Annotated in this window: 76 protein-coding genes and 1 tRNA gene (2 of these 77 only partly in view); 66 read left to right on the top strand and 11 right to left on the bottom strand. The window is 61.6% G+C overall.

Annotation, left to right across the window (positions count from 1 at the left end):
• The 3 genes from pepN to E3T46_RS07990 form a co-directional block, all read right to left on the bottom strand.
• Window positions 1–782: the start of an aminopeptidase N gene (pepN, locus tag E3T46_RS08000; RefSeq protein ID WP_134578142.1), read on the bottom strand. It extends 1,765 nt beyond the left edge of the window; only the first 782 of its 2,547 coding nucleotides appear in the window; it begins with the start codon at window positions 780–782; the stop codon falls past the left edge of the window.
• A gap of 190 nt (window positions 783–972) precedes the next feature.
• Window positions 973–2,541 carry an AAA family ATPase gene (locus E3T46_RS07995; RefSeq protein ID WP_134578141.1) on the bottom strand — a complete coding sequence of 523 codons (1,569 nt, stop codon included), beginning with the start codon at window positions 2,539–2,541 and terminating at the stop codon, window positions 973–975.
• A gap of 24 nt (window positions 2,542–2,565) precedes the next feature.
• Window positions 2,566–2,946, bottom strand: a complete 381-nt coding sequence (locus tag E3T46_RS07990; protein WP_134578140.1) for a hypothetical protein — start codon at window positions 2,944–2,946, stop codon at window positions 2,566–2,568.
• A 110-nt stretch (window positions 2,947–3,056) separates the two neighbouring features.
• Between E3T46_RS07990 and E3T46_RS07985 the strand changes: the two genes are divergently transcribed.
• On the top strand, window positions 3,057–3,293 hold the full coding sequence (locus E3T46_RS07985; protein ID WP_134578139.1) for a YlcI/YnfO family protein: 237 nt from the start codon (window positions 3,057–3,059) through the stop codon (window positions 3,291–3,293).
• A gap of 2 nt (window positions 3,294–3,295) precedes the next feature.
• Entirely contained in the window at window positions 3,296–3,595 is a 300-nt protein-coding gene (locus E3T46_RS07980) for a type II toxin-antitoxin system PemK/MazF family toxin (RefSeq protein WP_134578138.1), read from the top strand.
• Here E3T46_RS07980 and E3T46_RS07975 read toward each other — a convergent pair whose 3' ends face one another.
• Both E3T46_RS07975 and E3T46_RS07970 read right to left on the bottom strand, forming a co-directional pair.
• Window positions 3,596–5,122, bottom strand: coding sequence for an SDR family NAD(P)-dependent oxidoreductase (locus tag E3T46_RS07975; RefSeq protein ID WP_134578137.1), 1,527 nt, complete (start codon window positions 5,120–5,122; stop codon window positions 3,596–3,598).
• Between the two features lie 98 nt (window positions 5,123–5,220).
• Complete coding sequence (locus E3T46_RS07970) at window positions 5,221–6,795, bottom strand: MFS transporter (RefSeq protein ID WP_134578136.1); 1,575 nt, start codon at window positions 6,793–6,795, stop codon at window positions 5,221–5,223.
• Window positions 6,796–6,960: 165 nt separating this feature from the next.
• Between E3T46_RS07970 and E3T46_RS07965 the strand changes: the two genes are divergently transcribed.
• The 12 genes from E3T46_RS07965 to E3T46_RS07910 all read left to right on the top strand — a co-directional run bounded on the left by E3T46_RS07965 (window position 6,961) and on the right by E3T46_RS07910 (window position 17,543).
• Complete coding sequence (locus E3T46_RS07965; RefSeq protein WP_134578135.1) at window positions 6,961–7,593, top strand: DsbA family protein; 633 nt, start codon at window positions 6,961–6,963, stop codon at window positions 7,591–7,593.
• A gap of 9 nt (window positions 7,594–7,602) precedes the next feature.
• Complete coding sequence (locus tag E3T46_RS07960) at window positions 7,603–8,100, top strand: ribose-5-phosphate isomerase (RefSeq protein ID WP_134578134.1); 498 nt, start codon at window positions 7,603–7,605, stop codon at window positions 8,098–8,100.
• A gap of 1 nt (window position 8,101) precedes the next feature.
• A complete protein-coding gene (locus tag E3T46_RS07955) occupies window positions 8,102–9,085 on the top strand; it encodes a DNA-formamidopyrimidine glycosylase family protein (RefSeq protein ID WP_134578133.1) in 984 nt (327 codons plus the stop codon).
• A gap of 45 nt (window positions 9,086–9,130) precedes the next feature.
• The gene (locus tag E3T46_RS07950) at window positions 9,131–10,717 is read left to right on the top strand and encodes a multicopper oxidase domain-containing protein (protein WP_134578132.1); all 1,587 of its coding nucleotides are present in this window, start codon (window positions 9,131–9,133) and stop codon (window positions 10,715–10,717) included.
• 153 nt (window positions 10,718–10,870) lie between these two features.
• Complete coding sequence (locus E3T46_RS07945; RefSeq protein ID WP_134578131.1) at window positions 10,871–11,062, top strand: Flp family type IVb pilin; 192 nt, start codon at window positions 10,871–10,873, stop codon at window positions 11,060–11,062.
• A 137-nt stretch (window positions 11,063–11,199) separates the two neighbouring features.
• Entirely contained in the window at window positions 11,200–11,577 is a 378-nt protein-coding gene (locus E3T46_RS07940) for a TadE family protein (RefSeq protein ID WP_134578130.1), read from the top strand.
• 8 nt (window positions 11,578–11,585) lie between these two features.
• Window positions 11,586–12,578 carry a pilus assembly protein TadG-related protein gene (locus tag E3T46_RS07935; protein ID WP_134578129.1) on the top strand — a complete coding sequence of 331 codons (993 nt, stop codon included), beginning with the start codon at window positions 11,586–11,588 and terminating at the stop codon, window positions 12,576–12,578.
• 8 nt (window positions 12,579–12,586) lie between these two features.
• Entirely contained in the window at window positions 12,587–13,318 is a 732-nt protein-coding gene (locus E3T46_RS07930) for an RcpC/CpaB family pilus assembly protein (RefSeq protein ID WP_166790208.1), read from the top strand.
• 5 nt (window positions 13,319–13,323) lie between these two features.
• Entirely contained in the window at window positions 13,324–14,253 is a 930-nt protein-coding gene (locus E3T46_RS07925; RefSeq protein WP_134578127.1) for an AAA family ATPase, read from the top strand.
• Window positions 14,250–15,704 carry a CpaF family protein gene (locus E3T46_RS07920; protein ID WP_134578126.1) on the top strand — a complete coding sequence of 485 codons (1,455 nt, stop codon included), beginning with the start codon at window positions 14,250–14,252 and terminating at the stop codon, window positions 15,702–15,704. The genes E3T46_RS07925 and E3T46_RS07920 overlap by 4 nt, the downstream gene beginning before the upstream one ends.
• The gene (locus E3T46_RS07915) at window positions 15,701–16,657 is read left to right on the top strand and encodes a type II secretion system F family protein (RefSeq protein WP_134578125.1); all 957 of its coding nucleotides are present in this window, start codon (window positions 15,701–15,703) and stop codon (window positions 16,655–16,657) included. Before E3T46_RS07920 ends, E3T46_RS07915 begins: the two co-directional genes overlap by 4 nt.
• A gap of 10 nt (window positions 16,658–16,667) precedes the next feature.
• On the top strand, window positions 16,668–17,543 hold the full coding sequence (locus tag E3T46_RS07910) for a type II secretion system F family protein (RefSeq protein ID WP_134578124.1): 876 nt from the start codon (window positions 16,668–16,670) through the stop codon (window positions 17,541–17,543).
• A gap of 66 nt (window positions 17,544–17,609) precedes the next feature.
• On the opposite strand, the gene E3T46_RS07905 is transcribed toward E3T46_RS07910, so the two are convergent.
• From E3T46_RS07905 to E3T46_RS07890, 4 genes are all read right to left on the bottom strand, one after another.
• Window positions 17,610–18,725: a signal peptidase I gene (locus tag E3T46_RS07905; RefSeq protein ID WP_134578123.1), complete on the bottom strand. Its 1,116-nt coding sequence runs from the start codon at window positions 18,723–18,725 to the stop codon at window positions 17,610–17,612.
• Window positions 18,726–18,729: 4 nt separating this feature from the next.
• Entirely contained in the window at window positions 18,730–19,371 is a 642-nt protein-coding gene (locus E3T46_RS07900; protein WP_134578122.1) for a hypothetical protein, read from the bottom strand.
• A 34-nt stretch (window positions 19,372–19,405) separates the two neighbouring features.
• Complete coding sequence (locus tag E3T46_RS07895) at window positions 19,406–19,999, bottom strand: hypothetical protein (RefSeq protein ID WP_134578121.1); 594 nt, start codon at window positions 19,997–19,999, stop codon at window positions 19,406–19,408.
• 279 nt (window positions 20,000–20,278) lie between these two features.
• Window positions 20,279–21,499: a site-specific integrase gene (locus tag E3T46_RS07890; RefSeq protein ID WP_166790207.1), complete on the bottom strand. Its 1,221-nt coding sequence runs from the start codon at window positions 21,497–21,499 to the stop codon at window positions 20,279–20,281.
• A gap of 137 nt (window positions 21,500–21,636) precedes the next feature.
• Here E3T46_RS07890 and E3T46_RS07885 point away from each other — a divergent pair, with 137 nt between their 5' ends.
• Complete coding sequence (locus E3T46_RS07885; protein ID WP_134578119.1) at window positions 21,637–21,846, top strand: hypothetical protein; 210 nt, start codon at window positions 21,637–21,639, stop codon at window positions 21,844–21,846.
• On the opposite strand, the gene E3T46_RS07880 is transcribed toward E3T46_RS07885, so the two are convergent.
• On the bottom strand, window positions 21,843–22,142 hold the full coding sequence (locus E3T46_RS07880; RefSeq protein ID WP_134578118.1) for a helix-turn-helix transcriptional regulator: 300 nt from the start codon (window positions 22,140–22,142) through the stop codon (window positions 21,843–21,845). The genes E3T46_RS07885 and E3T46_RS07880 overlap by 4 nt on opposite strands.
• 173 nt (window positions 22,143–22,315) lie before the next feature.
• Between E3T46_RS07880 and E3T46_RS07875 the strand changes: the two genes are divergently transcribed.
• The 49 genes from E3T46_RS07875 to E3T46_RS07660 all read left to right on the top strand — a co-directional run bounded on the left by E3T46_RS07875 (window position 22,316) and on the right by E3T46_RS07660 (window position 49,816).
• Window positions 22,316–22,528: a helix-turn-helix transcriptional regulator gene (locus E3T46_RS07875; RefSeq protein ID WP_166790206.1), complete on the top strand. Its 213-nt coding sequence runs from the start codon at window positions 22,316–22,318 to the stop codon at window positions 22,526–22,528.
• Complete coding sequence (locus E3T46_RS07870; protein WP_134578116.1) at window positions 22,528–22,734, top strand: helix-turn-helix domain-containing protein; 207 nt, start codon at window positions 22,528–22,530, stop codon at window positions 22,732–22,734. Before E3T46_RS07875 ends, E3T46_RS07870 begins: the two co-directional genes overlap by 1 nt.
• A complete protein-coding gene (locus E3T46_RS07865) occupies window positions 22,731–23,483 on the top strand; it encodes a phage antirepressor KilAC domain-containing protein (RefSeq protein ID WP_134578115.1) in 753 nt (250 codons plus the stop codon). The genes E3T46_RS07870 and E3T46_RS07865 overlap by 4 nt, the downstream gene beginning before the upstream one ends.
• Before the next feature lie 303 nt (window positions 23,484–23,786).
• Entirely contained in the window at window positions 23,787–24,077 is a 291-nt protein-coding gene (locus E3T46_RS07860; protein ID WP_134578114.1) for a hypothetical protein, read from the top strand.
• Window positions 24,078–24,084: 7 nt separating this feature from the next.
• Window positions 24,085–24,405, top strand: a complete 321-nt coding sequence (locus E3T46_RS07855) for a hypothetical protein (RefSeq protein ID WP_134578113.1) — start codon at window positions 24,085–24,087, stop codon at window positions 24,403–24,405.
• Window positions 24,406–24,452: 47 nt separating this feature from the next.
• Entirely contained in the window at window positions 24,453–24,581 is a 129-nt protein-coding gene (locus E3T46_RS18690) for a hypothetical protein (RefSeq protein ID WP_277870938.1), read from the top strand.
• Window positions 24,578–24,874, top strand: coding sequence for a hypothetical protein (locus E3T46_RS07850; protein WP_134578112.1), 297 nt, complete (start codon window positions 24,578–24,580; stop codon window positions 24,872–24,874). The genes E3T46_RS18690 and E3T46_RS07850 overlap by 4 nt, the downstream gene beginning before the upstream one ends.
• On the top strand, window positions 24,871–25,341 hold the full coding sequence (locus tag E3T46_RS07845) for a hypothetical protein (protein WP_134578111.1): 471 nt from the start codon (window positions 24,871–24,873) through the stop codon (window positions 25,339–25,341). Before E3T46_RS07850 ends, E3T46_RS07845 begins: the two co-directional genes overlap by 4 nt.
• 190 nt (window positions 25,342–25,531) lie before the next feature.
• The gene (locus E3T46_RS07840; protein ID WP_134578110.1) at window positions 25,532–25,759 is read left to right on the top strand and encodes a hypothetical protein; all 228 of its coding nucleotides are present in this window, start codon (window positions 25,532–25,534) and stop codon (window positions 25,757–25,759) included.
• A 253-nt stretch (window positions 25,760–26,012) separates the two neighbouring features.
• On the top strand, window positions 26,013–26,381 hold the full coding sequence (locus E3T46_RS07835; RefSeq protein WP_134578109.1) for a hypothetical protein: 369 nt from the start codon (window positions 26,013–26,015) through the stop codon (window positions 26,379–26,381).
• On the top strand, window positions 26,381–26,572 hold the full coding sequence (locus tag E3T46_RS07830) for a hypothetical protein (protein ID WP_134578108.1): 192 nt from the start codon (window positions 26,381–26,383) through the stop codon (window positions 26,570–26,572). Before E3T46_RS07835 ends, E3T46_RS07830 begins: the two co-directional genes overlap by 1 nt.
• Window positions 26,569–26,727, top strand: coding sequence for a hypothetical protein (locus E3T46_RS17840; protein WP_166790205.1), 159 nt, complete (start codon window positions 26,569–26,571; stop codon window positions 26,725–26,727). The genes E3T46_RS07830 and E3T46_RS17840 overlap by 4 nt, the downstream gene beginning before the upstream one ends.
• On the top strand, window positions 26,724–27,005 hold the full coding sequence (locus E3T46_RS07825) for a hypothetical protein (RefSeq protein ID WP_134578107.1): 282 nt from the start codon (window positions 26,724–26,726) through the stop codon (window positions 27,003–27,005). Before E3T46_RS17840 ends, E3T46_RS07825 begins: the two co-directional genes overlap by 4 nt.
• A complete protein-coding gene (locus E3T46_RS07820; protein ID WP_134578106.1) occupies window positions 27,002–27,397 on the top strand; it encodes a hypothetical protein in 396 nt (131 codons plus the stop codon). Before E3T46_RS07825 ends, E3T46_RS07820 begins: the two co-directional genes overlap by 4 nt.
• A complete protein-coding gene (locus E3T46_RS17835) occupies window positions 27,394–27,531 on the top strand; it encodes a hypothetical protein (RefSeq protein WP_166790204.1) in 138 nt (45 codons plus the stop codon). Before E3T46_RS07820 ends, E3T46_RS17835 begins: the two co-directional genes overlap by 4 nt.
• 250 nt (window positions 27,532–27,781) lie before the next feature.
• Complete coding sequence (locus E3T46_RS07815) at window positions 27,782–28,030, top strand: hypothetical protein (protein WP_134578105.1); 249 nt, start codon at window positions 27,782–27,784, stop codon at window positions 28,028–28,030.
• Window positions 28,031–28,034: 4 nt separating this feature from the next.
• Window positions 28,035–28,715, top strand: a complete 681-nt coding sequence (locus tag E3T46_RS07810; protein ID WP_134578104.1) for a lambda exonuclease family protein — start codon at window positions 28,035–28,037, stop codon at window positions 28,713–28,715.
• 223 nt (window positions 28,716–28,938) lie between these two features.
• Window positions 28,939–29,511 (top strand): hypothetical protein, encoded by a 573-nt coding sequence (locus E3T46_RS07805; protein ID WP_134578103.1) that lies wholly within the window; start codon window positions 28,939–28,941, stop codon window positions 29,509–29,511.
• Window positions 29,512–29,623: 112 nt separating this feature from the next.
• Window positions 29,624–29,839 carry a hypothetical protein gene (locus tag E3T46_RS07800; protein ID WP_134578102.1) on the top strand — a complete coding sequence of 72 codons (216 nt, stop codon included), beginning with the start codon at window positions 29,624–29,626 and terminating at the stop codon, window positions 29,837–29,839.
• Complete coding sequence (locus tag E3T46_RS17830) at window positions 29,836–30,423, top strand: hypothetical protein (RefSeq protein WP_166790203.1); 588 nt, start codon at window positions 29,836–29,838, stop codon at window positions 30,421–30,423. The genes E3T46_RS07800 and E3T46_RS17830 overlap by 4 nt, the downstream gene beginning before the upstream one ends.
• Window positions 30,420–30,875 carry a RusA family crossover junction endodeoxyribonuclease gene (locus tag E3T46_RS07795; protein ID WP_166790202.1) on the top strand — a complete coding sequence of 152 codons (456 nt, stop codon included), beginning with the start codon at window positions 30,420–30,422 and terminating at the stop codon, window positions 30,873–30,875. Before E3T46_RS17830 ends, E3T46_RS07795 begins: the two co-directional genes overlap by 4 nt.
• Window positions 30,872–31,048: a hypothetical protein gene (locus E3T46_RS17825; protein ID WP_166790201.1), complete on the top strand. Its 177-nt coding sequence runs from the start codon at window positions 30,872–30,874 to the stop codon at window positions 31,046–31,048. Before E3T46_RS07795 ends, E3T46_RS17825 begins: the two co-directional genes overlap by 4 nt.
• A 19-nt stretch (window positions 31,049–31,067) precedes the next feature.
• Window positions 31,068–31,877 carry a hypothetical protein gene (locus tag E3T46_RS07790; protein WP_134578100.1) on the top strand — a complete coding sequence of 270 codons (810 nt, stop codon included), beginning with the start codon at window positions 31,068–31,070 and terminating at the stop codon, window positions 31,875–31,877.
• The gene (locus tag E3T46_RS07785) at window positions 31,874–32,272 is read left to right on the top strand and encodes a hypothetical protein (protein ID WP_134578099.1); all 399 of its coding nucleotides are present in this window, start codon (window positions 31,874–31,876) and stop codon (window positions 32,270–32,272) included. The genes E3T46_RS07790 and E3T46_RS07785 overlap by 4 nt, the downstream gene beginning before the upstream one ends.
• Window positions 32,269–32,703: a hypothetical protein gene (locus tag E3T46_RS07780; protein ID WP_134578098.1), complete on the top strand. Its 435-nt coding sequence runs from the start codon at window positions 32,269–32,271 to the stop codon at window positions 32,701–32,703. Before E3T46_RS07785 ends, E3T46_RS07780 begins: the two co-directional genes overlap by 4 nt.
• An 11-nt stretch (window positions 32,704–32,714) precedes the next feature.
• Entirely contained in the window at window positions 32,715–32,999 is a 285-nt protein-coding gene (locus tag E3T46_RS07775; protein WP_134578097.1) for a hypothetical protein, read from the top strand.
• The gene (locus tag E3T46_RS07770) at window positions 32,999–33,460 is read left to right on the top strand and encodes a DNA N-6-adenine-methyltransferase (RefSeq protein WP_134578096.1); all 462 of its coding nucleotides are present in this window, start codon (window positions 32,999–33,001) and stop codon (window positions 33,458–33,460) included. Before E3T46_RS07775 ends, E3T46_RS07770 begins: the two co-directional genes overlap by 1 nt.
• Window positions 33,461–33,568: 108 nt before the next feature.
• On the top strand, window positions 33,569–34,078 hold the full coding sequence (locus E3T46_RS07765; RefSeq protein WP_134578095.1) for an NUMOD4 domain-containing protein: 510 nt from the start codon (window positions 33,569–33,571) through the stop codon (window positions 34,076–34,078).
• Window positions 34,078–34,449, top strand: coding sequence for a hypothetical protein (locus tag E3T46_RS07760; protein WP_134578094.1), 372 nt, complete (start codon window positions 34,078–34,080; stop codon window positions 34,447–34,449). The genes E3T46_RS07765 and E3T46_RS07760 overlap by 1 nt, the downstream gene beginning before the upstream one ends.
• A gap of 73 nt (window positions 34,450–34,522) precedes the next feature.
• On the top strand, window positions 34,523–34,711 hold the full coding sequence (locus E3T46_RS07755) for a hypothetical protein (protein WP_134578093.1): 189 nt from the start codon (window positions 34,523–34,525) through the stop codon (window positions 34,709–34,711).
• A 503-nt stretch (window positions 34,712–35,214) separates the two neighbouring features.
• Entirely contained in the window at window positions 35,215–35,397 is a 183-nt protein-coding gene (locus tag E3T46_RS07750; protein WP_134578092.1) for a hypothetical protein, read from the top strand.
• Window positions 35,394–35,876 (top strand): hypothetical protein, encoded by a 483-nt coding sequence (locus E3T46_RS07745; protein WP_134578091.1) that lies wholly within the window; start codon window positions 35,394–35,396, stop codon window positions 35,874–35,876. Before E3T46_RS07750 ends, E3T46_RS07745 begins: the two co-directional genes overlap by 4 nt.
• Window positions 35,873–36,514, top strand: coding sequence for a hypothetical protein (locus E3T46_RS07740; RefSeq protein WP_134578090.1), 642 nt, complete (start codon window positions 35,873–35,875; stop codon window positions 36,512–36,514). The genes E3T46_RS07745 and E3T46_RS07740 overlap by 4 nt, the downstream gene beginning before the upstream one ends.
• A 453-nt stretch (window positions 36,515–36,967) precedes the next feature.
• Window positions 36,968–37,077 (top strand) — tRNA-OTHER (locus E3T46_RS17820).
• Window positions 37,078–37,492: 415 nt separating this feature from the next.
• Window positions 37,493–38,737, top strand: a complete 1,245-nt coding sequence (locus E3T46_RS07730) for a hypothetical protein (RefSeq protein ID WP_134578088.1) — start codon at window positions 37,493–37,495, stop codon at window positions 38,735–38,737.
• Between the two features lie 1,283 nt (window positions 38,738–40,020).
• Window positions 40,021–40,473: a hypothetical protein gene (locus tag E3T46_RS07720; RefSeq protein ID WP_134578087.1), complete on the top strand. Its 453-nt coding sequence runs from the start codon at window positions 40,021–40,023 to the stop codon at window positions 40,471–40,473.
• A gap of 103 nt (window positions 40,474–40,576) precedes the next feature.
• A complete protein-coding gene (locus E3T46_RS07715; RefSeq protein ID WP_134578086.1) occupies window positions 40,577–42,115 on the top strand; it encodes a hypothetical protein in 1,539 nt (512 codons plus the stop codon).
• A 16-nt stretch (window positions 42,116–42,131) separates the two neighbouring features.
• On the top strand, window positions 42,132–43,586 hold the full coding sequence (locus E3T46_RS07710) for a phage portal protein (RefSeq protein ID WP_166790200.1): 1,455 nt from the start codon (window positions 42,132–42,134) through the stop codon (window positions 43,584–43,586).
• 154 nt (window positions 43,587–43,740) lie between these two features.
• Window positions 43,741–44,607: a hypothetical protein gene (locus E3T46_RS07705; RefSeq protein ID WP_134578084.1), complete on the top strand. Its 867-nt coding sequence runs from the start codon at window positions 43,741–43,743 to the stop codon at window positions 44,605–44,607.
• 48 nt (window positions 44,608–44,655) lie between these two features.
• On the top strand, window positions 44,656–45,273 hold the full coding sequence (locus tag E3T46_RS07700; RefSeq protein ID WP_134578083.1) for a hypothetical protein: 618 nt from the start codon (window positions 44,656–44,658) through the stop codon (window positions 45,271–45,273).
• 32 nt (window positions 45,274–45,305) lie between these two features.
• A complete protein-coding gene (locus E3T46_RS07695) occupies window positions 45,306–46,148 on the top strand; it encodes a P22 phage major capsid protein family protein (protein ID WP_134578082.1) in 843 nt (280 codons plus the stop codon).
• Window positions 46,148–46,285, top strand: coding sequence for a hypothetical protein (locus tag E3T46_RS17815; RefSeq protein ID WP_166790199.1), 138 nt, complete (start codon window positions 46,148–46,150; stop codon window positions 46,283–46,285). Before E3T46_RS07695 ends, E3T46_RS17815 begins: the two co-directional genes overlap by 1 nt.
• A gap of 9 nt (window positions 46,286–46,294) precedes the next feature.
• Entirely contained in the window at window positions 46,295–46,855 is a 561-nt protein-coding gene (locus tag E3T46_RS07690; protein ID WP_134578081.1) for a hypothetical protein, read from the top strand.
• Between the two features lie 23 nt (window positions 46,856–46,878).
• Window positions 46,879–47,253, top strand: a complete 375-nt coding sequence (locus E3T46_RS07685) for a DUF6093 family protein (protein WP_277870939.1) — start codon at window positions 46,879–46,881, stop codon at window positions 47,251–47,253.
• The gene (locus E3T46_RS07680) at window positions 47,250–47,660 is read left to right on the top strand and encodes a hypothetical protein (RefSeq protein ID WP_134578079.1); all 411 of its coding nucleotides are present in this window, start codon (window positions 47,250–47,252) and stop codon (window positions 47,658–47,660) included. Before E3T46_RS07685 ends, E3T46_RS07680 begins: the two co-directional genes overlap by 4 nt.
• Window positions 47,661–47,893: 233 nt before the next feature.
• Window positions 47,894–48,067, top strand: coding sequence for a hypothetical protein (locus tag E3T46_RS17810; protein WP_166790198.1), 174 nt, complete (start codon window positions 47,894–47,896; stop codon window positions 48,065–48,067).
• A gap of 89 nt (window positions 48,068–48,156) precedes the next feature.
• On the top strand, window positions 48,157–48,672 hold the full coding sequence (locus tag E3T46_RS07670) for a hypothetical protein (RefSeq protein ID WP_134578077.1): 516 nt from the start codon (window positions 48,157–48,159) through the stop codon (window positions 48,670–48,672).
• A gap of 83 nt (window positions 48,673–48,755) precedes the next feature.
• A complete protein-coding gene (locus tag E3T46_RS07665; RefSeq protein WP_134578076.1) occupies window positions 48,756–49,358 on the top strand; it encodes a hypothetical protein in 603 nt (200 codons plus the stop codon).
• Between the two features lie 32 nt (window positions 49,359–49,390).
• Complete coding sequence (locus E3T46_RS07660) at window positions 49,391–49,816, top strand: hypothetical protein (RefSeq protein ID WP_134578075.1); 426 nt, start codon at window positions 49,391–49,393, stop codon at window positions 49,814–49,816.
• Here E3T46_RS07660 and E3T46_RS07655 read toward each other — a convergent pair.
• Complete coding sequence (locus E3T46_RS07655; protein ID WP_134578074.1) at window positions 49,763–49,954, bottom strand: hypothetical protein; 192 nt, start codon at window positions 49,952–49,954, stop codon at window positions 49,763–49,765. The two genes, E3T46_RS07660 and E3T46_RS07655, sit on opposite strands and share 54 nt — an antisense overlap.
• Before the next feature lie 68 nt (window positions 49,955–50,022).
• Here E3T46_RS07655 and E3T46_RS07650 point away from each other — a divergent pair, with 68 nt between their 5' ends.
• A complete protein-coding gene (locus E3T46_RS07650) occupies window positions 50,023–52,881 on the top strand; it encodes a phage tail tape measure protein (RefSeq protein ID WP_134578073.1) in 2,859 nt (952 codons plus the stop codon).
• Window positions 52,878–52,924, top strand: partial view of a phage tail family protein gene (locus E3T46_RS07645; protein ID WP_134578072.1) — the start only. The gene runs 808 nt beyond the window's last position; 47 of the gene's 855 nt are visible here — the first part of the coding sequence; the start codon lies at window positions 52,878–52,880; its stop codon lies beyond the right edge, outside the window. The genes E3T46_RS07650 and E3T46_RS07645 overlap by 4 nt, the downstream gene beginning before the upstream one ends.

The raw sequence follows: 52,924 nt of genomic DNA, 5'->3' as shown, positions 1-52,924 counted from the left end.
GGCACGAACAGCTGGTCGTACTTGTCGAAGGGGTAGGCGTAGCCGAACTTCTCCTCGTAGTAGGCGAAGCCCTGGCGGGTTTTCTCGAGGATGTAGTCGGCGTCGAGATATTCGCTGAGGCTCTTGCGGCTGAACACGCCGAGCGGGATGGTACGTCCGTCGCTCGAAACGAGTTCGCCGCGCACGACGGCGTATGGGCCGGCGATGAGGGCGGTGATGTAGCTCGAGATCACGTGGGTCGGTGCGAACGCCCACGTGCTGGCACCGTTGCCGGCGTCGGTCGGTTCGGGGGTGGTGGAGTTGGAAACAACCTGCCACTTGCTCGGCGCGGTGACGGTGAAAGCGAATTTCGCTTTGAGGTCGGGCTGCTCGAACACGGCGAAGACGCGGCGAGAGTCGGGTACCTCGAACTGGCTGTAGAGATAGACCTCGTTATCGACCGGGTCGACGAAGCGGTGCAGTCCCTCTCCGGTGTTGGTGTACAGCGCGTCGGCGACGACGATGAGCTCGTTTTCGGCCTGCAGATCATCCAACTGAATGCGGATGCCGTCACTCACGACGGCCGGGTCGAGCGCCGCGCCGTTGAGGGTCACCGAGTGCACCGTGGAAGTAATGGCATCGATGAAGGTCGAGGCGCCGGGGGTCGCAATAAAGCGCACCGTGGTGGTGCTGCCAAAGGTGGTTGGACCGGTAGTGAGATCGAGCACGACGTCGTAGCTCGCGACGGTCACGAGCGCGGCGCGCTCCTGGGCTTCGATGCGGGTGAGATTTTCTCCAGGCAACTTGGTTCTCCAATTCGGTTCACGATTGTGAGGCTTTGGCGCTCGTGGCGCCATCGCACCCCTTAAGCCTAACCATGACTGGTTGCCGCGCTGGCTAAGGCGTGGCTCTGCTCATCCTGGTGAGAGTGAGCAAAAGATCTGCAGGTTCGGCGGCAACTTGCCAGGGTCTGTCGGTGCCGGTCAGTTCCGGTCAGTGGGTTTCGTCGGTATGGTCAGGTGCGCCCGGGGCGTCGGCGGGTGGCTTGACCGTGACTGGCGGGGTGCTACCGCTCGCCCTGAAGGAGGCGAATTGGCGCGTCATTACGGCCGCCGCACCGTGCAGTGGAACGTAGCTGCCGCCGTTCGGCCCGTCGCCTGGCTCCTGATCGGGCTGCCAGCGCTCATTTTCGCCGCTGCTTGTGCCCAGGAGTCGCCGGGTCAGGGCCGCACCCGCCGACAACAAATCGTCGAGGGCGACCTGCAAATCGTCGTCGTCAACGGGTTCGGACCGGAGCGCGGCGCGCAACACGGCACGGCGGATGAGTTCCTTCGCGAAGGACCCGGTCACGCCCTCGGAACGTACGGCCGCCGCGTCGAGGGCGGCCGCGGTGAAGGGCAAGGTGCCTGCGTAGCGGCGGAACAGCCGCTCGCGTTCCGCCAGCGCGGGCAATGGCACCTCGACGGCGAGGTCGACCCGGCCGGGCCGTTCGGCGAGGGCACGTTCGAGCACCTCGACCCGGTTGGTGGTCATGACGAAGGCCACATCGGCGTCACCGTCGAGTCCGTCGAGAGCGTCGAGCACCTCGAACAGCAGCGGCTGCGGCGTGGCGTGGCGCTGCATCGCGACCAGGTCGATGTCCTCAAGGACGACGATTGACGGCGCAAACGTGCGTGCGATCTCAGCTGCGGCTGCGATGTGCACGATGCTGGACCCGGTGAGCAGTACGGCCGTGATGCCCGGTGTTTCGCTCAGCAGGTGGCGCACGGTGAGCGTCTTACCGGTGCCGGGAGGACCGTAGAGCAGTACTCCGCGCTTCAGGTGCTGGCCGGCGGCGAGCAGCGCCTGGCGTTGCTCACCGATTCCGATGACGTGGTCGGAAATGGTGCCGAGGATTCCCTCCGGCAGCACGATCGCCGCAGCGGGCACGACGGGGCGTTCCAGAAAGGTGATTCCGGCGCCGGACCCGTATTCGGTTTGCACGAATGAGAGCACCTGCCCGCGCAGCACGCTGTGCTCGATCATGAGCTCGCGCAGGTGAGCCAGAAACGCGGTCACGATCTCCGGCGCGACCGCCATGATTTCGAGTTCGGCGGTGTTTCGCCCGAATTGCGGGTTCGCGGAGCGCTGCAGCACAGCGATCGGCTGGCCCGCAAAGCGGATGAGCCGCACGCCGAAGGAGACCACCTGACGGGTCGACGTCGGACCGGTCGCCCTGGCCGAGTAGTCCACCGGACCGGGGGCAAACCCCTGGAACGGGCTGGCCACGAGCTCGGAAAGGGTGGAGTGAAACCGCTGCTGGCCGCCGGATACGCCGAGCAATTCATCAGGGTCGGGGCCGCTGAGGCTGGTCAGGGCGATATCGGCATCCACCAGTCGATGATCGGCGAGGGTCTCAGACACGACCGGCAAGGTCGACGCGTTCGCACCGAGGTGCTCGGTGACCTTTTCGCCGAGCGGTGACAGCGCGGACCGGCCGCGGTCATCCGCGTTGGCGACGACGCGGTCCATGAACTGTTTGAAGGAACGTACGACGTCTCGGTCGAAAGTGTCCTCGGTCATGAATAAGTCCTTTCGATCGGGTAGCTAGCGGGACTGGGCGATGACTGCCTCGGCGACGGCCACCGCGTCGGTGCGGGACTCGACCTCGTACGCCGACTGGCCGAGCGAGAAGATCACGGTGCAAAACGACGACGTATCGGCGCTGATCTGCGCGGCGTGCTCACCCTCGACCGCGCCCTCCGGGGCGACGGGCGGCAGGGCGGCCTGGCCGTCTGCGGTGACGAACACCGCGGCCACGTTATCGAGGGTGGCAATGTCGTCACAGGTGTAGGTGCTCGCCGTAGCTGTCGTCGGTGCGATCGTCGCTGGCGATTCTGACAGTTCTGCCGGGGACTGAGCGGTGCATCCGCTGAGCGCCACGATGGCGAGAAGAACGGTCGGCGCGATGCGACCACGGCGTAACATTCGGTCAGCCTAGCAGCGGGCATTTTGCCGCATGAACTGTGCTTTCCTTGATATTCCGTAACCAAACGGAGAGCATACCTGAATGGATCCCATAATGGTATGCTCAGGAAATGAGCCGACAAATAGCGGTGCGCCTGCCCGACGAATTAGTGGAATACCTTGACCAGGCGGTGGGTGAAGGGCGGGAAAGTAGCCGTGCTTCCGTGATCACTCGAGCTCTCGAACGAGAACGGCGACGCGAACTCGCCCTGCGCGACGTGCGCATTCTGACCGACCGTTTCGCTCAAGCCGACGATCTGGACGAACTCGCCAGCTTTGGCGCGAGTATTCCGTCTGACCTCGCCTAACGATGCGGGCAATTCACATAGCGCACCTCGACAAGGCCCGGCCGGTCCTCGTCCTAACGCGCGAACTCGTGCGCCCCCACCTCACCCGAGTTACCGTCGCACCGATCACCAGTACCGTGCGGGGCCTGTCGACCGAAGTCCCGGTAGGCCCCGCGAACGGCCTCGACCAGGACTGCGCGGTGAGCTGTGACAATGTCGTGACCATTCCGGTCGCCAGCCTCGGTCGCCAGATTGGCTTTCTGCTGCCCCCACAAGAGGTGCGGCTGAGTGCTGCCATCGCCGCGGCGTTCGACCTCGACTGATTACCAGGCGCCCGGTTGGTAGTCCTTGAGGAAGACCCCGTAGATGTCTTCGCCGGCCTCGCCGCGCACGATCGGGTCGTAGACCCTGGCCGCGCCATCAACCAGGTCGAGCGGGGCATGAAAGCCTTCCTCGGCCAGGCGAACCTTGGTCGGGTGTGGACGCTCATCGGTGATCCAACCGGTATCGACGCTCGTCATGAGGATGCCGTCTTCGAGCATCTCCTTCGCGCTGGTGCGGGTGAGCATGTTCAGTGCGGCCTTGGCCATGTTGGTGTGCGGGTGGCCCGGTCCTTTATACCCGCGACCGAACACGCCCTCCATCGCCGACACGTTCACGATGTACGTTCGGCGGGCGGCGGATGCCGTGAGCGAGGCCCGCAGACGGCTCACCAATAAGAATGGTGCGGTCGTATTGCACAGCTGTACTTCGAGCATCTCGAGCGGGTCCACGTCTTCGACGTTCGCGGTCCAGCTGTTCCGCGAGTGCAGGTCGGGTACGAGACCGCCGGCGTCGATCGCGGTGCCAGCGGCGAGTCGCTCAAGCGACGAGGACCCCGCCGTGAGGGCCAGCCGGGTGAGGTCATCCGCTGTGAGGGCGCCGGCACCGGACGCGGCCGCGAGCAGCGGGTGACCGGAGACCGACGCGGCCAGGGCGAGCGGATGCGCATCGTTGGTGTGCCCGAATGACACGACCTCGGGCAGCGGGCCGTCGGGCAGGGGAGATTCCTCGGCCTCAACGAGCGGGGAGTACGAGCCGCGTGAGCGGCGCACGGTCTGCGCTGCATTGTTGATGAGAATGTCGAGCGGACCCTGGGCCGCAACCGAATCGGCGAGCGCGATCACCTGGGCCGGGTCACGCAAATCGATACCGACGATGCGCAGGCGGTGCAGCCAATCCTTCGAATCGTCCATCGCGGCGAAGCGGCGAACGGCATCGCGCGGAAACCGGGTGGTGACGGTGGTGTGAGCGCCGTCACGCAGCAGGCGCAGCGCGATGTACATGCCGATTTTGGCGCGGCCACCGGTGAGCAGGGCCCGCTTGCCACTGAGATCGGTGCGAGCGTCGCGCTTGGCGTGACTGGAGAGGGCGCAGCTCGGGCAGAGCTGGTGGTAGAACGCGTCGACCACGGTGTATTTCTGCTTGCAGATATAGCAGGCGCGCGGAACGAGCAGCTCGCCGGCCGTCGCCGCGCTGGTGCCGAGGGAAAGCTGGGCGCCGCGGGTCTCGTCGTCGATGCGGGTCGGGGCGCCGGTCGCTGTGGCGGCGATGACGCTGCGATCGGCGTCGGCGATGACCGCGCGTTTCTCCAGACGCCTGGACATCTTGACCGACTTGAACATCTTGGCGGTCGCCTGGCGCACGGTGACGAAGTCGGCGCTGTCCGGGTCGACGTTGCGCAGCGAGGCGAGCACCCGCAGGGTCACTTCGAGGTCGTGCGGGTCGATTCCGGCGAATTCGGGGGCCGCCGCGTTCGATTCGGCTGCGCTCGCGTTGGTGGGCGCAGTGGTGGGGGGCGCGGTGGTCATCCGCGAATTCTACGCGGGCCGACTGGGAGCATCCGTTCAACCGACGACAAACGGGCGTGCGCGACCGAAACCGCCCACGCCCGCCGGCAACTACTGAACTAGACCTTGGCCGGTTCCTGAACGGGAATGGCGATGGTCGGCGGCTCGTAGGTGTGGTCGAACGGCATCTGGTCAGTGTCGAGCAGGGGGTTGTCGTCCTGCGTCTTGACCAGTTCGTGCGCTTCCTCGTCGGTGTTCACGCTTGGCATGGAGCCCGGCAGCGGGCGGTTGGCTGATTCGCTCAGGAAGAAGATGGCGATCGCCCCGATGAACGAGGTGGCCATCAGGTAGAGCGCCGGCATCATGTCATTGCCGGTGCCCACGATGAGCGCGGCGATGATGAACGGCGTGGTGCCGCCGAAAATGGCTACGGCGAAGTTATACGAGATGCCCATGGCGCCGTACCGGCTCGCCGTCGGGAACAGGGCCGGCAGGGCGGAGGCGAGGTTCGAGACGTAGAACGTGACCGGGAACGCGATGAGGGCGAGGCCGAGCAGGGTCGACCAGATGTCACCGATGCCGATCAGCAGGAACGCCGGGTAGGCCAGCACCACCGTGCTGATGGCTCCGATCCACAGCACCGGGCGCCGTCCGATTCGGTCAGACAGTCGGCCGGCCAGCGGGATGCACAGTGCCATGATCACGAGAATCGGAATGGTCAGCGCCGTTCCGTGCAGCTCGTCATAGCCCTTGTTCTCGGTGAGATAGGTGGGCATATAGGAGGTGAGCGCGTAGCCGACCGTGTTCGCCGCGGCGACCAGGATCATGGCGATGATGATGTTGCGCCAGTAGGCCTTGAAGATCTGGATCGGGCCCTTAGGAGTTTCGGCAGTGGCCCCCACTGGGTTCTTCTGGGCGGCTTCCTGGGCGTCGAGGGTGGCCTGAAACGCGGGCGACTCGTCGATCTTCATACGGAAGTAGATGGCGACCAGGCCGAGCGGCCCGGCAATGAGGAACGGGATGCGCCAGCCCCAATCCTCCATGACCGACTGACCGAGTGTGAGCTGCAGCACCGAGACGAGCGAGGCTCCGATGGCGAAGCCGAGGTAGCTGCCCATGTCGAGAAAGCTGGCAAAATAGCCGCGCTGCTTGTCGGGGGCGTGCTCGCTGACGAAGGTCGTCGCACCGGCGTACTCGCCGCCGGTGGAGAACCCCTGCACGAGCTTGACGAACACGAGCAGCACCGCCGCCCAGACGCCGATCTGCGCGTAGCCGGGCAGCAGGCCGACCGCGAAGGTCGAGGCGGCCATCAGAATCAGTGTGGTGGCGAGCACCTTCTGGCGACCGATCCGGTCGCCGAGCCAGCCGAAGAACACGCCGCCGAGCGGTCGGGCGAAGAACGTTGCGGCGAAGGTTCCGAGCAGAAACAGGGTTTGAACGGATGCGTCGGCCTCTGGCAGGAAGACGGGCCCCATGGTGGTGATGAGGTATCCGAAGATACCGACGTCGTACCATTCCATGGTGTTTCCCACGATGGTGCCGCCGAGGGCGCGCTTCATAATGGGCTTGTCCACGACGTTGACGTCGGATACTGAGATGCGGCGGCGCAGGAGAGCCTTTTTGGGCTTCACCGCGGCGGCGGCGGCGCTCGTGGCGCCGGAATTCGCGGTGGGCGTGCTTCGGTCAATGGGCATGTTAATTTCTCCCGGGGAGATATTGTGCTTGCGACGTAGAGCTGTACTGCATAGTGCAGATTTTTTTCGACCCATCGACAATACCTGAATGGGGGGCATTGCTCTAATGGGAATTCTCGGGTTCGGGGATGAACGGGCCGGCACGCCCCCGCTTAGGCTGGTTGCATGACTGATTCTGTGGATTTCTGGTTTGACCCCTCGTGCCCCTGGGCCTGGATGACTTCGCGCTGGGTGGACGAGGTCGCCCGGCTGCGTCATTTTGAGGTGACCTGGCATGTCATGAGCCTCGCCGTGCTCAACGAAGATCAGCAGGTGAGCGAGGAGTACGCGGCGTTCTTTCCGCGGGCGCTCAAGTACACCCGCCTCGTCGCAGCCGCCAATGAACTGCACGGCCAGGCGATGGTCAAGGCCCTCTACGACGCACTGGGCCAGCAGATTCACCCAGGCAGCAATACGAACCCGGACGAGGTCATTCCGGCCGCGCTCGCCGAGGTCGGCCTGCCTGCCAGCTTCGCCGCCTACGCCGACAGTGACGAGTACGACCGCCAGATGCGGGCGAGCCACTTTGACGGCATCAACCGGGTCGGCCAGGACGTGGGAACGCCCGTGATCGCGGTGAACGGTGTAGCTTTCTTCGGCCCGGTCATTTCCCCGGCCCCGATGGGTGAGCAAGCCCTGGCCCTCTGGGACGGCGTCGTTGCGCTGGCGAGCTACGACGGATTCTTCGAACTCAAACGCAGTCGAACCCGCGAGCCTATTTTCGCCGAGGCCGTCAGCACGTCGGCCAGCACAAAATAGACTGCTCATATGCGCATCCACATCGCCACGGACCATGCCGGTCTCGACCTCAGCCACCACCTGATCACGCACCTGCGTGCGGCCGGGCACGAGGTCGTCGATCACGGGCCCCAGACCTACGACGCCCTCGATGACTACCCTGCTTTTTGTATTAATGCAGCGCAGGCCACCGTCGACGACCGAGAAAGCGGCATCGAGGCGCTCGGCGTCGTGTTCGGCGGTTCCGGCAACGGCGAGCAGATGGCCGCCAACAAGGTGTCCGGTGCCCGCGCCGCGCTGGTCTGGAACCTCAGCACGGCCCGTCTGGCCCGTGAGCACAATGACGCCAACGTTATTTCCATCGGTGCCCGCGAGCACACCATCGAGGAAGCCACCCGCTTCATCGACGCGTTCATTGCCGAGCCGTTCAGCGACGAGGAGCGTCACGTGCGTCGTATCCACCAGCTCGGAGAGTATGAAACGACCGGAACCATCGCCGGAAAAGACGTCGACGGCGTCGTGAACTGAGGTGCCAGAGGGCCACTCCGTTCACCGCATCACCCGCCAGTTTCAGCGCAACTTCGTCGGTCACCGGGTCACCGTCTCTTCACCGCAGGGACGGTTCGTGATCGGTGCCGCCCAGCTCAGCGGGCACACGGTAACGGATGCTCGCGCCGTCGGCAAACAGATGTTTCTGGAGTTCGACCACTGGTTGTGGTTGCGCATCCACTTGGGCATGTATGGGGCGTGGGATTTCAGCGGCGAGATTCAGATGGATGCCACGATGGCTTCGGCCAACGGCCGGATGGGGCAAACCAACCAGCACGGCACGGATCTACCAACGTTTGACGCCGCGGGGGAGAACTCGATCTTCAGCATCGGTGAGCCCCGCCGCACCCGGGTGCGCATGTCGGAGCAGGAGAAAGAGATCGACCTCGCCGACGCTTTCCCGCCGGAGCCGGTCGGTCAGGTGCGGGTGCGGCTGCTCAGCGACACGGTGTGTGCCGACCTGCGCGGACCGACCGCCTGCGAGGTGCTCGACCCGTCCCAGGTCGAGGCCGTCATCGCCAAACTCGGCCCCGACCCGGAACTGGACAACAGCCCGCAAGCGGAGCAGCGCTTCGTCAGCGTCGTGCGCAAGAAGCCCACGCCGATCGGCCGCCTGCTGATGGACCAGACCGTGGTCAGCGGAATCGGCAACGTGTATCGCGCCGAAATGCTCTTTCGCGCGGGACTCAACCCGCACGCGCCCGGAAAATCGCTCAGCGACGAAACCGTACGCGACCTGTGGAGCGACTGGGCACACCTCCTTCACATCGGGGTGGCGACCGGCCAGATGATGACCATGGACGGCCTCGATGGCGAGCCGTACCGACTCGCCATGAAGAATCGGGCCGACCGGCACTGGGTCTACAAGCGGGAGGGGCTGCCCTGCCGGGTCTGCGGCACCCACATCGTGCTTGAAGAGATGGCCGCCCGCAAGCTGTACTGGTGCCCGCGCTGTCAGGCCTGAGTCCCTGTGGTGGCAGCGCACTGGGTGGACTGCGAAAATAGAAGCATGATCCGAATTGCCGGGCCCCGTCGTCGTGTCGCCACCTTTGTGAGCGTCGTCGTCGTCGGCGCGGTCGTGTTGGCCCTCGGCCTCACCGCGTGTTCCGGCGAAGACGGGGCCGGCGTGATCGACACGGTCGGCAGCGTTGACTTCGTCAACCCGCTGGCGATCCCGCCGCTGGCCGAATCAACCGTCAATGCCGCCGGCGAGCGGGTGTTCGACCTCACGGCCCAGGCCGGAACGACCGAGTTCACTCCGGGCGTCGTGACCGAGACCTGGGGCTACAACGGCAGCTACCTCGGCCCGACGATCGTCGCCCGGCGCGGCGAAAACGTGCGCATAAACGTCAACAATGACCTCGACGTAGCCACCACTGTGCACTGGCACGGCGCCAATCTGCCCGCCGAAATGGACGGTGGACCGCACCAGATGGTCGAGCCCGGCGCCGAATGGAACCCCAACTTCGAGATCGATCAGCCAGCCTCAACCCTCTGGTATCACCCGCACCCGGAAGGCGATACCGAGCACCAGGTGGAGATGGGTCTGGCTGGGGTCTTCATCGTGCAGGACGACGAGGAGGCAGCCCTAAACCTGCCGCGCAGCTACGGCGTCGACGATATTCCGGTGGTGGTGCAGGACCGCCGTTTCGACGAGAACGGGCAGTTCGTCGCCGACGTGCGCGGCTATATCGGTCCGATCGGTGACCAGCTGCTCGTCAACGGCACCCTCGCGCCCTACCTCGACGTCACCTCCGAGGTGGTGCGCCTTCGACTGCTCAACGGGTCAACCTCCCGGGTTTACGACTTCGGATTGAGTGACGGCCGGTCCTTCGACCTGATTGGAACCGATGGTGGACTGCTGGAGGAGGCGGCGCCGATGGACGGCATCCGTTTGTCGCCGGGGGAACGCGCCGAAGTGCTCGTTGAGCTGGTGCCGGGGGAGACCGTGAACCTGCAGTCGAACCCGCCAGACCTCGGCATCTCAGCCAGTGCCGCGACGCGCAACGCCGGTGACGATACCCTCGATGTGCTGGAGCTGCGCGCCGCCGACACGCTCAGCAGCATCGGGGAGACCGCCAGCACCCTCGCGAGCATCGAACCGCTCGACAAAGCGGATGCCACAGTCGACCGGTCGTTCACCCTCAACGGTTACACGATCAACAATCGGCTGATGGACATGACCCGCATCGACGAGACGATCGAGGCCGGCGCGACCGAGGTCTGGACCGTCGACAACGCCATGCCGCTGCCCCACAACTTTCACGTGCACGGCGTGCAGTTTCAGGTGCTGCGGGTGGGCGCCGAGCCGCCGCCCGTTGAGCTGTCGGGCTGGAAGGACACGATCTACCTCGAGCCCGGAGTGCGCTACGAACTGATCATGCAGTTCGCGGAATATACCGACCCCGACTTTCCGTATATGTTCCACTGCCACATGCTCTCGCACGAGGACGCCGGAATGATGGGCCAGTTCGTCGTGGTCGAGCCCGGCGAGGAGGCCGGTACCCCGCCGACCGCTCACGACGCCATCGTTCCCCAGTCGAACCTGGCCGTCGGGAGCGGGCCGCGCGTGCTCGCGCCGGCCCACGGTCACTGACGTAAAACAGTCTCTTTCGGACCACTGAGTATGGTCTACGGCCCAGCGCCTCACCAGCCCCAGTTTTGGTATTTGTGAGAAAATTTCGTTTCGAATATCTTTCTGCTACCGATCGGCACTCAGGCTGATTTCTCACAGAATGGACTCTTCGATATGAAGTTCTACACACAGATTGCCGCCTTCGCCAACAGCCTGCGTTCGCAGGAAGAAGGCGCCACCGCGGTGGAGTACGGCCTTATGGTCTCGCTCATCGCTGTCGCCATAATCATCAGCGTTACCCTGCTCGGCACGAACCTTGGCACGCTCTTCAACAAGGTCGCTGGCAAGCTGCCCGCCATTGTGTAACCAACGCTGCTAACTCGGTCGGCCAATCGATCGACCGCGCTGCACAGTGACAGCGGTAACAGGCGGCGGCTTCTGCAGGGAAGCCGCCGCCGCTCAGGCTGAAGGGACCTAAAATGTTGTGGTTGCGGCGACGACTCATGCGCCTTCACTCCGGTGAACGTGGGGCGGCAGCGGTCGAGTTCGCACTCGTGCTGCCGATTCTGATCATTCTCGTCTTCTTCATCATCGAGTTCGGGCGCCTCTACAACATTCAGATCTCTCTTACCGGTGCAGCCCGCGAGGGCGCCCGTTCGATGGCGATCAACAACGCGGTCCCCGGTGCGAAGGCAGCCACGATAGACGCGGCGCCGTCCGTGCCCCTGACAGCCCCCGAGATCACGGTCAGCCCGGCAGTTTGCGCGGCCGGCTCGACCGTCACCGTGACGGTCGAACACACGGTGGATCTCATCTCGGGGTACCTGCCCTACTCGTCCATGAAGTTGACCGGAAAGGGAGTCATGCTGTGCGGTGGCTAAATCATTTGATGCGCTCCGAGCGCGGGGCCAGTGCCGTCATGGTCGGCATCCTGATGATTCCCCTCCTGGGATTCCTGGCGATCGCGATCGACGTCGGTGCCCTCTACGCGGAGAAAGCCCAATTGCAAAACGGTGCGGATGCCGCGGCCATCGCGATTGCGCGCAATTGCGCCATCGACGGTCTGTGCAACTCTCCGACCACGGCCGTGACGCAGGCACAATCCTTCGCGAATGCCAACTCCAATGACGGCACCTCCAACGTTCTTACGCCGACGTTTCACACCAGCAGCAGCGTTCCCACCACCACCAGCGTTCGCGTCGAAGCAAGTACGCGCGAGACGTCGGGGGCGAACGCGCTCAGCCATCCGTTTGCTCGCATGATCGGTACAGACTCGACTACGGTCAAAGCGGCAGCAACGGCGACGTGGGGCGGGCCCCAGTCGGGGCCGGTGTTTCCACTGGCACTGTCCTACTGCGAATTTCTCGCCACAGGACTTCTGCCGACACCGGGCCTCGTCACCATTCGCTACGACGAGAACAAAACCTGCAAGAAGACACCGTCGAGCGCGGACATTCCCGGCGGCTTCGGATGGCTCGACCAGCTCGCCAACACCTGTGAGGTACAAGTAGACCTCGCGGACGCGAGCGTTGGCAGCAACCCCGGCAACAATCCGCCAAAGTACTGTGACGCCGTGCTCGCCGGACTCGAGAACCAGACCATCCTTATACCCGTCTTCGACGCCTCGACCAATCCGGGCGACACGGGAACTTTCCACATTTACGCCTTCGCCTCGTTCACGGTGACCGGCTGGAAGTTCGGCAACGGCGCGCTTCTCAACAACGTCGATCCGTCCGCACCCGCCTGTATTGACAAGGCCAAGGCCTGCGCCGGCAACGCTCGATTCATCCAGGGCAAATTCGAACGATGGGTCGAAGTCGACCCCGACTTCGTGCTTGGCGGCCCGACGCTCAACGGCTTCGTCGTCAGACTGACCAAATAGGAGATGCCATGAAAACCCGACTCATTGGTGCGATCATCGCGATCGTTTTGGCCCTGGTGGGTACCATCGCACTCACCGGCTATGTCCGCGGAGCCGACGCTCGCGCAGCCGACGGTGCAGCCCTCGTCTCCGTATTCGTGGTTACCACGCAGATTCCGCAGGGCACCAAGGCCGAAGACATCACAACCTTCATCGAAGAGAAGCAAATCCCCGGGGTGGCAGCGGTTCCCGGCCGGGTGAAGACGCTCAGCGCTCTGGCCGGCACGGTAGCGGACGCCGCGCTCGTGCCCGGCGAACAGCTGATCAGTTCTCGCTGGGTCGAGGCGGCCGATCTCGCGGCCCGTGGTGACGTCAAGGTTCCGGACGGCATGCAGGTACTCACCCTCGCCCTACCCTTGGAACGCGTTGTCGGCGGGGTACTCAAGGCTGGCGACACGGTTGGAGTGGTGGTTACGGCCACCAAAACCATCACCGCCACCGGCGAGGAAGTGTTGCTGAGCAAGCAGGTCTTCCATAAGGTGCTCGTCACGGCCGTGCAGGCCGGAACCACCACGACGCCCGACGCCGGAGCCGACGCTGCCCCGGTGAGCGTCATCATGATCACCCTCGCCCGCACCACTCCCGACATCGAGTCTTTGGTCTGGGGCCAGCAGTTCGGAACGGTCTGGCTCACAATCGAACCCGACAATGCTTCCGAGACGGGTTCCCGGGTCGTCGATGGATCGGAGATGTTTCGGTGAGGCAGATGCAGACTTTCGGGCCCCTGCCGCAGGCTAGCCCCCGCGAGGCAAACCCCGAACCCGACCAGATGGTCATCGAAATGCCTGGTGAACCGGTCGGCCTGGTAGCGGCGACGAGTACCCAGCCAGCAGCACAAGACCTTCCTCCCGCTGGCAGCCCACCAAGGCGTCGCGTCATCGCGGTCGTCGCCCCGAAAGGCGGCCTCGGCAAGACCACCGTCGCCACGAACCTCGCCGTCGGACTCGCCCGGCTGGCCCCGCACTCCGTCGTGCTCATCGATGCTGACGTGCAATTCGGAGACGTTGCAATGGCCCTTTCCCTGGAGCCGGCGCTGACCCTGCCCGATGTCGTCTTGGGGAACGCCGTCGACGACCTCATGGTGCTCAAATCGTCGCTGACCGCACATTCGAGCGGCTTCTACACGGTGTGCGGTTCCGAACAGCCGGATGCTGGCGATCGCGTCACCGGAGAACAGCTCGGCCATCTCATCAATCAACTCGCTGACGTGTTTCGGTACATCATTATCGACACAGCGCCGGGCCTTGGAGATCATGCCCTCGCTGCCCTGGAGCTGGCCACCGACGCCGTCTTCCTGTGCGACATGACGGTGCCCAGTGCCCGGGGGTTGCGCAAGGAGCTCGCCGTACTCGGTCACATCGGCATTATGCCGCCCGCGCGTCACGTCGTGCTTAACCTCGCCGATCGTCGCAGTGGGCTGAGCGTTCGAGATGTCGAAGCGACCATCGGTGTGCCGGTCGACGTCGCAGTGCCCCGCTCCGCCCTGGTCACGGTGTCGACGAACCGGGGCGTACCGGTGCTGCAGGAGGGCGGACGAAGTCCCGTCGCCCGAGCCCTCAACAGGCTGGTCGCCCGGTTTGACGCCAGCGCTTCGAAGAAGACCTTTCAGCTGCACAAGAGGGTGAATATCTCATGAGACTCAATGAACGAGTGGATGCCGCCCTGCGCGACGGTCCGCTGCCTCGCGTCGACCGCGCCGCGCCGCTGCATCCGCTGCTGAGCGTGCCGGAGGATGCCGTTGGGCCGGCGGCCCGCACTGGCCCAGCGTTAGAATCGCTACCGGCTGTCGTCGATCCGCTTGCCGACATCAAGGAGCGGGCGGCCCAGGAACTGTTCGAGCGCATCGGGTTTCGGCTTAATGACTCAAGCCTTACCGAGGAACAGCTGCACAGCTACGCCAGAACCGAGCTGGGCAATATCGTCAGCGACGAGCAGGTTCCGCTCAGTTCCGACGAGCGGGCCCGCCTGATCAATGAGATCGGCGATGCCGTGCTCGGCTATGGTCCGCTGGAAGCGCTTCTCGACGACGACACCGTGACGGAAATCATGGTGAACGGACACGAGCAGATCTGGGTGGAACGCCTGGGCCGGCTCTCCCGAAGCGACACCCAGTTCACCAGTGAGGCCCAGCTACGCCGGGTGATTGAACGCATCGTGTCCAAGGTCGGTCGCCGCATTGACGAATCGTCGCCGCTCGTCGACGCCCGCCTGGCCGACGGCTCTCGCGTGAACGCCATCATCCCGCCCCTCGCCGTGGACGGCTCTTCCCTGACCATCCGCAAATTCGCCCGGGAACCGTTCACGGTGACCGACCTCATCCGCTTGGGAACGATGAGCATCGAGATGGCACAGGTGCTCGACGCCTGTGTCAAGGCGCAACTGAACATCATCGTGTCGGGTGGAACGGGGACCGGTAAGACGACCCTGCTCAACGTGCTGTCCGGATTCATTCCCGACCACGAGCGCATCGTGACCATCGAGGATGCCGTCGAGCTGCAACTGCAGCAGGAACACGTTATTCGCCTCGAATCTCGCCCTGCCAACATCGAGGGCAAGGGTGAGGTCACCATTCGTGACCTTGTGCGCAACTCCCTGCGCATGCGGCCCGACCGCATCGTCATCGGTGAGTGCCGCGGTGGCGAGACCCTCGACATGCTTCAGGCCATGAATACCGGTCATGAGGGGTCGATTTCCACGGTGCACTCCAATTCACCGCGCGACGCGATAGCCCGCATGGAGACACTCGTGCTGATGGCGGGCATGGACCTGCCGGTGCGGGCGATCCGAGAGCAGATCTCTTCCGCCATCGACGTGATCGTGCAGATCAGCCGCATGAAGGACGGCTCCCGCCGCATCACCCACGTAACCGAGGTGCAGGCCATGGAGGGGGAGATCGTTACCCTGCAGGAGGTGTTTGTGTTCGACTATCACGCCGGAGTCGACCCCGCCGGAAATCTGCTCGGTCGCGCCGTGGCCACTGGGGTTCGTCCGCGCTTCGCCGAGCGCTTCGCCGACCTCGGCATCGTTTTGGACCCGAGCGTGTTCCATGCCGACCGGCTGACGCGCAGCGCGAAGGCCCTGCGATGAGCACCGCGATCTTTGCGATCGGCGTGCTCTGCATCGTCGTCGGTATGCTCGTCGTCGTCTTTCTCGTCATTGCGCCGCCGACGCTGCGGGTGCCGCTGGAGCGTCGTCGCGCTCCCGGAGCCGTCGAGGTGTCCGGGCTGACCCGACTCACCGACCGGACTATCGGGGCGATTGACCGGATCATCCGACGACGCAACGTGGCCCCGTTCACGGCCGCGGAGCTGGAGCAGGCCGGAATCCGGATGCAGCCATCCGCTTTTGTGCTCATGGTGATCTCCGCTGCGACGGTATCGGCCCTGGTCGGTCTGCTGCTCGCCGATGGCACCGCGTGGGTAGTGCCGCTCATGATTCTGTTCGCGGCGCTCGCCGTCATCGCAGCGAAGTTCTGGCTGCGGCTGCGCACCGGGCGGCGTCGGGCAAAATTCGCCGACCAGCTCGACGAGTCCCTCAGCCTGCTGGCCGGTGGACTCCGCGCCGGGCACAGCCTGATGCGGGCAGTGGATGCCGTCAGCCACGAAACAGAACAGCCCACGTGCGACGAATTTGCGCGCATCGTGAACGAAACACGCATCGGACGTGACCTAAGTGATGCGCTCGAGAGCACCGCAGTGCGCATGGGCAGTGACGATTTTCGGTGGGCCGCCCAGGCTATCTCGATCAACCGCGAGGCCGGTGGCAATCTGTCGCAGGTGCTCGACCAGGTGGGTCACACCATTCGGGAACGCAATCAGGTTCGGCGTCAGGTCAAATCCCTCGCCGCTGAGGGCAAGCTCTCGGCTTGGGTGCTCGTGCTCCTGCCGATCGGCGTTTTCGCGTTCTTACTAATTAGCCAGCCCAACTATTTCAACGGGTTCCTCGGAAACATCATCGGCATCATCGCGCTCATCGTGGCCGCAGTCCTGCTCATTGTCGGTTCGCTTTGGATGATGGCCGTCGTCAAAGTGAAATTCTAAGGAGAAGCGGATGCTGCCCCCGATCCTCACCTTTTTCGCCGCCCTTGCTGTGGCCGGCGGCCTCGCGGCCCTCGTGACCATCGCTGTTGGGGCGCGTCGCACCGACGTGGTCGCCGACGCCGTCACCGCGCTGCCGGGAGTGGGTCGGCCGGGGCTGCTGCCTCATCGCTCGGGACTGCTCGCGGCCAGCCGTGGGCTCGCACCGAAGGGGTACCTGGGCTATTTCGACCGCCGCCTGGCCCTGGCTGGTCGCCCAGCAGCCTGGACCATCGACAAGATCTTCATGGCTAAACCAGCCCTGGCCGGAGCCGGGCTGCTGCTCGCGGCGCTGTGGATCGCCAACGACCCCGTTCCGCTACGCATCCTGGTCGGAGGCCTGCTCGTGGTGCTGTGCTTCTTCGTGCCCGACCTGTTGTTGTACAGCCGTGGTCAGGAACGCCAGGCGGTCATGCAGAACGCGCTCGCCGACACGCTGGACCAGATGACCATTTCGGTCGAGGCCGGGCTTGGTTTTGAGGCGGCCATGAGCATGGCCGGAACCAACGGCTCCGGGCCGCTCGCCGAGGAGCTCATTCGTACCCTGCAGGACATGAGTATCGGCCGCACTCGCAAAGATGCCTACCAGGCGCTCGCCGAACGCACCGATTCGGCCGATCTGCGCCGTTTTACGCGATCAGTCATCCAGGCCGACACTTACGGCATCGCGATCGCCGATGTTCTGCGGGTGCAGGCGGGCGAGATGCGCCTGCGCCGCCGCCAGCGTGCCGAGGAACAGGCCATGAAGGTTCCGGTCAAGGTCATCTTCCCGCTGGTGTTCTGCATTCTGCCGGTGTTGTTCATCGTGCTGCTAACGCCCGCAGTGATCAACATCATCAAGGTCTTCTAGCTCTGAGTGCTCGCACAAGGAATCGCCTCCGCTGCTATAGCGAAGGCGATTTCTTGCACTCGGGAATTAAGCCGGTGAGCAGGTCACCTTGCGGTTGTTTGACGTGTTGACTGTGGCGATAAACGTAGCAGCCGGCGCCGTCCAGTTGGTGAAATGCCGAGCGGCCACGACAACGCTGAAGCTCGTTGCTCCGCTCGCCGTTAGGACCGCCTCGGCGTAGGTGACGCTCGTCACGCCGCCCGGAACGACCGTCACCGGCGCTAGGGGGCTGGCCGTGACCCTGGTGTCGTTGGGGGTCGTGCTGGGCGCTGTCCAGGTGATGGTCAGGTCCCGCCCGACACCGCTTCCCGTTCCCGCGCAGGTGACCGCGGTCGGCCGGAATGCGACCGGCAGCGATGACGCCAGGGAAGCCGATACCGCCCCGGTCGAGTCGGTGAAGAGAGCCATCGTCTCCTGCGGATATCTGCCGACGACCGTTCCGGTCCCTACCAGTGCGACCAGCACGAGCGCCGTCGAGGCGACTATCGCACCCTTCCTACGGCGGTCGGGCAGCGGCGGAGTCGTGGAGCCGTCTGCTTCGGTAGTACGCGGATCGTCAAACAGGCCGCCGCCGACATCCGCTCTGTGTGTCTCGGTGTCGAGGTCTGCGTCAGGTTCGAGGCCGGTGTCGGGTTCGCCGCGTTCGGCCGAGAGGCGTTCTGCACGGCGGCTCCGCACCGCGAAAACGAGCAGCCCGCCAGCAAGTAGCCCCAGGCCGAACACGTACGGCGGTTTCTGGACCTCTTGCACGACGAAGCCCAGGCCGTCGAGATGCCAGATGACCCGGTCTGCTTTCGTGACGACGTAGGGCTCCGGGTCGGCGACCTCGTTCGCGTCGCCCTGCATGGAGAGGGCGACCGTGCCGTCGGAATTAGGAAAGACGGCGATGACGCGGTGGGTGACCCTGGTGCTCTGGGGGTTGATCGCGCTGATCACATCGGCGACGCGAATCTCGCTCGCGGGTACCTCCTGCGCGAGGGCGAGCGCGCCGGTGTGGATTTCGGGGGACATCGACCCGGATCGAAAGATCAGGGGAGTCACCCCGAAAAACACGGCGGCGAGGGCCGCGAGAATGCAAATCACGCCGAGGATGGCGCCGAGCGTGAGCAGGATCTCCTGGGAGATTTTGACAATTCTGATCATGGCCTCAAACCTGTACTGCCGTCACGCGAACGTGGAGGCGCATGTCGACGTTGAGTGCTGCGAGGGGGGCATCGGTGACGGTGCTCGGAATGTTCACCTTGAGGCAGTAGGTCACTGTGGCACCGGCCGCAACGGTGGGTAGACCCGTCGAGATCGTTGCGGTGGCCGGGAGCAGGGTACCGTCGCCGGTCATGAGCGCCGCGTTGCACACCTGCACGCCGGAATAGGCGACCACCTTGAGGAGCGCGATCTGGCCCAGGGCGGTCGTTCCGGCGTCGTTGGCAACACCCCCGGAATTGGTGGTGGTGAACGCGAGCGCTGAGAGGTTCAGGGCGACCAGGCCGTTGTTGCGCAGCCGTAGTTCGCCGATAGCGGCGGGCCCGCCGGGATACATTCCCGTTGCGGCCAGCTGGGTCAGGCTGAGCTCGGTCGGACTGCCCTGCGCGAACAAGCCGTTCGAGCCGGCGACGGTCAGATCGATCGTTCCCGTCGCGAACGTCGCCGCGACGTACGCCGCATCGGTGTACGTCGCGCTCGTGCCGTACGCACCGATGCCGATGAGTGCGCAGAGGGCGAGCAGGTAGCGTACCCGCACACGACCCAGGGTCGCCGGCTTCAACGCGGAGGGGTAATTCACGTTGGGCACGGCTCCTCCTGAATCGTGGCTGGTCACGCGCTGACTAGGACTGGACGGCGGCGAAGGCGAATTTTGCCGTGGTTGTGAGCCCCTGGATTGCATTGTCTGAGGTATCCGTACCCGTCGTCGGCAAGTTCACCTTGAAGCAGAGAACTTCGGACGTGCCGGCAGGGAGCGTTCGGGACGCGATGCTCGTGGCATTGAGGCTGGAACCGGTGTAGAGCGGGCTAGCGAAGCTGGTCGTTCCGTCGCAGGTGCCCGACGCGCCGAGCGAGACAATGGTCACCTGCAGCGCCGACGCCAGCGTCGGCGCACCGGTCGACGTCGTGGTTGCCGAGTAGTTGAACGGCAGCGTTCCCGCGTTGTGCACGGTCAGTGGCGAGATCGTCGAGGAGCCGATCTTGCCGATTGAAATACCGAGACTGGTGAGCGCATACGGTGTCGCCGACGAACCGTCCTGGGCATTGTCAAACGTCAGGTTGACCGTGCCGGTGCTGAACGTCGACGCCACATAGCCGTCGTCGGTGAACAACGCGAACGTCATCACGGCGCTCAGGCCGAGAACGGCCCCGGCCGAGAGAACGGCTCTGGCACGCACGGGGGACTTCTTGGGCAAAAAACTAAGGTGCTTAATCACGGGTTGCGCCTCTCGTTGCGGGAGACACGCAGAACCGAAGCGGTCGGTCCCCCTTATGGAGGACACTGACAGGTGAGAGAAGCTCGCGACAGAGGGCTCAGACCCCCAACGTAGGGGGAGACAGTGGGGTGTCATAACAAAAAAGGATCGGAGCCGTGAAGCTCCGATCCTTAAGTGCGATTGGGAGGGGTCGACGGGAATCGAACCCGCGTCATAAGTTTGGAAAGCTAATAACTCACGTGTCCCGGTGCACCCCGGTGGTCGAAAAACCGCGGAAAATCAACCTTCCGTCAATTTCACCTGTCCCGGTGAGCCCCCATCTAAACCTTCATAGGGTGCAGCATAGGGTGCAGATCGTTTCGCAAGCCTTCCCATCATCAGGCCAGCCTCGGCCTTACGAACATCGAGCGGGTGCACGTACGTGTCGAACGTGAACGAGGGGTTGGCATGGCCGAGGGTGGCAGCCACAATGACGACATCAACGCCCATATCCAGCATGAGCGTTGCAGCCGTGTGACGTAGCTGGTATCGACGCGCATGGGGGAGTCCGGTCGACGCTAGAAGATCCCGCCAGTATCGAGAATCTAGGCGCGGCTCGACGGGTCGGCCATTCGGCCGGGTGAACACTAACCCGACCGGCTTGTCGTCGTACTCCCACTCGGTGTAAATGTCGGCGTTCACGATCCGATCGCGTATCTGTTGAGCTCGCGTTTCCTTGAGCATTTCCACAATCTCCGGCGCCAACGTCAATTCCCGGTCGCCGGCTGGTGTTTTGGGGACCGGCTTGTGCATCAGGCCCACCCCTCGCACGCGCTGTAGCTGGCTGTGGACATGTACAACGCCGTTATCCATGTCGATGTCTGCCCACGTAAGTCCTAACACCTCAGCGGGGCGCACACCGTACAGAATGCCGAGGTTCCATCGTGCCTCAAGTCGGTCACCTACTGCCGCCGCCAGAATCGCCAGGGTGTCCGCCTCACTGAACGATGTGGTGTCTGCCTTGGTCACCGTGGGAGTGACTGCGTGCAGGGCAACGTTGTGCCCGACACGACCTCGAGCGACGGCAACGTTGAGGGCTGCGCGTATGTTCGCGTGAACGTTCCTAATCGTGCGTGGCGCCAGCTTCTTTCCGCTCTTGCCAACCTCTCCGGCCGCCATGAGGGCGTACAGGTTTTCGAGATGCTCGGCCCTGAGTGCAGAAAGTTTGATGGCCCCAATGTGGGGGACAACATAGGCTTCTATGTTCCAGTCGTAAGTGCCGCGAACGGATGGTTCCAGCTTGGAAACTTTCACCCAGTGGCGCATCCAATCACCGAGTGTGATGTCCTTGCCCGTGACGAGCGTTCCCTTGTCTTTGCGGTTGAGAAGTTCGCGTTTTTTCTGTCCAGCCTCGGCTTTTGTCTTCGCAGTGAAGTACTTTCGCTTCCCCTCAACCGTCACGTATCCGCGATATCCGGTGGCCGTTTTTGATACCGACCCTTCGCCCTTCGCATTGCGCATGTCTAACCTTTCACGAGGTGTCCTCATTAATGAGGACAAGAACGAATGTTCGAAACTGGCGATATATGAGTGTCGGAGGGGCGGGCTAGAGTACGCGTATAGCCCCAGTAGGGGACATCGATATAGGAGCTTAAACAATGGGGATTCTGGTTAACGATGACGGCTGGCGTTCAACGATTGAACAGGTGAGTTCGAGCGAGATAAGCGAGCGCATGGGGATGCCAGATGACTACGTTATGAGTGTGCTGCGTGGGGCAGTGAAGCCCGACACCCTATTCATAGCCGCATCACTCGATTCTTTCCCGCTCGGCTTTACTGACTTGTTCAAGATAAAACCCAGGATCTAGCGGAGCCGGCTCAGGACTTCCTCTAATAGTTCAACAGTTGTCAGGTCGGCTACCCCTACCTTTATGTCGTGCAGTTGCGATTCTGATTCAGTGATGAAACCAGCTTCTGTTAGAGCTTCGAGGACGTTCCGACCGTAAGCGCGTGCGAACTTGAGGACGAAATCCCAGCGCGGGTTTTCGCCACGTTTCCACCGGCTGACTGCTGAAGGGTCGAATTCTGCTTTGCGGGCGATGTCCACCCCGCCGGCGTTGTCCGTGACTCGCATGACATAGGCCCACCATCGTGTTGTGTTCATGCGCACACACTACATGCGCACCCGCAACCATAGCAAGTTATCCGCATGGATATTGCATTTGCGCGCCAAAATCCGTGTTGACGCGCATTGACAACTGGTGCTTGCGCAAGCCCCCACCCCCGTGCTAGTTTCTACACAACGCAACATTGCGTGTGAACAAGCAAGGGGCCCAAGTGGCAACACTCGCCGTAAACGAAAACAACCTGGAACGGATCAGGGCCGGCAGAACGATCAAGGATTTCGCCGCCGAACTTTCCGTTGACGCATCGACAGTCTCGAGACTGGTCAGCGGAAAAGCCGAACCGGGTCCGCGGATTATCGCCGCGCTACTCGACACCTACCCGTATCCATTCGACTATTTTTTCAGAGTTACGGACGCCGCCTAATGGCTGCCGAGATTGAGGTTGAGCGCTGGCTCCCCATCTCCGTAGTCGCTGTAATGCTCGGCGTCGGCAGACACTACGTTCTCAACCGCATCGACGCGGGGGAATTGCCCGTAGTTGAGCTGGGGGACACCAAGCCAAAACAGAGAGTCCCCCTCTCTGCGCTGAACGCATTCATCGAGAAGCGCACCTTCGGACGTGCATCATGACCGCCCTCGACATCTTCACGTACAGCGGCCAGCAGGTCAGAACCGTCACGATTGACAGCGAGCCGTGGTTCGTGGCTACGGACGTGGCTGCCATCCTCGACCTTGGAAATGTTCACTCGTCTCTAGCGCTTTTGGACGACGACGAGAGGGGTCTCCACAGTGTGGAGACCGCCAGCAGCACACAAGCGGCCGCGGTTGTCTCCGAGTCGGGCCTCTACTCCCTGATCCTTCGCAGTCGCAAGGCCGAGGCGAAGGCGTTCAAGCGCTGGCTAACTCACGAAGTTCTCCCGGCAATCCGAAAGACCGGAATGTACTCCACCGCGCCGGCTGAACTGTCCCGCCTTGAAATCCTCACGATGGCGATTGATTCCGAACGCCGAGCTGTAACCGCTGAGACTGCGGTCGCCGCTCTGACGCCTTCTGCTGCTGCTTGGGATGAACTCGCATCAGCATCCGGTGACTACGAAGTTGCGGACGCGGCGAAGATCCTGGCTCGTGCTGGTATCGAAACGGGCCGTCAACGACTCTTCACCCAGATCGCCGACCTCGGATGGATTCTGCGAGGCAGTCACGGTAGCTGGAAGGCATACCAGTCGGCTGTGGATTCGGGTTATCTCGCTGAGAAGCCGGTCAAGCACTTCCACCCGAAGTCGGGCGAGGTCGTTCTAGACCCGCCTCAGGTTCGCGTCACCGTCAAGGGGCTGGAGCGGTTGCGTGTCCGGTTGGGCGCGCTGATCCTCACCCCGTAACACCCCTTCATTCTTTCCCCTCGCTCTGAGGGGTAACCGCCGGCGATTCATTTTCCGGCCGCAACACCTGTTATTCCCCTGGCCGTGCGCCGCTGTAAAAGGCCGCGCATAGGAGGGGGAGCCCGCACATTGAGAACTCCACAGAGAGCCACACCGACAGCTAAGACGCTGCACGGCTGGTTGACGCCTTCGCATAGCGGAGAGACGCGGCGTGACAGGCCGCACATAGCGCCGAGTCGAACTCGGGATTGTGGGGGTCCGAATCCCCCCGGCGCTACTCACCTAAGAGAGGGAGAAACCAGCATGAACATCTACTACGACAACGAATTGGGCCTCACGAAGGTCGGCGAGTTCGAGATACGGGAAGCGGATTACTCGTTCAACATCTTCGCCGTGTGGTGCGACCTATTGACTAAGAAGTTTTACACGGCGAGCGACTCCGGCTGCTCGTGCCCGATTCCGTTCGATGACATCACGTCTCGAGCCGACCTCACCGAGCACGAGAACGGCCATTCGGTCATCGCGGCCATTCGCGAGATCGACGAACCGTTCGAGTCGCCGGACGATCTCATCGCCCGCGTCATGGCGATCTAACCCCAGCATGGCCGATTTCGCCATGTCGCATCACGCTTTATCCCGCGCGGTCGATATGGCCGTGGACGCATCCGAGATCCTCGACGCGATTGCTAGACCTCGCGACGACCACTACAACATACGCACCGAATCCCGTTGGCTAACTCGCGGACGAATCACGGTGTGCATGCGCATCAGCCCTGAGGGAATGCCGACCGTGACAACGGTTCTTTGGGCGAAACCATCCGGGTGGGTTGCAGATGGCCAATACGGAGCCATCGAAGGCCGCGAAGATCCCAACCTTGACGACGCCCGCCTCCGAGTGAAGAAGCGGCGCCAGAAGCACTAACCGAAAAGGCCCGCCTGCACGAACAGACGGGCCACGAAAGGAACAACATGCCCAATCAGACTACCGAAAAATACATCGGCAAGCACGTAGCAGATAGAACGTGGCAGGCCAACTTCGCAGACTTCGGGGCCATCGGCAACATCCTGCCCGTTACCCCAACCGGTCGCCACTCGTGACCACCAGAACCCGCGACCCGCACACCTCACACGAGGCAGATACCATCCCCGCCGACGCACTCAGCGACCTACAAACCTGGATCGTCGCCGCACTCACCACACCACGCACGGACAACGAACTGGTCGCGCTGCACCTACAGGCGTACTTCTACCGCGAAGTCACCCGGCGTGCGACACCCCAGCGAATCCGCACCGCGCGGAAAGAGCTCGAGCTACAAGGCCGCGTCCGGTATTCGGGCTACGACGGTCTGACCGAATTTGGACGCAAGACACAGAGATGGGTAACGACATGAGCGAGAAGACATTGATCACAGTGGCCGACATTCGCAAGGGTGACACGATCCGCTGCGAGTACGAAACAGTCAGTGGTCCAGCCGCCCATGAGTACGTGGCTGATAAGGACAAGGAGGAATGGTCGGTTAGTGCCGGCTACTTCCTACTCAGCCGCCCGGTTCCGCCTGTGGTGCTGCCGACTGAGCCGGGCGCAATCATCACGTGGAATCCGAACAACACGGGTGGCCCGCTATTCGCCCAGCTCGGAAATCACCCAGACGGGCCGTGGATGCACGAGAGCCGTCACATGAACGATGCAGAGATGATCAACCGAATCGGAGGCAAAGCGTTCACCCGCCTACCCAACGAAGCTGAGGTGGTGACCGAGGTTATGGGCAAGTTAGATGCCCTCTATGGTTCGTCACTCTTTACATCGTTCCGTGATGATCGCGAGTCGGTCGCCAAAGAGTACGGCGTGACCCTGTGACTCGCCCTCCCGCCCCGTACTCTGCCGAACCCACGCACGGTTCGCAGATCCTCGCGTCCGACCGGCACCGACGCATTGCACGACGCAATCACCTGCACGAACTCGAGGTGTGGTCGCTGGTATCCCTGATTGCCTGCCTCGGTTGGGCTGGCATGGTCGTGGCCATCGCACTGGTCCGGGGGTGGATCTCATGAGCATCAAGATCGAATCAACCTCAGCGGCAACGTGTCGTGCGAATGGGCTCGTGGTCGGGTCGCAGCTCGCCAGTAGTACCCAGCACGGTGACGTGTGCATCGAGATCACCCACATTGGCACGTATGAGATCAGAGCCAAGACGCTCAGTGACAACCTGCGCGGGCCGAGTGAATCGGTCGGCTTCGAGTTGTTCTCCTGGCGCAACTGGTCGGCAATCGCATGAACGCCTGCCGAGTTTGCGAACGACCGTTGCGCGGGTTCAAGGATCTCGCCGTCGACTATCCGGGCACAGTGCGGATGAGGCGTGCGGGTATCTGCCAGACGTGCTACCGGCATGAAACCGGGCTGACTACGGCACCGAATCCTGCCGTTTATCAGCACGCCGAACTGAGCGTGTACACCCCGGAGCAGACAAAACGGGTCACGTTGCTGTTTGGGCGTGACGTTGAGATTATGCGAATGCTGGGGATGCGGGCATGACCGCCGTTGACGAGATTCAGGCGGCGATTGAGAAGCTGACCAAGCTAAAGCTAAACGCATACCGAGGGGCTTGGAAGATTGTAAACAAGTCCATGCAGGGAGATCACGGACTTGAACACGAGAAGTGCGACATCCAAGAGGTTGCTAACGGTTCATGGACTGAGGACGACGGCTATCAGCCCGCGCTTCTCATAGAAGAGGCCGAACTGATCGTCACCCTGCACCGCACCATCGACGCGCAACTGGCGATCCTTGCCGATTTCGTTGACCGGTACGCGTTGAGGGCGAAAAGCGATTGGGTGCCGATTGCCCCCGCTGCTGCAAATACCCTCGCCCTCGCCCGCGCAATCAACGGGACCGACTGATGGCTACGTCTGGCGAGAACGTCACGCGCCACACCGTCAGCACCTACTGCACCGCTGCCGTCGACCTCTTCGGCTTTGACCTCACCTGCAACTGGGAGGGCGACGTCGATGTCTACGTGGACAGCGACAACAGCGCGGTGTTCACGTGTGGCAATGGTCACCTGAACGAAACCACCTGGGCCGAACTGTGACCGTCGCGAACTGGTCGCAGGTCCTCTTCGGCCTCGGCTGGCTGCTCATCTTCGGCGGTGCATGGTTCCTCATCCCCGCCCTCACCATCCTCGGCGCTGCACTGATGCTGCCGATGATGACCCTCGTTTACCTCTATGTAAGGACTTCGAAATGATCATCACATTCACCCCCGAGCTTGGGGAACAGCCGATCACGACCACGACGACGACCATTCGGAAGGGCGTCCTGAACGCACCGCCCATTGGAACGCCGATCCGCGCAACGCTCGGAGATACCGTCATCGTCGGCAAGATCGTCGACGGGCCGGAAGGTTTCGAGCTCCTGAACGTGCGAGCCGATGCCCCGAAAAACTCTTACGACCACACGCTCGACATGTGCCTCTGGATCGGTGCCGGCTGGGTCATCGAGCTCACTGAGTCGGTGTCCGCATGACCGCCCCGATCAAGCGGGAAGACATCAAGGCCGGGGATCGGGTGCGGATGATCTCGGAGTACACGGCAACCACCGACCACGTGGCTGCTGTTGGCACTGGCACCACCTACGAACTCATCGAGCGGGCTGTGGTGCTGCCGTTGTGGCCGGGGTATTACCTCGATAGGCAAGGCGACGCGTGGGAGCTGGCAACAAGCGGTCGATGGATTTTTCCTGCTGATGCGAAATACGACCGCCGTGAAGCCGAGTTCGCCCCCTTCACCCGACTACGCCCCGAAGCCGAAGTGGCTGCCGAGGTGCTGGGCGACATCAAGGAAACCTACGGCGAGAACTTCCTCGACAACTCGAACGCGGCATGGAATGAAGTCGCCGAAAAGTGGGCCACCAAATGACCGTCATTCGCGTAGCCGACCACCCGCCGCAGATGATCTTCTCGCACCCCGACGACGCGCCACTCGTGCTGAACGAGGACGGGGCGACTGAGGGCATCGACTGGAAACGCATTGTGAAAGAGAGTTTGAAATGACGGATCACAAAAACGAGGCAATTCGCCTCATAGGACTAGGGCATAAGTGGACGATCGGCTGGGAAACTGCTGCAGCCCAGCGCGTCTCAAACTTCGCTGATGCGCAGATTCACGCAACCCTAGCCCTCGTCGCTGCCACGAAGGCACAGACGGAGCAGCTAAGACTCGCCAACGTTATCGCCTGGACGACACAGGCAGGTCGGATGCCCAGCCCTGAGACGCGGGATGTTGTGGCTAAGGGGCTGGGGCTGTGAGCGGTGCAGAACCACTCATCCGCGAGACGTTCAAGTTCATGTCTGCGCGGGGAATCAAAGCTGGCCCCTCCAAGGTGAGCCGTCTAGTGCGCCGCTACCTAAAGCTCGGCGGCTCTTATGAGGCATGGGCCACGGAACTGGATGCAAATGAGCGCGAGATTATAGCCGAGATCGAGTCGGCAAACCGCTTCCTGAACTCCATACGAATCGTGAGCGCTGGCCTCCCCAGCCTCTGGAAAAGGTGAACAAATGACGCTGACAATCTTCGACACGCTCGAGCAGGGCACCGATGAATGGCTGGCTGCACGTTGCGGGCTGATCACGGCGTCCATGGTCGGCAAGCTGATTACTCCGACGCTCAAGGTCGCCGATAACGACACCTCACGCAGTCTCATCGAAACGCTGGTCGCTGAACGCATCACGGGCCACGTCGAGTACGTCCACCCGAACGCCGACATGGAACGGGGCACGCTGGATGAACCCTACGCCCGCGACTTGTACAACATCCAGTACGCCCCGGTGCACGAGATCGGGTTCGCGGTTCGTGAGATCAACGGGCACAAACTTGGCGCGTCACCCGATGGCCTGGTGAATGACGACGGCGGCATCGAAATCAAAAGCCGGAAAGCCAAGATCCACCTGCGCACCATCCTGAGCGACAAAGTACCCGCCGAGAACATGGCGCAAGTACAAACCTGCCTCATGGTGTTCGACCGCAAATGGTGGGACTACACGAGCTATTCCGGTGGCTGGCCGTTGCATGTTATCCGCGTGCTGCCAGACCCGGCATGGCAGGCGGTCATCGTGGCTGCGGTTGCTGCGGCTGAAGAGAAGGCGGCGGTGATGATCGCGGACTATCGGGCGATTACGGCAGGCAAGCCGGTTGCTGAACGGATCGATCACTGGGAAGAAATGGAGATGTCGCTGTGAGTGGGCGACCCGGTGTTCTGGCATCCATCCGCAACCCGACACCAAACGCCGGCACTTCTCCTAACGCGTTCGTGCCACTCGTAACCGCAGAATTTCGAGTCTTCTGGCCCCCGCTCGCAACTGATGCGGAAGTGCAGACGGCGATCAATGAGGCGTACAGCCTCGCCGCCGAACTTGTGCATGAGCGCCGATACCCAACCGACAACACGAAGGAATCCTGACTATGGACATGACAGCCAGCATCGCCCCGAAGACCGACCAAATCAACAATGTGGACTTCATTAAGACCGGCCCTATCACCGTGACGATCAACCGCGTCACCGAGGGTCCGGCAGAGCAGCCGTTCAACTTCCACATGGAGGAAACACCCGGACGTGCCTACCGCCCGTCAAAGTCGATGCGCAACATGATGGTCGCCGCTTGGGGGCCGAATCCCGAAGCTTACGTTGGCCACGGTCTCACCCTCTACCGCAACCCCGCCACCAAGTTCGGCAGAGAGCAGACAGGCGGTATCGAGATCAGCCATATGTCGCACATCGACAAGCCGATCACCCGGCCTCTGACGGTGAGCAGGGGCAAGCGCGCGAACTTCACCATCAAGCCCCTCGCCACCCCCACCCCCCGCGACTTCCTCGCAGAAGCCACCGCCGCAACCACCTCCGCAGCCGTAAACGCAATCGGGCACGCGGCTAAATCTGCCGGTGCGACAGCCGAGACGCTCGCGAGTATTCGGGCGATCTTCGCGGGGATGAGCGAGCCGGTTGTGGTTGCTGACGAAAACGAGGAACTGATATGAGCACCGCACTCTACAAACTCAACGCCGCAACCCTCACCCGCGAAGAAGCTGTAGACCTCGCATCCAAGCTGCTGCAATTCGCAACGCAAGCGGTGACACGGTGATGTGGCTAGTGAAGCGAGGCGACCCCGAGTCCATCGTCGGAACGCATAACGGCGTACTTGCAGCCGAAACTCACGCCGCCAAACTCAACGGCGACTACCAAACAAACGACTACTACATCGAAATGTTCGATCCGATCCGCGCGGCTCATCAGATGAATGACCTGATGGTTGCTACCAAAAGAATCGCTGCCCAGTTCCGAGCGATTAAGGAAGCGAAGTCATGACCCCCCACGGCACCCCCACCGGCTACACACTCGGCTGTCGCGGCGGCACATGCGACAACCACCGCACCGCACTGATGACCTGCACCGAGGCTCACACGCGCTACATGGGCGACTATAGCTACCGGCTCGCAGTCGACAACGGCACCGCAACCGCCGAGAAGTACGCAGCCCCGAAGCTCAAGCCGCGCATCATCCGCGAAACCCCGAAAGCGGCGAAGAAACGGGCGACTCGGATCGTGGCCGTCAAGGTTCACGCGCCGAAACCGCTGGGCCGCATTCCTGCACCGTTCGTCCATGGCACCAAGCGCATGGCCGAAAAAGGGTGCAGCACCAACTGCCCGAATGAAGGGCTCGAGAGCGGCACATGCAGGGAGGCTCGTAACCGTTTCGAGAGGGAACGGTACGCCCAACGGAAAGCAGCCGGGACGCTCTCAGCACGCGGCGCCCCGAAGAATCCGAAATGGGTTCACGGAACAATCATCGGCGCTGTTCGAGGCTGCACAGACTACCCCGAGTCGCCATCGTGCCTGGAAGTTCGGCGCGCGTACCAAAACGAACGCAACGCCCGAAGGAGGGTCGCATGATCGGCACGGATAGCGGGATGATGCCCGCCACTTACCAGACTCCACCCGAGCAAATTCCGGTGGAGTTCTTCATTCCCGGCGTGCCCATACAGCAGGGCAGCAAGTCGGGATTCTCGCGCATCGGATCAACGAGCGTGCAGATGACCGACCAGAACAAAGACAAGCTGAAACCGTGGCGCCACACCGTCGCTGCACGTGCTGACATCGGCATCACATTCGACTGCCCAGTGAGTGTAGAGCTCACGTTCGTCATGCCGAAGCCGAAACGCACGAGATGGTCGACGCCGGCAGTCAAGCCCGACATTGACAAGCTGACGCGGGCAATGCTCGACGGGCTCACCGATGGCGGGTTGCTCGAGGACGATGCGCGCGTGGTCCGGTTGCTGGCGATTGAAGAGTACGCCGGCGAGGGTAATCCGGTCGGCGTGCATGTTGCGGTCGTAGCGCTGTGAACCCCGGCGCCCGCGTCACCTTCACCAACAAGATCGACGGCAAGTCCGGCATCGAACGTGACGGGCAAGAAGCGACAGTCACGATCGGCAACCACGGCGAATACACGATCCGATTCGATGACGGGTTCCATATGTACGCAACCGCTGCCGAGTTAGCACGGGTGGCCTTATGAGACAGAAAGGAGGTGACTAATGAGAATCCGATCCATCAAGCCGGAGTTCTGGCGCTCGGACGACATTAGCTCGCTCCCCTGGGATGACCGGCTGATATTCGTCGGCCTATGGTCTTACGTCGATGACAACGGCGTGGGCGTCGACAAGCTCTCGTCAATCGCCGCGGATCTGTTCGCCGGCGACATAGAGCGAGACCCTAGCGAGACATTCGCGAGAGTCTCGCGAGGGTTGCAGAACCTTTTTTCCTCTGGTCGCATCGATAGATACACGGTCGGAAACAAGAAATATCTGGCCGTCGTCAACTGGGACCGACACCAACGCATCGACAAGCCGAACAAACCGCGCTTCCCGCTCCCTGACTGCGATCTGCCCGTAATTCGCGAGACCCTCGCGAGGGTTACTGAAAAGGTAGCGCCTGGAACAGAGGAACAGAGGAACAGGGGAACAGAGGAACAGGGGTTAAGTACCTTGTCCGTCTCCGACGCACGATCGGCAGATGTCACAGCTGCTTTTGATGCTGCTTACTCCCACTGGCCGAAGAAGACCGAACGCAAACAGGCGCTCGAGAAGTTCAAGGTCGCCGCGAAGAAGATCAGCCTCGATGACCTCGCCGCGCATGTCGTCCAGTTCGGTGATGCCTACGCAGCCACGACGACGACGCAATTCACGCCGGCGCTGGGTGCATGGCTTGGTCGTGAGCGCTGGACCGATGAACTGCCGACCATGCCGCAAGCCGACCGCAAACCGACCCGCACCGATCAGAACCTCGACTTCGTGATGCAACTTGCCCGCGAAGAAATGCAGACACAGAGAGGAATTGAAGCATGAGCAGGAACACGGAACTGATTGCCAAGACTCGCGGGCGCATCGAGTCCATCAGGGGCGGCGACGACGGATGCGATGGATGGCAGGGATTGGCAGACATGGCGGAGCCACTGGCGGACGCACTGGAAGCCATGAACCCTCCCGAGCCGACCCCCAAGACAGCCCCGGATGACTCCGAAGCTAACGAGATGATCGCCACATCTGAGGACCTGCCCGAGGCGCTGGCTGCGATAGCGACGAAGTACGAGGTGCCAGTCACGAACAATGAAACGCGCTGGCAGGACGGCCAGTTTCTGCGTCACGTCGGCGACTTCATGCACGATGTGAAAGCAGCGTTCGAGCGATTCCCTCAGTCGCCAACCACTGCGGGTGAAAAGTCTGGGGAGGCCACCCAGTGAATAAAACCCAAGTAGCCCAGATCCTAACCATCGCGTCGGGCTTCGACCGTTTCATAGTCGTGGACCGCGTGACCACCGAGGCATGGTTCATGGCGCTCGAGAAGGTCGACTACGACGAGGCGATGGCTGCAACGGTCGGACACTTCACCGGGCCGATTGCGAAGGAGGTGTTCAGCGTCCGGCACATTCTCGCGGCGATACCGGACAGCACGCGCAACACGACGGCAGCGATTGAAGCCGATGTCAGATCGGCTAAGGCGCGCGGGCTGATTGACAAGTCGTGGCCGAGTCGCAACCTGCTACCTGCTGACATCCGCGACGCCCTGTTCACGCTGCGTGAGTTCGAGCGCAGGCAGGCAACCGATCGGCTCGCACTGGACGAGATGCCCGATGCGCCGGCTGATGTCGGAATGGTTGGCAGGTCACTGTGAACAGTTTCGAGATGTTCCTCGCCCAGGTTGACCCGGCAACGATCGCCCGTGAGTCATTCACGGGGGAAGGTCACCGGCAGATGGTTCGGGAGCACCTCGTGAAGGTGGCCCGGTTCGAGGGGGTGCTGCCGGATGTGTACGCGCTGGTTGCTGAGTCGCTGACTGTCAACGCACGCAAGCCGAAACAACCGCGCAAACCGAAACAGCAGTACAGGCCGGGTGGCAGCAAGTCGCTCGGTTATCAGGAATTGCAGAGGGTGCAAGCAATTCGAGACAACGAAGGAAAGAGAAGCTAATGGCCGAAGTCACAACCGGCGCAGACAAGAAAATTTCCGACAGCGTGTTCCTGTCCTCGCAGACAGTCGAGTGGGCAACAGAGCAAGCGTTCTTCGATCAGGTCAATCGCGAGTTCGGATTCACCGTCGATGTAGCGGCAGACAAAAACAACGCGAAGTGTGATCGGTTCTACGACATCGACAGCGACGGACTCATGCAGGACTGGGATGGTGAAACGGTCTGGTGTAATCCGCCCTACGGGGACCGCATCAAAGACTGGATGTACAAGGCCGCGACGAGCGAGGCCACGACTGTCCTACTCGTACCGGCCCGAACCGATGTGAAATGGTTTCACGAAATCGTGCTGCCACGCGCTGAAGTTCGATTCATCAAGGGGCGGCTGAGATTCGGTGGCAGCAAAGACCCCGCACCATTCCCCACAATGCTGGTCATATTCAGGGGGGGCAAAATGGGCGAATGACCGGGAATTTCATCCGATTTCGGGTAGAATAGAAGCGGCCCCAAACCGAGTGCTTCAACACTCGCCGGGGCCTTACCCGCAAATCGTCTAACCGATTGGAGGGCTGCCATGCAGTCTACAGAAGAATGGCGAGCCGTAGCCGGCTACGAAGGCACCTACGAAGTAAGCGATCAGGGAAGCCTGCGTTCGCTTGATCGATCAGTTGTCTACCCGAACGGAATGGTCAAGCCGATCGCCGGGCGCACCATGCATCCGAGCGTCAATAAGTACGGTTACCTGCACGTCTCGCTGTTTAAGAACGGAATCGGGAAGACAGTGACGATGCACAAGCTCGTCGCGCTCACATTCCTGGAAAAGATTCACGACGATGCGACGGAGGTCTGCCACGGAGACGGCAACCGGCAGCACAATCGGGCATCGAATCTTCGGTGGGATACCCGAAGCGCAAACGCTCGCGATGCGCTCGTGCACGGCACCCACCCCAAAGCAAGGAAAACGGAATGCCCCTCTGGGCATCCGTACTCAGGCGACAACCTGATTGTCACCAAATCCGGTGGCCGTCAATGCAAAACATGTAAGCGCGACTGGATGCGCGATAACTACCGAAAGGCAATCTAATGGCATTTGCTGAAGTTTCTGGAACCATCACCCGCATTTTCTATAACGGCAAAGGCGCTGAGGTGACTGAGGTATTTGAGAAGCAGGACGGCTCTGAGGGCAAGCCCCGCTACTCCCTCTGGTTTGCCCAGCCGCACGGATTGAACGAGGGCGACTCGGGCAAATGGCGCGGTGCACTGTCGGTCAAGGTCGACGAATGGACTGACCAGCAGAACGAGATCCGCCACTCGGCAAAAGTCTCCCTCAACGGCGCCAAGGCCATCGAAGACAAGTCGAGAGGCCAGCAGCAGCCGAGTGCACCGACGAATGCGCCGGCAACTGGCGGCGATACATGGAACGCGCCGGGCAGCTTTGACGACAAGCCTTTTTAGCCCGCACCTTCTGCGCCACCTAGGCACCTCCCAAGTCGGTAGGCGCCATTTTTTATGCGAATTTGAGGACAACATGAGCAAACGCATACGCACCACGAAGCAGGCGACACGAGCACGTCTGACCGCTCAGGTGCGGATAAACCAACGGAAGTTCACCGAGGCGGTCGAATTGCAGGCGCGAATCGTGCGCGACGAGCAAAGGCGACTGTTTGGGCAGGCATGGCTCGACAAGCGGGCAGCGAAAAAGCGGGAGGGGAACTGATGCCACGCGCAGAACAGCAGCTAATTGCGATCCGAATGCTGCACGAGAAGGAGCAATTCGGCGATTGCGTTGAGGATGGCGAACCGTTCCCGTGCAGGACGGTCCGCATCCTTGACTGGGAAGCCCCCACCCCGCCATCTAAGCCCCTCGCAGCACAACTAGCACCACCAACCCGTACCAGCGCTACAGAGGCGCAGAGAGAGGACAGAGGATGAGTAGGGAACTGCCGGTCGAGTCCACCGAGAGCTTCCGGGTGATCGTGACCCGCATGACAGGGACTCGCAAGCACGAGCCGATCGCTTACGGGGCATTCCCGACGCTCGCGGGAGCTAAGAGCGTTCGGACACGCGAGATCAACGACTGGACTCGAAGTGGCCGAACGTACTACGGCTCGACTATCACGGGTGAACACACTGCGACAGGCAAGATCCAGCGCACGACGACAGATTGGCAGGATGTGCGATGACCGACAAGCGGGCAGCTATGAAACGGGATGACAAATCATGATCGACATCATCTGCAACACCTGCCAGCAACGCGAACGTCACAGCACACGATCTGCCGCGCTACTGGCCCTCGATGTGCACGAAGCCATCACCGGGCACGACGACCTGATGATCTCGGAACCGTCGAATGGGGCATGGGTTCGGGTTTGGGTCAAAGACGAAATGGAGGTAAGGGCATGAGCATGAAGAAGCAGCACCTTCTGGACGTAATATCGGAAAGCAACCTGCCGATGATGGAACGACGGGCGATTGCCAAGCTGGTGATGACTTCTGATCAGCCCACAGATGAGTCGCCGACAAGTGTTGAGTGCTACTCGGTGCTTGGCTGGGCGCCGTGCCCGATACCCGACATGTGCACCAATGATTTACGCACCGTCTCAACAGTGGTGCATTCCATGCCCTCCGCACGGGATGAACTATCGGAACCTCGCATCGGATACTTCAACACCGTCACCGGTCTTCACAACCAGTGCCTCGCACATATCAGCGCCGGTGACATCGATCTTGACGATTGGGTCTATCGGAGCCGCGACACGTGCAGCGACTTCCTCGATGAAATGGCCAACATCGGGCTGGTGTACCGAGCGCCTCGACAACCTCGACGGGGGCTCACGTGGCTCTACAGGATCGCGACCAAACTACCAAGGGGGAAGAAATGACCACCGACCTACTCGATGCCCTCGATGCCCTCACCAAGCCAACCCACCGCAAGATCATCCAGGACGATCCCAACGGCCCCGAGATGACGAAGGTCGTGCACGTTGAGGACGATGCGCTACTTGATCAGCTCGACAACGCGATCAGATCGAGCATGGGTGGCACGACATCGGGCGGGAGTGATCCGGCGACAAGATCGCTGGTGGACTCGGGCGCGCTCATGCGGTTCATGCAGATCAGCAGCGAGGTTCAGCAATGGGCCAGAGTTGCCGGCGCAGTGATCGATAAGGCCAGCGTCGGGATTACGTTGCGGAGCTGGTTCGTCCGGTTCAAGGAATACCCCAGCAGCACCGAGACTGTTACGTTCTACACGAAGCAGCTGCGGAAGTGGGCGTTCCAGATCGAGGCAACATTGAACCCGCCGAAAGAGAAAGACCTGCCCGATGCGTGCCCATCATGCGGTGCATCGGAATGGTGGGACCCGGCAACGAAAGAACGCTACTACCGGCCACTGGTGATCCGGTATCAGCCCGATAGCCCGACCATGGTCAACGATGCGCGCGGTGTCTGCAGGGCGTGTGCGAAGACGTGGGGTGTGCGCGAATTGCAGTTCGAGCTCGAGGAAAAGCAGACCGGATGACACGCCGACAAATTGGGTCTTGCAAACTAGCCCTGTCGTGATATAGTTAGGTGCGCTCTAGTAGTGTGCCTTCTTCAGATAGCGGTCAACGTTTCCACGTTGGCCGCTATTTGCATTTAAACTTCCGGTCCACCCCGACACACATACGCCTTGTCATAGGCCACATCGGGCGAGTGATGACCGGATCACTTCACCAGGTTTCCCCGCCTGTAGCCGGTTCGGATCTCCGGCGTGAGATAAAACGATCCGGCGGGCCGTTGCGAAACGCGCGGATTACGCAGGAGTGAAGAACCCTGACCGCCTCCAAACACTTGCCACTCAAACCCACACGGAATGAGCCGCGCAGCCCGACGCTCAGGGTTTGGCAAGACGAACGAGCGGTAAACACGGATGGATCAGGTACAACCTGTACACCGTCATAGAGCAGCGTGGCCCGGCTGGCAGAACGGGCATTCCGATGTTCCCTGAGAGGCCACAAAGGGCACGCCGCACCGATCTGTGCGGGTAACGATTTATCCCCGAGCGCGGGGCTGACATGGGTTCGAATCCCATCATCGGAACCAAGCAACGCAGGTAGCCCGCACGATTGCCGGTGAAGCGTTATGCCCCAGATGTCTATGGACTGCCTGGGGCTGCTTTAACCCTTTCCCACACACACCCTCGGCTCAACTTCACACAGGAGCAGTCATGGCAAACACGACACCGCTGCCCCGATGAATGGCACGCCCGACCCAGCGCGAGTTTTCACCCTGACCGGTGAACGCTCCGACTGCTGCCCGTCTCGCGCATACGCAACGGCCACGGTCGACGGTGTGGCTCTGCTCTTTTGCAGTCATCACTGGCGCCAACACCGAGGCGTGCTTACCGAGATCACCTGCGACTGGCTGGACGAGACAGACGCGGTGCTGCTCAAGACCGGCAGCGTGACAGAGGTTTAGACGTTCGGCTCTATTCACGTAAATGAAGGCTGGGGGCATCATGTCGCTGCTTGAAAATAAGGGATTCCTGGCTGACCTTGCAAACGCCGCCATTAGCAGCCGCGCAATCTCGGCCAAGTACTCAGACGGCACACAGCGCATCGGCAAGTCAACGGTGAACGACTACCGCAAGAACGGCGTACCGAGCGTTGAGGCAACCGCGTCCATCTCGGGCGAATCCGAGAAACACAACCTGGACGGTTCAGCCGACTACACCCGGTTCAGCACGACGCCTTGGGGTCACGACAACTACCGGGCGTTCATCCAGTCCAAGGGTCAGAACCCCGACGAAGTGACCTTCACCTGGGGCTGGACATCCAACCCTCTCGGTGGCTTCTGGAACAAACTCAACAACGTGCGGCCCATCGCTGCTGGCGCCGCTGCCATCGACACTGCCGACCTGTACGCGGCCATTGACTCGTGGATGCCCCCCGTTCGCCGCCCCGATGTGATCACCGCCCAAACCTTCGTCGTGTGCGCTGCCGACCTACAGACCGGCAAGACCGACTACGGCCTCAAGTCCACCGACCTCGCCAAGCGCGTCCTCGCCTCGTTCACAGAGGCCGCACGGATCGCCACCGAAACACACTTCGCCGAGATCATCCTCGCCGACCTGGGCGACATCGTGGAGAACATCAACTCCACCAGCTCACAACGCGCCACAAACGACCTCGCCATCACCGAGCAGATCCGACTTGCACGCCGGCTAATGCTCGAGGGCATCAAGATGCTGGCCCCGCTCACCGACTCGCTCGTTTACGTTGCGGTCCCGTCGAACCACGGCTCGGTACGCATCGGCCCCAAGTCACCCGAGAACCACGTTCTAGACGACTACGGCATCGAGATCGCCGAACAGTTGCGCGACATCTGCAACGAGTCCGACAAGCTCAGCAACGTGTCAGTCGTTATCCCCGAAACGTCGATGGAAACACTCGCCTACACCACATCGGGAACCACGCTCGGATTCGCACACGGACACCAGGCACAATCGCCCGATAGTCTCGGCAAGTTCTGGCAGGGACAGTCGCACGGTCGCATGCCACTCGCTGCGGCTGACATTGCGCTATTCGGCCACTACCACAGCCTTAGGGTGCAGCAGTCAGGTGATGCACGCTGGCTTATGGTGTCCCCTGCTAGTGACAATGGCAGCTCGTGGTTTACGAATAAGACGGGCGAAAGAAGCCAGGCCGGCATGCTCTCATTCGTAACATCAAACCATGCATGGTCGGACCTAAGAATCCTGTAACCAATCGTCCACATTCCCCCCATGTCGGATATCAAGCACACGTCAACCAGGCGTTCTCGTAACTGTCTACACATACCGGTATCTGTAAGCGTTTCTGACGGGATCTCATGCGCCGATTCCTGCACCACTTCCGGCTGCGAATACAGCGCAAAGGCTGGCTCTGCACCATGCATGGCAATGAACACAATGAATGGCCAAATCACGACACCATGCGGCATGAAGCTGTCGACTGTCCCTGTGGCCCTGAGGTTGGCATGGGGCAAGACGAAGACGGCGACAGTATCTGGATGGTGTCCGTAAATGCATCGTGTGCCGAAAAGCGGCACTGCGTAGATATGCCGCGAGCCACTGATCGTGACAGGCAACGCAAGAGCGTGCCGTGTATGCGGCCGCTTCTGGTGTGTCGTCTCGCTTGTTGCTGGATGTCGGCACACGTTGCCGGTTACGCCATGACTGACGCCGATATTGAGGAAGCTTACGCCGTGCAGGATGATGACGACCGACTGGTTGACGAAGTAAGGTAAAGCACATGACCGAAACAATGGTGGGCGTCGGAGATGTCGTTGACATCCGTGGTGAATCACGGAAGATCATCACAATCCAGCCGTGTCCGTTGGGCACGATAGTCGCGCATGTTCCAGCGAGCTAGATGTCACACGTCGACTAGATAGCCGAAGCCCTCACCATAACGGTGGGGGCTTCTTGCGTTGGAGGTGCTGCATGCGAGTCTGCTCCATCTTCGGCTGTCCCACCATGTACACAGGCAAGGACACACGCTGCCCGGTGCATCAAGCCGAGGCAGACAAGGCTAGGGGCACAGCTAAGCAGCGAGGGTACACGGGCAAGGGTCACCGGGCTTTCCGTAACGGTGTGCTCGAGCGTGACCCCATCTGTGTGTTGTGTCATGCAGCACAAGCGACCGAGGCTGACCATTACCCCGACTCGAAGCGTGAGCTCATCGAGCAAGGGCTAGACAGCAACGATCCCGAACGCGGTCGTGGTCTTTGCCACACCTGTCACTCACAAGCCACAGCAAGCGAACCAACGCAACGAGGCGGATGGAACAGGCGCGAGTAGGTGCTGAGCAAGGCATCGCGTGAGGCAGTCACAGGGGGCCGCTTACCTGCACCCCAAAGGGGGGGGGGGCCAATCGCGACCTCCCAGATGACCGCCGGAGAGGGCGAAAAAACGCGCGCCGGGTTCAAAACACTTATTTTTCGATCAAAAAACCGAGTTCGTGCCTCGCAAAGAGGCCAGCGCAATGCTGAGAAATGGGATGCAAAATGGCTTCAGGTGGTGCTCGTCTCAATAGTGGTCCGGCTCCTGATCCGTCGTCTTATTCTTCGCTGAAAAAGGATTGGGATACGTTGCCGGCGTCTGGTTTCGCTGGTGAGATTCCGTCTTGGCCGTTGCCTGATCAGTCGGGGCGTGAGTCCGAGCTGTGGGACATCTATTGGCGCAAACCGCAGGCGATCATTTGGGATCGCAACAATCAGCAGCTCGAGGTCGCGTTGCATGTGCGTCGGATCTCTGAGGTTGAGCTTCCCGACTCCCCTACTGCGCTGGGCACGCTTGTCCGGCAGCAGATGGACGCGCTTCTGCTCACCATCCCTGCGATGAACGCGGCACACATTCTTATCTCGTCGTCTACTCCTGTCGCTCAGGCTCCGACGAAGGGTGCCCGGAAGACAAAGGGCGACAACTGGCTTTCGGCGGTTTCCGTTGAAGGGGCCTGACTACAAGGTCCCGCCTCGCACTCGCACTCTCGGTTATCTCATCATCTGGTGGATTGAGACTCACTGCGTTGTCCCTGATGGCGACACTGCGGGTGAGCCGTTCATGCCGACGATCGATCACAAGGTGTATCTCGCGAATTGGTACGAGATCCGTCCTGCTGCGAAGGCAGGCGAGCGGAACACGGCGTTTGTGTATCGGCTGGGTCAGTGGATGGCGGCGCAGAAGGTCGGCAAGTCGCCGGGTGTCGCTGCTGAGGCGTGTGCGGAGTTCGTCGGGCCGGTCCTGTTCGATGGGCGTGCCGAAGAGGGCGAAGCGTATGTGTGCGCCGATCATGGCTGCCCGTGCGGTGAGATGTACTTTTACGAGGCGGGCGAGCCTAAGGGCCGGCCGTGGGCAACACCGCGAATTCAGCTTGCGGCTGTTGTTGAGGATCAGGTGGAAAACACCTGGGGCGCACTTGTCCCGATGATCGATGATGGCCCGCTGTCTAACTTGATTCCGAAGACTGGCGAGGCGTTCATTCGCCATCCGTCTGGCAACCGCGATTCTCGTATTGAGATTGTCACTTCTAAGGCTGACTCGAAGCTGGGCGCGCGTGTTTCGCGGGCGTTCGGTGATGAGACGGGCCTATGGACTGACTCGAACAACATGAAGAAGTTCCAGCGCATTTTGCGGCGTGGTGCTGCGGGTATGGGTGGCCGCGTGAGCGAGTCGACTAACCCGTTTGACCCTGCTGAGAATTCGGTGGCGCAGGACACGTTCGAGTCGGCGCAGAAGGACATTTACAAGCACTACTTCCCGCCGCCTGTCGCGCTCAAGTTCGAGCTCAAGAGGGACCGCGAACAGATTTTCCGGTTCAACTATTCGGGCTCGCCGTGGGTGGACATCCGCTCTATTGAGTCTGAGTCTGCAGCGCTGGCAGAGACGAACCCTGCCGAGGCTGAACGATTCTTCGGTAATCGCATCGTGGCTGGTTCTGGTCATTGGGTGCGTGAGGCTGACTGGGTCGCTAAGGGGCTCGACGGCAAGTCTGGGCGTGGCGAACCGATCACGGTCTCTCCGCGAACGAAGGTGTGCCTCGGTTTCGACGGTTCGGACAATAACGACTGGACCGGCATTCGGCTGGAAACGCTCGATTACTACCAGTTCACACCGACCTACCTCGAAGGCTCCCGTCCGACGCTGTGGAAGCCGACCGACTGGGGTAACCGCATCCCGCGCTCTGAGGTTATGGCGGCGATGGACGAGCTTGCAAACAAGTTCGAGATCGTGCGCGGTTACTGCGACCCGATGTTCTGGGAGACAGAGATCGACACGTGGGGCGCGAAGTACGGCGAGAAGGTTTTCGTCAAGTGGCCGACTAACTCGATTGGTCGCATGCACGCCTCGCTCGAGCGGTTCCGCACGGACATCACGAACAAGGACAGCGATTTTCATCACGACGCGGATCTTGAAACCAAGTTCCACATGCGTAACGCAATTATTCGCGCACGACCCGGACAGAAGTACATCCTCGGCAAGCCTGCTGATCATCAAAAGATCGATCAGGTGATGTCCTCGGCGCTCGCTCACGAAGCAGTTTGTGACGCGATCGCTTCGGGCGCTTTGGATGTCGCTGGTGACGAGTACGTGTATTTCTAGCCCGTTGGAGGGTCCCTTGGATTACTTGGAAGCCCTCAGGCTCACGAACCGTATATACGCCCGACTGGTTGGCCGGCGCCCGATCTTTGACCGCCGCGAGCAGTACTACGAGGGCAAGCAGCCGCTGTCGTTCGCCACGGATGAGTGGAAGAAGGCGAACGCTGCCCGGTACACCGGATTCTCGGATAACTGGACGCGACCCGTGGTTGACGCGGAGGGTGAGCGGATCAAGCACACCGGTTTGAAGCTCGGCAAGGACATGGACGCCGCGGCTGAGAAGTTGTGGAATCAGTGGCTCTATAACGAGATGGAGATGCAGTCTTCGCAGGGCTTTGTCTCGTCGCTGATCACGTCTCGGTCGTTCGTCATTGTCTGGGGCGACTCGAACGATGAGCCGACGATCACGTGGGAGCACGCTTCCGATGTCGAGATCGAGTACGACTGGGCCAACCCGCGCATTCGCAAGGCAGCACTGAAGACCTGGGCTGACGAGAAGCTGGAATACGCGACGCTTTACACGCCGGATCAGGTGTGGAAGTTTCAGCGGTCGCGCTCTATGGCGAAGGATGACAAAGAGTCTCAGGCCGAGCAGGCGAAGGTCAACGCTGTTTCTGAGGGTGGTTGGGTTCCTCGTCAGGTTGCTGATGAGCCGTGGCCGCTGCCGAATCCGATCGGTGTTGTGCCGGTTGTGGAGATCCCAAACCGACCGATGCTGCGTGGCGATCCTGTTTCTGAGATTCAGGGTGTCATGCCTATGCAGGATGCGATCAATCTGCTGTGGGCGTACCTGTTCCTCTCTGCTGACTATGCCTCGATGCCTGCCCGTGTAGTGCTGCATCAAGGCCCGCCGATGACTCCCGTTATCGACATGACCACCGGCAAGGAGATCGGCAAGAAGGCCGTCGACATGAAGGATCTCGCTGAAAAGCGTCTCCTGTACCTGTCGGGCGCTGACACGAGCATTGATTCGTGGGATGCTGCCAAGCTCGACGTGTTCACGGACACCATTGAGATCGCGGTCGGTCACATCGCCGCGCAGACCCGCACCCCCCCGACATACCTGGTCTCGAAGACGGGCATGTCGAACGTGAACGGCGAGGGGTTGAAGGCGTCTGAGATCGGGCTCGTCAAGAAGACGCTCGAGTTCCAAACGTTCGCTACTCCTGCGCTGCGTGAGGTGTATCGCCTTGTGGCTCTTGCGATGGGTGATCAGAGTCTCGCGCAGGCTACACGGTTGGCGACGGTTACATGGATGAACCCGGAGATCCGGTCTGAATCCCAGCTTGCCGACGCTCTCGTGAAGAAGAAGAAGATGGGCTACCCGCTCGAATACCTCATGGAGGTAGACGGGCTCGATCCGCTCGAGGTCAAGCGCGTACTTGCGATGGCTGCGCGTGAGTCCAAAGAGGCAATGTCATTCGGCGTTCAGGCTGCGATAGATTCCGAGGCACCCATTGAGCCAACTCCTTGATCTAGCGGTTGATCTGCAGGACCGGCGCGAGGCACTGACGCACCGAGCAACCGCAAAGAGTTTGCGGATATGGGCGCAGGGTGACGTTGGCAACTTGGATGCGTCATGGGATCGGATAGCGCCGGCCCTCACAACGGTGGTCACAGCCGCTCAGGTGACCGCTGCACGCCAGTCGACGCCGTACATGAACTCGGTGTCGCAGGCGTGGGATTACGACGCACAACGGGCCGTCCTGGTGCCTGAGGCATTCGGCGGCGTCATGCTCGATGGGCGCGAGGTTGCACCGGCTTTGTTTGGTGCGGTCACGACGACGAAGACGGCGATCGGCGCGGGCATGAATCCTGCACGAGCGTTCGAAGTCGGCGCGAGTTTCCTCGCAACGATCATCGGCGCGGCTGTGCAGGACATGGGTCGGCAAGCAGATGCCACGCTCGCAACGGGCAAGGGCTTCACCCGGTACGTGCGCGTTGTCTCGGCGGGTGCATGCTCACGGTGCGCGATCCTTGCTGGCCGTGACGACTACCGGAAGGCGTTCCAGCGTCACCCGCGATGCCGCTGCACATCCGTTCCAATCCCTGATGGCCAAGGTCCCCCCGAGGGATTCCACGATACCCCGACCGAGTATTTCGAATCGCTCTCTGCCGCCGAGCAAGACCGGGTGTTCACCAAGTCGGGCGCGTTCGCAATCCGCGAGGGCGCCAACCCGATCAGTGTAGTCAACGCCCGCCGTGGCATGACGAAGGGCGGCGAGCTCGGCGCTCCTGCCCGACTCGTGCCAACACGCATCGGGGTGAAGGCTGACGGCTCCCCGCTGACCGTTTTCATCACTGGCGAGGGCACGACCGCTCGAGGCGCATTCGCACGGTCCGAGGGCGCGGCAACTTTCACCGCCGCGAAACAAGGCCGCTACCGACGCACGACGACGCTCCGACTCATGCCTGAGCAGTTGCAACTGATGGCCGGCAATAACCCCGAGCGAGCGCGTGAACTTCTCAAGCGCTACGGATACATGGATTTCTAGCACCACCCATTAGCCGCGCAATGCGGCGACCAAGCAAATTGGAGCAACATGAGCACCGAAGAAGAAACTCTCGCCGCTGAAGCTGAAGCCACGGCAGCAGCCGAAGCTGCCGCAGCCGATGACACGGCCGGTTCCGAAGCGCTCGGTGACGCCGGCAAGAAGGCTCTCGACTCCATGAAGGCGAAGTGGCGCGAGGCCGAACGGATCGGGAAGGCATCCGCTACCGAGTTCGCCGCGTACAAAGCCACCGCTGAGGGGCGCGAGGCTGAGCACAAAACCGACCAGGCAAACCAGAAGGTGCGCGATGACGCCCTCAGCGCTGCCAACCAGCGCATCCTCAAAGCCGAGGTGCGCGCGGCCGCAGCTACCAAGCTGGCCGACCCCGCAGATGCTTTGCGGTTCCTTGATCTTTCCTCCTTCGAAGTCGGGGAGGACGGCGAAATTGACGCCGCCACAGTCGCATCCGCGATTGACGACCTCATTGCATCAAAACCCTACCTAGCGGCGCAAGGCGGCAAACGGTTCCAGGGTTCGGGCGACACCGGCACTCGCAACGAGTCCACGCGCCCGGCGCAACTCAACGGGGAAGACCTCAAGAAGCTCAGCCCGCAGCAGATCGTTGCCGCGAAAAACGCTGGACAGCTTGACGACTACCTCAAATCCTGAAACACCCCCTAACCGAAAGGAGTTGATCCCACATGGCGATCGACGCATTCAAACCAGAAGTATGGTCTGCCGAGCTGCTCGTTGCACTCGAAAAGGCCCTCGTGTACGCCGCCCCCGGCGTTGTCAACCGTGACTACGAGGGAGAAATCTCTCAGTTCGGCGACACTGTTCGCATTACCTCGCTGGCCGACCCGACCATCGGCACCTACACGCCGCACACCGACATCGTCATTGAAGATGTCGATGACAGCAACCTGCTGCTGCTCATCAACCAGTCGAAGTACTTCGCGTTCTCGGTGGATGACATCGAAGCACGCCAGGCCCGCGGTGGAGTGCTTTCCGAGCAGGCCCGCAAGGCCGCGTACAAGCTGCGCGACATTGCCGACCAGTACGTCGCCAGCCTCATGGCTGCCGGTGTTGACGCGGGCAACCTGATTGCCGAGTCGACCGTCACCGCGTCGAACGCCTACGACAAGCTCGTTGACCTGTCTGTTGTTCTGGACGAGGACAACGTGCCGACCGAGGGCCGTTTCGCCATTGTCACCCCGAAGTTCCGCGGGCTTCTGCTCAAGGACTCGCGCTTCATTGCTTCGGGTGACTCTTCGGGTGCCAGCGTTCGCGCTAACGGCCTGATTGGTGAGGCTGCCGGCTTCTCTCTCCGCGTTTCGAACAACGCCCCCGACGGCCCCGGTGTCGGAGCTGGAAAGCTCATCATCGCCGGTTCTGACATGGCGACGACCTACGCCGAGCAGATTGCCAAGACCGAAGCGACCCGCAAGGAAAAGGGCTTCGCTGACATCGTCAAGGGCCTGCACCTTTACGGCTCCAAGGTTGTCCGTCCGACTGCTCTGGCTGCGGCTGACGTAATCATCTAATGCCGAAGATCAAGGGTCCTAACGGGCTCGTGTTCGAGGTGTCTGATGTTGTGGCTGAGTCGCTGCTCAAGAACGTGGACGACTACGTGATTGTGGCGGAACCGAAGCCGAAGGCTGTACCCGCGGCAAAGAAATAGGAGTAAAAAGTGGACGCATTCGCTACATTTACGGAGCTGGGCGTGCGACTCGGTCGTGTTTTTACGACCGCCGAGCAGGCTTGGATTACGGTCCTGTTGCAGGATGCGTCCACTTACCTCCGCGAGGATGTCATCGGGGCGCAGGTGTTTCCGCAGTCGACGGCCACGTTTAAAGCGTGGCCTGATGGCGGTCGGGTGGATCTGCCTGCGCACCCGGTAGTGTCTGTCGGATCTGTCACTCGTGACGGTTTGGCAATCACATTTGAGCGGCGCGACTCGGCCGTTTACGTCGACGGCAGCGAGCTCGTAGAGATCACTTTCACTTACGGGCACGCGCTCGCTCCTGCAGGCTTGAAGCGTTGGACGATGGTCCTGGTGTCTCAGGTCCTACTGCCGCTCGAGCTAAAGCTGGGCCTTACTGCTGGCGGCCTGTCGTCGGTCGCGATCGATGACTTCAAGGCTGCGTTTGCGGATGCCGGCGAGTCGACGGGCATCAGCCTCTCAGATCGAAACATCGAGATGATCCGGCGCCAGTACAGCACGGGCACTCATGTTGTGGGTATGCGGTGAGTATCCTCGGCGGGGCTCTGGCAATGGGTCGCACGCAGGCAAACGCGCGCATGACCGAATCCGTCACGGTAACAACCACCACCCCCGGCACGACCATGGACGAGACCACGGGCACCTACCCCGATGTCATCGTCTCCCATTACGCGGGCGTTGCCCGTATCAAGTACCCAACACTCACGGTATCCGAGAAAACGCCTGTGGGGCAGACTCTGGCCGCGCAGGATGTGACTCTGCACCTTCCCGTTGGCCTTGCCTCTCAGGTGAGTGTCGATGATGTGGTGACGGTTACGGGTTCGACTGTCGACCCTGACCTGGTTGGTCGCGTGTTCCGCATCAAGGGAATCGCGCAGGCGGGTCAAACCACTGCTCATCGCTTCCCCCTTCGGAGCAACTCGTGAGCCCCGATTTCAACTTTGACGAGCTCCGTTCTCTCACCTCGGATCTCGGCAAGGTCGCCAACAACACTGGCCCATACCTCAACTCCGCGTTCCAGTTCACGTCTGTTCTGATTCGGGATGCGGCGCGTGATTCTGTCAAGTCCGGCAGTAACCAGTGGCGCGCTCTCCCCTCCGCGATCGACTACGAAATCACAGTCGGTGCGAACGGTATCGGCTCAACGATCGAATCCGAGATCGGCTACAACAAGGATCGACCCGCGGGCAAGCTCGGAAACATCCGCGAGTTCGGCACCCCCTCAGTCGCCCCCCACAGCGACCTACAGACTGCCCTCTCGGCAAACGAAGCCGACTTTGAAAAGGGCATCACGCAGGCCATTGACGACGCATTGAAAGCGGGTGGCCTTTGAGGAAGCACACCACGTGGCTCAAGTCACGCATCCAGTCGATCTCGACTCTCGCGTCTAGCACGTTCGTAACGACTGCCCCCGCAAACACCCCCCTGCCCTATGTACTCATCCATCCCAGCGATGGCACGGACGTATCCGATCGTCTCGCAGGTCCAAGCGCCGTGCAGAATCCGCGCTGGGTAATTCACAGTGTCGGCTCTACTTATGACCAGTGCGCGTGGGCTGCTGAGCAAGTGAAGGCCGTTCTGATCGTTGCTGGCCTCGGTGTCACGCCGACGATCACGGGTGAGCGTGCTGGGCGTGTCTGGTACTCGGTGCCGCAGCCCGTGCAGACCGACGACGACGTAACACCGCCTCTGGTCTTCCATACGAGCGAGTGCGGATTCGAGTCCACCCTCACCGCATAACCCAACCTCTTCACCGGCCACCCGGTCGGTGTCTCCGGCATGCCCGGAAACCATACCCCCGGCCCTCGGGGAACCGAAAGGAATTACCCATGGCTGACGTAGCTGAGACTTTCTCAGGACCTTCTGCAGTTGATCAGATCGGCAATCTCACGATCTGGGCCATCGCTGGTCGCACCATCTCGCAGTCCTCGCCGTCTGCGGCGCTGCTCGGTGGCTCAAGTTGCTACCGGATTACATACAGCTTTACGACTGGCGGGTATGTACTGACCGCCCCGCAGGTGAAGAACCCCGACGAGCGTCTTACCTCCCCGCAGGACCGTCAGTCGCTCGGGAAGATCACCCCCGACCTCGCCGACCTCACCTACGTGGATTCGTCCGACTCTGGTTCCGCTGCTGTCGTCCTCGCTGCTGGTGGCCTGTTCCAGATCATCGAGCGTCGCAATGTGCCGCAGTCGACTCTCGCGGCTTCGGCTCAGAAGGTGCGCGTTATCAACGTGAACCTTGGCGCTCAGGCGACTGGACCGACCGATGGCGCCGGCAAGTTTTCGATCATGCAGGCCGCAGCGGTTGATTCGCTCGGCTCGCTCGTCGCGCTCGCCATCTAGCCATCACCAACCACCCCCAGGGCGTCTTTCGCCGGAGCGCTCTGGGGGTTCCACTCTTCCGGTGAAGTATCCGGTGAAGGATTATGACTACTCTCTCTGACAAGATCGCAGCTGCGAAGGCTGCACCCCGCGACCACCTCGACGTGACGGTTTCGCTGAACAAGGACATGTCCGAAGCTGTCGAAGCTCTCACGGCTGAACTCACGGCCGCGAAGAAGTCCAACGATGACCGTCTCGGCGCCCCGACTGCCGCGTCCGTTGTGCAGGCGAAGATCGACGCGGTTCTGTCCGAGGCTGTCGATCAGCTCGTGACGATGCGGTTTACACAACTGCCCGGCGACGAGTGGCGCGTACTTACGCAGATGTGCCCGCCGAACCCGGAGTTGATTCTGGATCGACACCTTGGCTATTCGGTGATTGACACGTGCAAGCTGGCCGCGCAGTACGAAGACAAGGCGGGCCGGTTCTACGGCCATGTCATCGACGGTGACGAGCTGACCGTGCCGATTGCGCATCGGGTGACGAAGACTAACCCTGATCCCACGAACGAGTGGCAGGACATGTACTCGCTGATGAGCGGCCCCGAGTTCACCGCGATCGTGGATACCATCTACGCGCTGAACGTCGACGCGCCGATCAAGCGCCTGGCTGCTGTAAAAAATCACTCGGCGAGTCTGACCGCCTAAGGCAGACCGCAAAACTGGCCGTTCAGTCTGGCGTGTCCCCGCGCCGGCTGAACGGTTGGGAACCGACGACCACGACCGTTTACGAGTACGAAGACGGCGTGCTGGTCCGGTCCCTCTCCACCCCTGAACCCGAGTTCGCGGACGATGACCTAGACCTGATGCTTGCATCGGTCGCGTTCGAGGCCAGCATCGGTCGTAACGGCCACCTGCTGAGCCACACGATGAGTCCCGAGGCTGACCCGCAGAAGTATGAACACTCCCTGCGCTACGTCGCTCACGGCCCGTTCTGGGACTGGGACGAGAAGGTGCGGCTGGACGACATCGACCGGTACCGCGCCGAATTCCCAAAGGATTCGCCGCCGAACCTCAACGGTGCCTATTGGGTCACCGAAGAAATCGGCGAGCTATCGACGGAACGTGTGCATTCCCATGCCGACGATACCAACGAGGACAGCTAGGCCGAGGATTATCGCGCCGAATATCGCCATCTCGAAGTTCTCGGTTGGGACTCCAATCGCGATGAACACGATCGCTGCGACGACGAGCACGATCGCAACTCCCGACAGCGTCTGCCCCTTGGACTCCTTGATTCCCATGGGCTGAGCCTACAACCACAACTCAATACCGGAGGTTCCCCTTGGCGGATCGTACAGTTCGCGTCTCATTGACTGCACAGGTCTCGGGGTATCTCGCAAGTATGGAGAAGGCTCGCAAGGCCACCTCTGACGCTGGGACAGCTGCCGAGAAGGCCGCACGCCAGGTTGAAGAGCAGAAGCAGGCGATGGAGTCGGCAGGCCGCGGACTCATGGCTGTCGGTGTTGTGGCAGTCGCAGCCACTGCTCTCTCAGTAAAGGCTGCAATCGGCTGGCAGTCGGCATGGGCTGGCGTCACGAAGACCGTGGAAGGCACCCCGGCCGAGCTGGCGAAGGTCGAAGAGGGGCTACGTTCTCTCGCCAAGACTCTGCCGTCGTCGCATGACGAGATCGCAGCCGTAGCTGAGGCGGCGGGCCAGCTGGGCATTCAGACCGGATCTGTCGTCGCTTTTACAAACACCATGATCGACCTCGGCGAAACGACAAACCTCAGCGCCGACGAGGCTGCGACATCTCTCGCTCGCTTCATGAACGTCATGGGCACCTCGCAGGATGACGTGGGCCGACTGGGTTCAGCGATCGTAGAGCTTGGCAACAACTACGCCACGACTGAGGCTGAGATCGTGGGAATGTCCATGCGCCTCGCTGGTGCCGGGGGGCAGATTGGCCTGAGTGAGGGTCAAGTGCTCGGCCTAGCTACGGCCTTGTCCTCCGTGGGCATCAGAGCAGAGGCCGGTGGTTCTGCATTTTCCAAGGTGATGATCGACATTGCCGCGAACGTGGAATCGGGGGGCGAAAAGCTCGAACTATTTGCAAAGACCTCTGGACTATCTGCACAAGACTTCTCGGACCAGTGGAGGTCTGACCCTTCAGCAGCGCTGGCGCTGTTCGTGTCAGGGCTTGGCGATGCTGAAGCTCAGGGCGGGTCCACTCTGGGCATCCTTGCTGATCTTGGAGTCGTTGAGGTTGAGATGCGTGACGCGCTGCTGCGCTCTGCGGCTGCCTCGGGTGATTTTACGAAGGCGATGCAGACCGGCGACGATGCGTTTGAGGAAAACAACGCACTGGCGGAAGAGGCTGCAAAGCGTTACGAAACAGTCGAAGCCAAGCTGCAGATCATGGTGAACCGTGTCTCGGATGCTGCCATCTCATTCGGGCAGGTATTCCTGCCGGCCGTCTCTGCTGCGTCTGAGGGCATCGGCGAAATGGCCGATTTTCTCGGCGCACTCGACCCGAAGATGCAAGGCGCCATTGCGACAGTCGGTCTTCTAGGCGGTGCTGTTGCTCTCGCGGGCGGCACCTTCCTGCTGGCCCTCCCAAGGATCGCCGCTTTCCAGGTGTCGCTCGGCATCTTAGCCACGTCTTCCATGCCCGCCGTGGCCGCGTCTGCTGCCCGAATGATGGCGGCGACCACTCGCGCGACCACGGCGATGGCTGCCGGCGCTAAGTTCCTAACTGGCCCGTGGGGGCTTGCCATCGCGGCCTCGGCAGTCGGCGTCGGCGTTTTGGTGACATACCTGGACAGTCTCAAAGACTCGGCTTCCGAGGTTGAAAACAGCATGAAGACGGCCAAGACCGCCGCCGACATTTTCCAGAGTGTTGGAGAGGGCCGCAACTGGATCTATGCATCTGACGTAACCGGGCAGCTCAAGAATTTGCCGAACCTGCTTCAGGAGGCTGCCAATCAGAGCAGCAATCTGTGGGACAAGGTCAGCGGGCGCGAGTATCACGGTGCCATCATCGCGCTCAAGGACATCGGCAAGGAGCTTGCCAAGACGGCTGCCGTCGACCTCCCCGAGGCGCAGCGCCAATTCGGGCTGCTCGCAGATGAAACGGATGGGTCGGAAAAGGCGCTCGGCCAACTGCTGGATTCCATGCCAGCGTACAAGGATGCGCTGGTTGCACAGGCGAGCGCGCAGGACATCAACGTCAACTCGACCGACGAGGCGGCGAACAAAACCAAGCTGCTGAGACTGGCGCAAGAGCAGGCGGTCCCGGTAACCCTGTCGGCTGCCGACGCTTACCTCGAAACTGCCGACAAAGCTGCATCACTGGACGACGAGATCGTAACGCTCATGGACTCCATGAACGAGCTCAACGGTGTCGGCCAGGATGCATCGAGCGCGAATATCGCCTATCAGCAGTCCATCGCCGACGTGGACGAGCAGATCCGACTCATTGACGAAGGTACCAAGGGGTACGCGAAGACCCTCGACATTGGCACCGAGGCAGGTCGTACGAACCGCGGGATGTTGGACCAGCTCGCAGCGAGCAACCAGACGGCAGCGCAGACACAGTTTGACCTCGACGGGAACACGGCCAACTATAAGGCCACGCTTGAGGCCGGACATCAGGCTGTCGTAGATCGTGCGATTGCTCTCGGCGCCAACGCTGACGAGGCCAACCGGATCGCTGACGAGATCAGCAAGATCCCGGACGCCACCGCCTGGACGATGGTTGTCAACACGGCTGAGGCAACCCGGAAGTTGCAAGCGTTCCTCGCGCTTTACAACAGCACGCCGGCAGAGTTTCGCGCAGGTCCCGGAACGACTCGGCAGCCTGGTTTCGAGAATCTGTACAGGGCAACAGGTGGCACCGTCTACGGCCCCGGAACCGGCACGTCTGACTCGATACCCGTGATGCTCTCGAATGGGGAGGAGGTTACTCGCGCATCGATGGCCGAGAAGTATCGCCCGCTGTTGAAGGCGATCAACGCGGACCGGGTGCCTGGTTACGCATACGGCGGCACGGTCGGTTACGCAACAGCCCCGCAGTACGTCACGCAGGGCGGCGGTGGTGGCGGTGGGCCAGCTGCTCCGTCTCAGACCATTCAGAACATTCAGATCACTGCGCCAGCTATTGAGACGCAGGACTCATCCACCTACGCGACCATTTTGGGCCGCGAATTCGGAAGGCAGATGGCGGGATGACGACGATTGAATTTGGCGGGATCACGTTCGATGATGAGGCTTC

The sequence above is a fragment of the Cryobacterium sp. Hh11 genome, from assembly GCF_004404045.1.
GTDB classification, from domain to species: domain Bacteria; phylum Actinomycetota; class Actinomycetes; order Actinomycetales; family Microbacteriaceae; genus Cryobacterium; species Cryobacterium levicorallinum.
The sequence above is the reverse complement of the archived record's forward strand: the minus strand, read 5'-3'. Positions and strand labels throughout refer to the sequence as shown.

Excerpts from the sequence above, each read along its gene's own strand:
- E3T46_RS07715 (WP_134578086.1), top strand. The coding sequence starts at position 40,577 with ATGCCGACGATCGATCACAAGGTGTATCTCGCGAATTGGTACGAGATC.
- E3T46_RS18690 (WP_277870938.1), top strand. The coding sequence starts at position 24,453 with ATGCCCAATCAGACTACCGAAAAATACATCGGCAAGCACGTAGCAGAT.
- E3T46_RS07805 (WP_134578103.1), top strand. The coding sequence starts at position 28,939 with ATGGACATGACAGCCAGCATCGCCCCGAAGACCGACCAAATCAACAAT.
- E3T46_RS07925 (WP_134578127.1), top strand. The coding sequence starts at position 13,324 with ATGCAGACTTTCGGGCCCCTGCCGCAGGCTAGCCCCCGCGAGGCAAAC.
- E3T46_RS07745 (WP_134578091.1), top strand. The coding sequence starts at position 35,394 with ATGAGCATGAAGAAGCAGCACCTTCTGGACGTAATATCGGAAAGCAAC.
- E3T46_RS07700 (WP_134578083.1), top strand. The coding sequence starts at position 44,656 with ATGAGCACCGAAGAAGAAACTCTCGCCGCTGAAGCTGAAGCCACGGCA.
- E3T46_RS07860 (WP_134578114.1), top strand. The coding sequence starts at position 23,787 with ATGAACATCTACTACGACAACGAATTGGGCCTCACGAAGGTCGGCGAG.
- E3T46_RS07970 (WP_134578136.1), bottom strand. The coding sequence starts at position 6,795 with ATGCCCATTGACCGAAGCACGCCCACCGCGAATTCCGGCGCCACGAGC.
- E3T46_RS07920 (WP_134578126.1), top strand. The coding sequence starts at position 14,250 with ATGAGACTCAATGAACGAGTGGATGCCGCCCTGCGCGACGGTCCGCTG.
- E3T46_RS07910 (WP_134578124.1), top strand. The coding sequence starts at position 16,668 with ATGCTGCCCCCGATCCTCACCTTTTTCGCCGCCCTTGCTGTGGCCGGC.
- E3T46_RS07960 (WP_134578134.1), top strand. The coding sequence starts at position 7,603 with ATGCGCATCCACATCGCCACGGACCATGCCGGTCTCGACCTCAGCCAC.
- E3T46_RS07990 (WP_134578140.1), bottom strand. The coding sequence starts at position 2,946 with ATGTTACGCCGTGGTCGCATCGCGCCGACCGTTCTTCTCGCCATCGTG.
- E3T46_RS07695 (WP_134578082.1), top strand. The coding sequence starts at position 45,306 with ATGGCGATCGACGCATTCAAACCAGAAGTATGGTCTGCCGAGCTGCTC.
- E3T46_RS07760 (WP_134578094.1), top strand. The coding sequence starts at position 34,078 with ATGGCATTTGCTGAAGTTTCTGGAACCATCACCCGCATTTTCTATAAC.
- E3T46_RS07810 (WP_134578104.1), top strand. The coding sequence starts at position 28,035 with ATGACGCTGACAATCTTCGACACGCTCGAGCAGGGCACCGATGAATGG.
- E3T46_RS07935 (WP_134578129.1), top strand. The coding sequence starts at position 11,586 with ATGCGCTCCGAGCGCGGGGCCAGTGCCGTCATGGTCGGCATCCTGATG.
- E3T46_RS07995 (WP_134578141.1), bottom strand. The coding sequence starts at position 2,541 with ATGACCGAGGACACTTTCGACCGAGACGTCGTACGTTCCTTCAAACAG.
- E3T46_RS07790 (WP_134578100.1), top strand. The coding sequence starts at position 31,068 with ATGAGAATCCGATCCATCAAGCCGGAGTTCTGGCGCTCGGACGACATT.
- E3T46_RS07905 (WP_134578123.1), bottom strand. The coding sequence starts at position 18,725 with ATGATCAGAATTGTCAAAATCTCCCAGGAGATCCTGCTCACGCTCGGC.
- E3T46_RS07950 (WP_134578132.1), top strand. The coding sequence starts at position 9,131 with ATGATCCGAATTGCCGGGCCCCGTCGTCGTGTCGCCACCTTTGTGAGC.
- E3T46_RS07730 (WP_134578088.1), top strand. The coding sequence starts at position 37,493 with ATGTCGCTGCTTGAAAATAAGGGATTCCTGGCTGACCTTGCAAACGCC.
- E3T46_RS07845 (WP_134578111.1), top strand. The coding sequence starts at position 24,871 with ATGAGCGAGAAGACATTGATCACAGTGGCCGACATTCGCAAGGGTGAC.
- E3T46_RS17815 (WP_166790199.1), top strand. The coding sequence starts at position 46,148 with ATGCCGAAGATCAAGGGTCCTAACGGGCTCGTGTTCGAGGTGTCTGAT.
- E3T46_RS07985 (WP_134578139.1), top strand. The coding sequence starts at position 3,057 with ATGAGCCGACAAATAGCGGTGCGCCTGCCCGACGAATTAGTGGAATAC.
- E3T46_RS07665 (WP_134578076.1), top strand. The coding sequence starts at position 48,756 with ATGACTACTCTCTCTGACAAGATCGCAGCTGCGAAGGCTGCACCCCGC.
- E3T46_RS07840 (WP_134578110.1), top strand. The coding sequence starts at position 25,532 with ATGAGCATCAAGATCGAATCAACCTCAGCGGCAACGTGTCGTGCGAAT.
- E3T46_RS17835 (WP_166790204.1), top strand. The coding sequence starts at position 27,394 with ATGACCGTCATTCGCGTAGCCGACCACCCGCCGCAGATGATCTTCTCG.
- E3T46_RS07975 (WP_134578137.1), bottom strand. The coding sequence starts at position 5,122 with ATGACCACCGCGCCCCCCACCACTGCGCCCACCAACGCGAGCGCAGCC.
- E3T46_RS07945 (WP_134578131.1), top strand. The coding sequence starts at position 10,871 with ATGAAGTTCTACACACAGATTGCCGCCTTCGCCAACAGCCTGCGTTCG.
- E3T46_RS07770 (WP_134578096.1), top strand. The coding sequence starts at position 32,999 with ATGGCCGAAGTCACAACCGGCGCAGACAAGAAAATTTCCGACAGCGTG.
- E3T46_RS07870 (WP_134578116.1), top strand. The coding sequence starts at position 22,528 with ATGGCTGCCGAGATTGAGGTTGAGCGCTGGCTCCCCATCTCCGTAGTC.
- E3T46_RS07980 (WP_134578138.1), top strand. The coding sequence starts at position 3,296 with ATGCGGGCAATTCACATAGCGCACCTCGACAAGGCCCGGCCGGTCCTC.
- E3T46_RS07775 (WP_134578097.1), top strand. The coding sequence starts at position 32,715 with ATGTTCCTCGCCCAGGTTGACCCGGCAACGATCGCCCGTGAGTCATTC.
- E3T46_RS07865 (WP_134578115.1), top strand. The coding sequence starts at position 22,731 with ATGACCGCCCTCGACATCTTCACGTACAGCGGCCAGCAGGTCAGAACC.
- E3T46_RS07655 (WP_134578074.1), bottom strand. The coding sequence starts at position 49,954 with ATGGGAATCAAGGAGTCCAAGGGGCAGACGCTGTCGGGAGTTGCGATC.
- E3T46_RS07915 (WP_134578125.1), top strand. The coding sequence starts at position 15,701 with ATGAGCACCGCGATCTTTGCGATCGGCGTGCTCTGCATCGTCGTCGGT.
- E3T46_RS07855 (WP_134578113.1), top strand. The coding sequence starts at position 24,085 with ATGGCCGATTTCGCCATGTCGCATCACGCTTTATCCCGCGCGGTCGAT.
- E3T46_RS07835 (WP_134578109.1), top strand. The coding sequence starts at position 26,013 with ATGACCGCCGTTGACGAGATTCAGGCGGCGATTGAGAAGCTGACCAAG.
- E3T46_RS07825 (WP_134578107.1), top strand. The coding sequence starts at position 26,724 with ATGATCATCACATTCACCCCCGAGCTTGGGGAACAGCCGATCACGACC.
- E3T46_RS07880 (WP_134578118.1), bottom strand. The coding sequence starts at position 22,142 with ATGAACACAACACGATGGTGGGCCTATGTCATGCGAGTCACGGACAAC.
- E3T46_RS07765 (WP_134578095.1), top strand. The coding sequence starts at position 33,569 with ATGCAGTCTACAGAAGAATGGCGAGCCGTAGCCGGCTACGAAGGCACC.
- E3T46_RS07750 (WP_134578092.1), top strand. The coding sequence starts at position 35,215 with ATGATCGACATCATCTGCAACACCTGCCAGCAACGCGAACGTCACAGC.
- E3T46_RS07785 (WP_134578099.1), top strand. The coding sequence starts at position 31,874 with ATGAGCAGGAACACGGAACTGATTGCCAAGACTCGCGGGCGCATCGAG.
- E3T46_RS07670 (WP_134578077.1), top strand. The coding sequence starts at position 48,157 with ATGGCTGACGTAGCTGAGACTTTCTCAGGACCTTCTGCAGTTGATCAG.
- E3T46_RS07890 (WP_166790207.1), bottom strand. The coding sequence starts at position 21,499 with ATGCGCAATGCGAAGGGCGAAGGGTCGGTATCAAAAACGGCCACCGGA.
- E3T46_RS07930 (WP_166790208.1), top strand. The coding sequence starts at position 12,587 with ATGAAAACCCGACTCATTGGTGCGATCATCGCGATCGTTTTGGCCCTG.
- E3T46_RS07885 (WP_134578119.1), top strand. The coding sequence starts at position 21,637 with ATGGGGATTCTGGTTAACGATGACGGCTGGCGTTCAACGATTGAACAG.
- E3T46_RS07940 (WP_134578130.1), top strand. The coding sequence starts at position 11,200 with ATGCGCCTTCACTCCGGTGAACGTGGGGCGGCAGCGGTCGAGTTCGCA.
- E3T46_RS07820 (WP_134578106.1), top strand. The coding sequence starts at position 27,002 with ATGACCGCCCCGATCAAGCGGGAAGACATCAAGGCCGGGGATCGGGTG.
- E3T46_RS07830 (WP_134578108.1), top strand. The coding sequence starts at position 26,381 with ATGGCTACGTCTGGCGAGAACGTCACGCGCCACACCGTCAGCACCTAC.
- E3T46_RS07720 (WP_134578087.1), top strand. The coding sequence starts at position 40,021 with ATGGCTTCAGGTGGTGCTCGTCTCAATAGTGGTCCGGCTCCTGATCCG.
- E3T46_RS07740 (WP_134578090.1), top strand. The coding sequence starts at position 35,873 with ATGACCACCGACCTACTCGATGCCCTCGATGCCCTCACCAAGCCAACC.
- E3T46_RS17830 (WP_166790203.1), top strand. The coding sequence starts at position 29,836 with ATGACCCCCCACGGCACCCCCACCGGCTACACACTCGGCTGTCGCGGC.
- E3T46_RS07755 (WP_134578093.1), top strand. The coding sequence starts at position 34,523 with ATGAGCAAACGCATACGCACCACGAAGCAGGCGACACGAGCACGTCTG.
- E3T46_RS07965 (WP_134578135.1), top strand. The coding sequence starts at position 6,961 with ATGACTGATTCTGTGGATTTCTGGTTTGACCCCTCGTGCCCCTGGGCC.
- E3T46_RS07795 (WP_166790202.1), top strand. The coding sequence starts at position 30,420 with ATGATCGGCACGGATAGCGGGATGATGCCCGCCACTTACCAGACTCCA.
- E3T46_RS07685 (WP_277870939.1), top strand. The coding sequence starts at position 46,879 with ATGGGTCGCACGCAGGCAAACGCGCGCATGACCGAATCCGTCACGGTA.